The organism is Saccharopolyspora sp. NPDC045839 (assembly GCF_056431645.1).
Map to the genome: position 1 here is coordinate 59,156 of NZ_JBWKKH010000018.1, position 57,671 is coordinate 116,826.

At 66.1% G+C, this 57,671-nt stretch carries 33 protein-coding genes and 5 pseudogenes (1 of these 38 cut by a window edge); 30 read left to right on the forward strand and 8 right to left on the reverse strand.

Features of this window, described 5'->3' with window-relative positions:
• A partial coding sequence (locus AC07EQ_RS24050; protein ID WP_478390152.1) for a hypothetical protein occupies positions 1-2,674 on the forward strand: 2,674 nt, incomplete at its 5' end.
• Here the strand turns inward: AC07EQ_RS24050 and AC07EQ_RS24055 are convergent.
• Positions 2,656-2,946: pseudogene (locus AC07EQ_RS24055) on the reverse strand (IS66 family transposase); the annotation flags it as partial. The gene AC07EQ_RS24050 and the pseudogene AC07EQ_RS24055 sit on opposite strands and share 19 nt — an antisense overlap.
• The gene (locus AC07EQ_RS24060) at positions 2,853-3,089 is read right to left on the reverse strand and encodes a hypothetical protein (protein ID WP_435876308.1); all 237 of its coding nucleotides are present in this window, start codon (positions 3,087-3,089) and stop codon (positions 2,853-2,855) included. The pseudogene AC07EQ_RS24055 and the gene AC07EQ_RS24060, both read right to left, overlap by 94 nt.
• Between AC07EQ_RS24060 and AC07EQ_RS24065 the strand changes: the two are divergent.
• The 8 genes and pseudogenes from AC07EQ_RS24065 to AC07EQ_RS24100 all read left to right on the forward strand — a co-directional run.
• Positions 3,070-3,114 (forward strand): annotated as a pseudogene (locus AC07EQ_RS24065) (hypothetical protein); the annotation flags it as partial. The gene AC07EQ_RS24060 and the pseudogene AC07EQ_RS24065 sit on opposite strands and share 20 nt — an antisense overlap.
• 27 nt (positions 3,115-3,141) lie before the next feature.
• A complete protein-coding gene (locus AC07EQ_RS24070; protein ID WP_478390153.1) occupies positions 3,142-3,270 on the forward strand; it encodes a hypothetical protein in 129 nt (42 codons plus the stop codon).
• Between the two features lie 194 nt (positions 3,271-3,464).
• A pseudogene (locus AC07EQ_RS24075) lies at positions 3,465-4,840 on the forward strand (IS1380 family transposase).
• Positions 4,841-5,150: 310 nt separating this feature from the next.
• Entirely contained in the window at positions 5,151-6,422 is a 1,272-nt protein-coding gene (locus AC07EQ_RS24080) for a YrhB domain-containing protein (protein WP_478390154.1), read from the forward strand.
• Positions 6,423-7,205: 783 nt separating this feature from the next.
• Positions 7,206-23,693, forward strand: coding sequence for a protein-glutamine glutaminase family protein (locus AC07EQ_RS24085; RefSeq protein WP_478390155.1), 16,488 nt, complete (start codon positions 7,206-7,208; stop codon positions 23,691-23,693).
• Between the two features lie 78 nt (positions 23,694-23,771).
• Positions 23,772-24,803 (forward strand): hypothetical protein, encoded by a 1,032-nt coding sequence (locus tag AC07EQ_RS24090; protein ID WP_478390156.1) that lies wholly within the window; start codon positions 23,772-23,774, stop codon positions 24,801-24,803.
• Between the two features lie 278 nt (positions 24,804-25,081).
• Positions 25,082-25,345 carry an IS3 family transposase gene (locus AC07EQ_RS24095; protein WP_435876249.1) on the forward strand — a complete coding sequence of 88 codons (264 nt, stop codon included), beginning with the start codon at positions 25,082-25,084 and terminating at the stop codon, positions 25,343-25,345.
• A gap of 42 nt (positions 25,346-25,387) precedes the next feature.
• Positions 25,388-25,714 (forward strand): annotated as a pseudogene (locus AC07EQ_RS24100) (IS5/IS1182 family transposase); the annotation flags it as partial.
• A 185-nt stretch (positions 25,715-25,899) separates the two neighbouring features.
• On the opposite strand, the gene AC07EQ_RS24105 reads toward AC07EQ_RS24100, so the two are convergent.
• Positions 25,900-26,742 (reverse strand): SAM-dependent methyltransferase, encoded by an 843-nt coding sequence (locus AC07EQ_RS24105; RefSeq protein ID WP_363819109.1) that lies wholly within the window; start codon positions 26,740-26,742, stop codon positions 25,900-25,902.
• 231 nt (positions 26,743-26,973) lie between these two features.
• Here AC07EQ_RS24105 and AC07EQ_RS24110 point away from each other — a divergent pair, with 231 nt between their 5' ends.
• The gene (locus AC07EQ_RS24110; protein ID WP_478390239.1) at positions 26,974-27,210 is read left to right on the forward strand and encodes a DUF6879 family protein; all 237 of its coding nucleotides are present in this window, start codon (positions 26,974-26,976) and stop codon (positions 27,208-27,210) included.
• Positions 27,211-27,352: 142 nt separating this feature from the next.
• On the opposite strand, the gene AC07EQ_RS24115 is transcribed toward AC07EQ_RS24110, so the two are convergent.
• The gene (locus AC07EQ_RS24115; RefSeq protein ID WP_478390157.1) at positions 27,353-29,218 is read right to left on the reverse strand and encodes an Hsp70 family protein; all 1,866 of its coding nucleotides are present in this window, start codon (positions 29,216-29,218) and stop codon (positions 27,353-27,355) included.
• A gap of 537 nt (positions 29,219-29,755) precedes the next feature.
• On the opposite strand from AC07EQ_RS24115, the gene AC07EQ_RS24120 reads away from it, so the two are divergent.
• Positions 29,756-30,244, forward strand: a complete 489-nt coding sequence (locus AC07EQ_RS24120) for an AMP-binding protein (protein WP_478390158.1) — start codon at positions 29,756-29,758, stop codon at positions 30,242-30,244.
• 193 nt (positions 30,245-30,437) lie between these two features.
• Here the strand turns inward: AC07EQ_RS24120 and AC07EQ_RS24125 are convergent, their stop codons facing one another.
• Both AC07EQ_RS24125 and AC07EQ_RS24130 read right to left on the reverse strand, forming a co-directional pair.
• Positions 30,438-30,704 carry a hypothetical protein gene (locus tag AC07EQ_RS24125; protein ID WP_478390159.1) on the reverse strand — a complete coding sequence of 89 codons (267 nt, stop codon included), beginning with the start codon at positions 30,702-30,704 and terminating at the stop codon, positions 30,438-30,440.
• A 13-nt stretch (positions 30,705-30,717) separates the two neighbouring features.
• A complete protein-coding gene (locus AC07EQ_RS24130; RefSeq protein ID WP_478390160.1) occupies positions 30,718-31,719 on the reverse strand; it encodes a LacI family DNA-binding transcriptional regulator in 1,002 nt (333 codons plus the stop codon).
• Between the two features lie 141 nt (positions 31,720-31,860).
• Between AC07EQ_RS24130 and AC07EQ_RS24135 the strand changes: the two genes are divergently transcribed.
• The 14 genes and pseudogenes from AC07EQ_RS24135 (at position 31,861) to AC07EQ_RS24200 (ending at position 49,460) form a co-directional block, all read left to right on the forward strand.
• Positions 31,861-33,639, forward strand: a complete 1,779-nt coding sequence (locus AC07EQ_RS24135; RefSeq protein ID WP_478390161.1) for a hypothetical protein — start codon at positions 31,861-31,863, stop codon at positions 33,637-33,639.
• 290 nt (positions 33,640-33,929) lie between these two features.
• Positions 33,930-37,916, forward strand: coding sequence for a type VII secretion protein EccCa (gene eccCa, locus AC07EQ_RS24140; protein ID WP_478390162.1), 3,987 nt, complete (start codon positions 33,930-33,932; stop codon positions 37,914-37,916).
• A complete protein-coding gene (locus AC07EQ_RS24145; protein WP_478390163.1) occupies positions 37,913-39,043 on the forward strand; it encodes a S8 family serine peptidase in 1,131 nt (376 codons plus the stop codon). Before eccCa ends, AC07EQ_RS24145 begins: the two co-directional genes overlap by 4 nt.
• 392 nt (positions 39,044-39,435) lie before the next feature.
• Positions 39,436-42,321 carry an ATP-binding protein gene (locus AC07EQ_RS24150; protein ID WP_478390164.1) on the forward strand — a complete coding sequence of 962 codons (2,886 nt, stop codon included), beginning with the start codon at positions 39,436-39,438 and terminating at the stop codon, positions 42,319-42,321.
• A 302-nt stretch (positions 42,322-42,623) separates the two neighbouring features.
• Positions 42,624-43,199 carry a sigma-70 family RNA polymerase sigma factor gene (locus AC07EQ_RS24155; RefSeq protein WP_478390165.1) on the forward strand — a complete coding sequence of 192 codons (576 nt, stop codon included), beginning with the start codon at positions 42,624-42,626 and terminating at the stop codon, positions 43,197-43,199.
• 300 nt (positions 43,200-43,499) lie between these two features.
• Positions 43,500-43,778, forward strand: coding sequence for a methyltransferase (locus AC07EQ_RS24160; RefSeq protein ID WP_478390166.1), 279 nt, complete (start codon positions 43,500-43,502; stop codon positions 43,776-43,778).
• Positions 43,779-43,959: 181 nt separating this feature from the next.
• The gene (locus AC07EQ_RS24165) at positions 43,960-44,562 is read left to right on the forward strand and encodes a hypothetical protein (RefSeq protein WP_478390167.1); all 603 of its coding nucleotides are present in this window, start codon (positions 43,960-43,962) and stop codon (positions 44,560-44,562) included.
• A gap of 5 nt (positions 44,563-44,567) precedes the next feature.
• Positions 44,568-44,651, forward strand: a pseudogene (locus AC07EQ_RS24170) (RpiB/LacA/LacB family sugar-phosphate isomerase); the annotation flags it as partial.
• 151 nt (positions 44,652-44,802) lie between these two features.
• Positions 44,803-45,450, forward strand: a complete 648-nt coding sequence (locus tag AC07EQ_RS24175; protein WP_478390168.1) for a non-oxidative hydroxyarylic acid decarboxylases subunit B — start codon at positions 44,803-44,805, stop codon at positions 45,448-45,450.
• Positions 45,440-46,861, forward strand: coding sequence for a non-oxidative hydroxyarylic acid decarboxylases subunit C (locus tag AC07EQ_RS24180; RefSeq protein WP_478390169.1), 1,422 nt, complete (start codon positions 45,440-45,442; stop codon positions 46,859-46,861). The genes AC07EQ_RS24175 and AC07EQ_RS24180 overlap by 11 nt, the downstream gene beginning before the upstream one ends.
• Before the next feature lie 26 nt (positions 46,862-46,887).
• The gene (locus AC07EQ_RS24185; RefSeq protein ID WP_478390170.1) at positions 46,888-47,133 is read left to right on the forward strand and encodes a non-oxidative hydroxyarylic acid decarboxylases subunit D; all 246 of its coding nucleotides are present in this window, start codon (positions 46,888-46,890) and stop codon (positions 47,131-47,133) included.
• A 63-nt stretch (positions 47,134-47,196) separates the two neighbouring features.
• Entirely contained in the window at positions 47,197-47,475 is a 279-nt protein-coding gene (locus tag AC07EQ_RS24190; RefSeq protein ID WP_478390171.1) for a hypothetical protein, read from the forward strand.
• A gap of 83 nt (positions 47,476-47,558) precedes the next feature.
• Positions 47,559-47,786, forward strand: a complete 228-nt coding sequence (locus AC07EQ_RS24195) for a hypothetical protein (protein ID WP_478390172.1) — start codon at positions 47,559-47,561, stop codon at positions 47,784-47,786.
• A 300-nt stretch (positions 47,787-48,086) separates the two neighbouring features.
• Complete coding sequence (locus AC07EQ_RS24200) at positions 48,087-49,460, forward strand: hypothetical protein (protein ID WP_478390173.1); 1,374 nt, start codon at positions 48,087-48,089, stop codon at positions 49,458-49,460.
• 308 nt (positions 49,461-49,768) lie between these two features.
• Here the strand turns inward: AC07EQ_RS24200 and AC07EQ_RS24205 are convergent, their stop codons facing one another.
• On the reverse strand, positions 49,769-51,403 hold the full coding sequence (locus AC07EQ_RS24205; protein ID WP_478390174.1) for a flavin monoamine oxidase family protein: 1,635 nt from the start codon (positions 51,401-51,403) through the stop codon (positions 49,769-49,771).
• Positions 51,404-51,650: 247 nt separating this feature from the next.
• Between AC07EQ_RS24205 and AC07EQ_RS24210 the strand changes: the two genes are divergently transcribed.
• From AC07EQ_RS24210 to AC07EQ_RS24220, 3 genes are all read left to right on the forward strand, one after another.
• Complete coding sequence (locus AC07EQ_RS24210) at positions 51,651-52,712, forward strand: SDR family oxidoreductase (RefSeq protein WP_478390175.1); 1,062 nt, start codon at positions 51,651-51,653, stop codon at positions 52,710-52,712.
• 89 nt (positions 52,713-52,801) lie between these two features.
• Complete coding sequence (locus AC07EQ_RS24215; RefSeq protein WP_478390176.1) at positions 52,802-53,992, forward strand: aspartate aminotransferase family protein; 1,191 nt, start codon at positions 52,802-52,804, stop codon at positions 53,990-53,992.
• A gap of 1 nt (position 53,993) precedes the next feature.
• Positions 53,994-54,491, forward strand: coding sequence for a type II toxin-antitoxin system RatA family toxin (locus AC07EQ_RS24220; RefSeq protein ID WP_478390177.1), 498 nt, complete (start codon positions 53,994-53,996; stop codon positions 54,489-54,491).
• A gap of 78 nt (positions 54,492-54,569) precedes the next feature.
• On the opposite strand, the gene AC07EQ_RS24225 is transcribed toward AC07EQ_RS24220, so the two are convergent.
• Positions 54,570-55,916, reverse strand: a complete 1,347-nt coding sequence (locus AC07EQ_RS24225; RefSeq protein ID WP_478390240.1) for a PucR family transcriptional regulator — start codon at positions 55,914-55,916, stop codon at positions 54,570-54,572.
• A gap of 113 nt (positions 55,917-56,029) precedes the next feature.
• Here AC07EQ_RS24225 and AC07EQ_RS24230 point away from each other — a divergent pair, with 113 nt between their 5' ends.
• Both AC07EQ_RS24230 and AC07EQ_RS24235 read left to right on the forward strand, forming a co-directional pair.
• Positions 56,030-57,091, forward strand: a complete 1,062-nt coding sequence (locus tag AC07EQ_RS24230) for a polysaccharide deacetylase family protein (protein ID WP_478390178.1) — start codon at positions 56,030-56,032, stop codon at positions 57,089-57,091.
• A gap of 374 nt (positions 57,092-57,465) precedes the next feature.
• On the forward strand, positions 57,466-57,671 hold the beginning of the coding sequence (locus tag AC07EQ_RS24235) for a response regulator transcription factor (RefSeq protein WP_478390179.1). Its footprint extends 394 nt past the window's final position; the window shows 206 of its 600 coding nt (coding positions 1-206); the start codon lies at positions 57,466-57,468; its stop codon lies off the right edge, out of view.

Consider the following 57,671-nt stretch of genomic DNA (forward strand, 5'->3'; position numbering starts at 1 on the left):
GGACGCCGCCGCCGAGGTTCCGAAGTTGGAGGAGTCGCAGCGGCGGGGGAAGTTGGATTCGGTTGGGAAGAAGGCTCTTGAGCAGCTCCGGCCGATGGCGGAAAGGTATGAGGAAAAGAAGAAAAAGGAAGCGAATCGGCAGCGGGCGCAGAAGGACGCCGCCGCCGAGGTTCCGAAGTTGGAGGAGTCGCAGCGGCGGGGGAAGTTGGATTCGGTTGGGAAGAAGGCTCTTGAGCAGCTCCGGCCGAAGGCGGAAAGGTATGAGGAAAAGAAGAAAAAGGAAGCGGATCGTATTCGGGAAAAAAGGGCCGCCGCCGCCGATGTGCTTGCGGACTTGAAGGAGTTGAAGGAGCAGGGGCAGCTGCCTTTGGATCGGCTGCGCGAGCTCGAAGTGCGGGAGGAAATAGAAAGATACGGAAAAGAGATAAATAATCTGGCCTCCCGAATAACGAAAGGGAGAAAAAAGGCTGACGGAAGCACGGGCAAAATCGAGGCGTTGCAAGCGTCGCTGGCGGAGATGAAGGGCAGGCTGGCGGAAAAGAACGAGGAGCTGGAGTCGATGCTGGCGGACGCTGCTTACAACGAGTTTGTCGCGACCGCGTCGTCCCTGCGACAGGATGCCCGGGAGGGTGCGGCGGATGCTGGGGCGGATGATCTCGCGGAGTTCCTTCGCGGTCACGACTACGGGGGGGATGCTGTTGAAGGGGATGGGCTGGTTTTTGGTGAGGCGGTTGTGGAGGAGGAGTTGTCGGGGCGGGTGGATTCTGGGGTGTTGGGGGTTTCGGGTCGGGTTGTGGGGGGTGAGTCGGCGGGGTCATGGTCTCGGTTCTTGTCGGGGGTGAACCGGGACAATTATTATTTCTCTGGGGATGAGCGTTTTCAGAAGAATTGCTTGGAGGCTTCTGTGGCGTTCCACAATTCTCTCGTGCTCGATGAGCAGGTTGTGGCGGAGCCGGCTGGTGATGTTTGGGATCCGGCTCGGTTGGTGGCGGCTGGTGGAAAGGCTTGGCGGGTGGATGGTTTGGCCGAGGCTGAGGGGCATGTGCGGAGTTTGCCGGTGGGTCGGGATGTGTCGGTGATCTTCCAGCGAGCGGATCTTAGTGCGCATGCGATCAATGCTGTGCATGTAAGGGAAGACGTGGTCAAACTGGCGGAGGCTCAGAAGGGGGAGGAAGCCGAGGAAGCTGATGTTTTGGCGGCGACCGGGGTGTGGGTGGTTGAGCTGCCGTGGAGGCCGGTGGTGTTGCCGTCCGAGGGTTCCGGGCTGCGGCGTGAGGGCTGGGGGGCTGGGCTGCCGGCCGAGGTGACAGGTCCGCAGCGTCGGCCTGCGAAGAGGACGCGGGAGGAGGTTGGCGGGAGCTCTTCCGCGGCGTCCAAGCGGCGGAGGGTGGAAGGACCCGCTGGGGGTGCTTCCGGGAGTCTGGGTGGCGAGGGTGATGTGTCCGCGCCGGCGGATCAGGCAGCACAGGAGGACCAGCGGGCGGCGGAGCAGAAGCGGAAAAAGCAGGAAAGTAACGCGAGGAAGTACCAGAAGAAAAAGGCTGAAGCCGCCCGGGTTGCAGGCCGGGTTGCGGATTTGGAGGCGCAGCCGCAGCCGCTGACTGAGAAGGATGCGAGGGAGCTGGCGGAGCTTGAGCTGAAGGTGGCGCAGCGGGAGCAGCAAGCGAAGACAAAGAACGCGAAGCAGAGCCAGAAGAGACAGGGTGAGGCCGCGCGGTTGGCGGACTTGAAGGCGCAGCCGCAGCCGCTGACTGAGAAGGATGCGGGGGAGCTGGCGGAGCTTGAGCTGAAGGTGGCGCAGCGGAAACAGCAAAAGAAGACAGATAACGCGAATCAGTACCAGAAGAGACAGGGTGAGGCCGCGCGGTTGGCGGAGTTGAAGGCGCAGCCGCAGCTGACTGAGCAGCAGCGGGACGAGCTCGATTTGCGGAAGGAAATAGGAGCATACGAAAGGGAGATAAAAAGGCTGGAGGTCGCAAAATCGAAAGGGAGAAAAAAAGTTGAGGAAAGCAAGGTTGAAATCAAGGCGTTGGAGGCGTTGGGGCAGCTGACCAAGGCTGATCGGGCCAAGCTTCGTACGTTGCAGGGCAAGGTGGATAAGTGGGCTGATTCTGCGAAGAAGTTGGATGAGATGAGGAGGAGCGGCAGGCTGGCGGAAATGCAGGAGAAGCTGACGTCGCTGCTGGCCCGGGGGGAGGCTGGGTCGGGGGGGATTGCGGGTGTGGGGGCAGGTGGGCGGCAGGATGCAATGGTGCGGGGTGAGGTGTTGGGGGAGGTTGGGGACGGCTTCGATGTGGATGCGTGGCTTGCTGGGGCGGCGGCGGTGGCGGACTCAGGTGGGGTGCGGGTGCCGCAAGAGGTGGCGGATGCTGGAGAGGATGAGGCGGATGCTGGGGTGATGTTGGAGGAGGACGTTGCTTACAACCAGTTTGTCGCGACCGCGTTGAAGGCGTTCCTGCGACAGAATGCCAGGGCGGATGCGGCGGATGCCAGGGCGGATGCGGCGGATGCCAGGGCGGATGAGGCGGATGCCAGGGCGGATGGGGCGGATGCGGCGGATGCTGGGGCGGATTATTTCGCGGGGTTCCTTAGAGATTTCGGGGATTCTGACGGGTTGTTTGGTGTTGAAGGGGATGGCCTGGTTTTTGGTGACCCGGTTGTGGATGAGGGGTAGCCGGGGCGTACGAGGGCGAAGTCGGTGAGGCCCTTCAGGGTGCGCCAGCAGCCGCCGGAGGTGCGTTGCTGGATCTTGACGGGGCGGACGGCTCGTTCGGCCTCGTTGTTCGTGAAGGGCACGGCCAGGTCGGTGGCGAACCGCAGGATCATGTCCTCGTATCGGCCGAACCGGCGGATCAGTGATCGGGCGTTGGTGGCCAGGGGGCCTTGGCGTGAATCCAGTCCATTTCGGATGGCTTGGCGAGGGCGAAGATGTTGCCGCAGAACGCTTTGTCGGCTGTGCCGGCGTCCAGGCGGCTACCGGCGAAAGCGTGCCGCACGAGGCCGTAGGCGCTGGACTCGTCCGGCACTGGCAACCAGAAGTAGCGCTGATACGTCGAGGGTGCAAACGAGATCCGGTACCTCGACGACAAGAAGACGCTCAAAGCGTATGAGGCGGAATGGGCACCTCTCGCGAACGCTGCGTTGACGTTCGCGGAGGCCCGTCGGTTCCTGAAGGGCGTTGTCGAGCTGGTGTTCACCGATGCCGAACTGCTGGCGTTCCTGGACGGCATCGCCAACCACGAATTCGACGCAATCGCCTACACCGAGTAGGTTTCCGGCTGTTGCTGTCGCACTTGCGTCGGTTCGGTGTCACTCCAGCCATGTGTACTTTATGTTGTTGCTATGCCCGGGGCTTTCATGGGCGGGTGTGATCCGGGATGTGAAATGGGTGGAAGTGCCTGTCCTGTAAGGGAAAATGGTCTCTGCAACAAGATCCGTTTCCCGAACAGGAAGGCACTTCCGGGGTGAAGCGTAGCGCAGGGCTGCCCGCGATCATGGTGACCGGGGATGGTGCGGGCGTGGTCTCGCAGCGGGAGCACACTTGCTGGTGGAAACAGCCCGCCGTAGCGGCCTGACCAGGGGTTTATCGGATCGTCTGGGGCTGTGGCGGGCGCCGCGGGCGGTGCATGATCCGGGTAAGATCGTGCTGGATCTGGCGGTCGCGATCGCCGCCGGTGGTGATTGTGCCGCCGATATCGCGATGCTGCGGGCCCAGCCGGAGGTGTTCGGGCCGGTGGCCTCCAACCCGACTGTGTCGCGCCTGATCGGCTTGCTGGCTGAGGACCCGGAAGGGGCCGGACTGGCCATTCGTGCCGCCCGCGCCCAGGCACGGCACCGGGTGTGGAGTCATGCCGGTATTCCCTGGCAGGACGGCAGAATCGTGATCGATATCGACGCCACCTATATCGACGCCTACTCGCTCAAAGAGCAGGCCACGAAGGCCCGTAAGGGTTTCGGGTTCCACCCGCTGCTGGGGTTCATCGACCACGGCGAATCCGGCACCGGTGAAGCCATGACAGGCCTGCTGCGGCCCGGCAACGCCGGCGCGGGCACCGCCACCGACCACATCACCGTGGTACGCGAGCTGCTGACCCAGCTGCCCGCCGACACCGCCGGCTTCGATGAGCAGTGCCGCCGACCGATTCTGGTGCGCACCGACTCCGCGGGCGCCAGCCACGCCTTCGCCCAGTACCTCACCGAGCAGGGCATCGAGTTCTCCCTCGGCGCCAAACTCGGCCACCACGACATCGACACCATTCTGGCGGCCATCCCGCCCGGGGCGTGGGTTCCCGCGGTCAATCCCGACGGCACACCCCAACCCGATGCGCGGGTCTGCGAGGCCACCGAATGGTTCGGGACGGCCAGCTGGCCGCGCGGCATGCGAGTGATCCTGAAAAAGGACAAACCTCTGCCTGGTTCCCAGCTGACGATCACCGACCACGACGGCATGCGCGTGACCGGGTTTTTCACCACCACCAGTCACCTGGCGCCACCGGAGCTGGAATTACGGCACCGCCGCCACGCCCGAGTCGAGGACCGCATCCGCTGCGGCAAAGACACCGGACTGGCCAACCTGCCCTTCCACGGCTTCGCCCACAACCAGATCTGGCTGGAACTCTGCGCCCTGGCGGCGGACCTGCTCGCCCTCACCCAACGTGCCGCACTGACCGGCCCCGCCCGCCGCTGGGAACCCAAAACCCTGCGCCACCGGCTTCTCGCCACCGCCGCACGACTGGTGCGCACCGGCCGCCGCCTCATCCTCCGCTACGCCCGAACCTGGCCCTTCACACCCCTACTGACCAGCGCTTTCACCCGACTCCACGCACTCGACGCCCCCTAAAACACAACACCACAGCCCTGACCCGACGACCAAGAACCACAGCGGAAGCACCAGCGGACACGGCCGGGCTGGAAATCACCCCTACCCACAGCCCGAAACCACACCCGCAATCCCAAACCAAAACCACCGATCAAAGACATGAAAGACCGAGGTATGGCAGCACAAAGTACACACGGCCTCGTCCCTTCCCCGCATGGATAGTCCGGATGGGCAGTTGTGCCTGAAATTCGGGTAAGCGGCTTGGGACTGGAGTGCGGCGAGCTCATACTTTCGCTGGAGATGGTTTGGCGAGTAAGGGGGACGGCGGGGCATGAACGAGCTCGCGGAGCGGGCACGCGTCTGGTTGCAGGACACCTATGGGCAGCGTGTGGCACTGAGCGACGAGGAGGCGATCCTCGAGACGGAGCGGGCGGCGTTCTTCGGTTGCCGCTACGTGGAGTCCGCCGAGCCGATGTTGGCGTCGACGGTCTGCGTGCCGCTGGACGGGGCGGAACCCTTTCCCGCGTCCAATGCCGGTCCGCTCGATGAGGCCCTCAATCTGTCCCTGGCCGAGCCGGGGTCGTGGCGCTGGCGAGTCAACGCACTTAACTGCCTGATCGCGACCGATGCCGCGGTGAACTGCTGGCCTGCCGCGGCGCTGCCGTGGGATCCGGCCGGCGAAACGCCGGGCTGGTGGGATCGGATGCTGGCGACCTATTTCCCCGACGCCGAGGTCTTGACCTGTACGACGTGGGAGGACGCGGCCAGGGCCATTGAGGACGGAGGCGTGGGGACCCGGGCAGTGGTGTGGCTGCGCCGTCAGTTCGGCGGGCATGAACTGGCCGGTCACCTGTTGTACGCGAACTACGCGGATGACGATGTGGTCTTTCTTGATGGTCTGCGGGGGACTGTCGCCGAGCAGAACAACGCCGAGGTCGCTGAGCTCGTGGTGGCACGTTTCCACCGCCCGCGAGGTGATTCCGACGGCCGGCTGCTGCCGTGGGAAGGTGCGGCGGACGAATTCGCCCAGGCCGTCGAGAAAGCGAAGGCGTGGCTGACGTACACCTACGACGGCGAAGTGGAACTCGTCTCTCCTGATCCGGCCGACGAGACCGAGCGTGGCTGGCTGTTCGCCTGCACCACCCGGAGTTTCAAGCAAATTGGCGACTGGCGCGATCAAATGCTCGACGCGGCCCTGGTGGTCCCGAAAGCGGCCGGCGAAGAGCCGTTCGGCCTGCCCAACCGTGATCCGTGGACGTGGCTGGACGACTGGAACGCCGGAAAGCTGGGGTTGATGCCACCGCCGAAACCCGCGCAGGCAGCGTGGTTCGGCCCCATGGTGGCCGAGCTCGGCCCCGTGGTCGGTATCGGCGTCCACGACCATTGGTTCGGGGTTCTGGAGGAAATCGCCTCCTTTCCCACACAAACCCAGGCACTGGTGTGGCTGCGCAGGAAGGACACCCGGGGACGGGAGAGCGTCGGGCACCTGTTGGCGGCCGTGAACGAAACCGACGGTGTTCAGCTCTTTGACCCGATGGATGGGCGTGCTCAGCCGCTCATCGAAACCGCACCGTTCGAGTTCCGGGTCATGCGCTTTGGCTGACAATCGGTCGTGAGTGCGAAACCGGGCTGGAGCCGGGTGTCATGTCTCAGGACCTCACGGACAGTTATGTCTCACGACGTCGTGGACAGTTTTGGTGTGAACCGTTGGTAGCGGACGCTGCGGTCCAGTGTCAGCGTCCGCACGACCGTGTCGCCGATCATGATGCTGACGCGGTCTCGACCATGCCCCCGCGGTGCCTGCCGGAGAACGCCAGACCGTTGTCGGTGGGCACCCGCACCGGCACCCCGTAGCCCGCGAAGGCCTGCTGCAACGCCGCCCACGGGAATGATCATCCAGGATCTGCAGGATGCACACCTTCTCACCGCCGGCGAGGACCGCCGCGACCAGGTCTGGATCCATCGAAAACCCTGCTCCGCCCACCACTGATGATCACGGACAGCAGGCCATCCAGTGTTCACGAGGCCCTGAGACACAAACTGTTCACGAGGTAGTGAGCAAAGACACCGATGTGGGGGTCGGTTACGCACCCGCGACCACCACATGAGCACGAATACGTGCTGCAGCTCACCTTTCACTCGCGCGCATATAAATCGAAAGTGACATCTTCCTGAACTCGAGTTGTTCGGTGAACTTTGCTGCTTGAAGGAGTCGTGTTTTTGTTGTGCGAGGCGTGACGTGGTGCCGGGTGGCCGGCCGGGATCGAGGTGACCGAATTTTGTGTGCCGGTGTTGCCGACGAAGACGATGGTGATGCCGGCTCGGCTGCGTCGACGTAGTTGGCGCGAGTACTGGGTTGGTGTGTAGGTAAGTTAAAGGGGTAGCTATGGCGATCATGTTCAGTGAGTTTGAGCGCCAGCTGTCCTATTGGCTTACGGGGGATGAGCCGCCGCCTGTTAATGAGGATAAGGTGCGGGAGTTGGCGGCGGTGTGGCGGTCGCATGCGGGGCGTTTGCGGCGGTTGCGGGTGGATGTGCAGGCGGCGGTTGAGGGGATTCGGTCGTCGGGTTTTGCGGGGGCGTCGGAGCGGGCTTTTGCGGCGCGGATGGCGCCGTTTGTGGATGGTTCGTCGAATTATTTGGATGCGGCGGCTGATCATTTTGAGTTGATGGCTGATGCGTTGGATCAGATCGCGATGGAGGTGGAGTTTCTTAAGCTGGTGGTGTTGATTCAGTTGGCGTTGCTGGCGGTTGAGTTTGAGTTTTTTGTGCAGTGGTTTTGGGTTCCTGGGGTTCAGACGTGGTTTATGTCGCAGGCGTTCATGCACAAGGTGGTTGTGGAGAAGGCTGTGACGTGGATGGCGCGGCGGATGGCGAGTGTGCCGCGTGTTCCGGTGGAGATTCTGGGCATGCTGGCGGTGAGTTTCGGGCAGCAGTTGGGTGTGGTGTGGCTGGGTCAGCAGATCCAGATCGGGAAGGGCACCCGCGAGGAGCATGACGGGAAGCATTACGAGAGTGCCGCGGTGATCGCGGCGGTGGGGTCGGTGTTGTCGTTCGGGGCGATGGGGGCGCTGCCGAAGTTGAAGGGTGCGATCAAGGATTGGGTGAAGCATGCGGGCGGGGATGCGGGTGCGGTGGATGGGTGGTTTGCCAGTCCGTGGGCGCGGATCGGTGGTGAGGGTCTGCATGAGGGTGTTACCGAGATGGTCGCGACCGGGATTTTGGGCGATTTCGCGTTCAACCCGGCGGCGTTCACTGCGGGTGCGGCTTCGGGGGTGGCTGAGATCGCGGGGGAGAAGGCGGGGGCAGGTCTGAGCGGGTTGGTGTTGGACCAGGAAGCCAACAAGCATGTCCCGGGCGATGAGGATGCTGACAGCGGCTACGGCAGCGACGAGGACGCGGACGACGCCACAAGCGAGTTCGGCAGCGACAGCAGCGAGTCCGGCGGCGGCAGCAGCGAATTTGGCAGTGGCAGCAGCGAGTCCGGCGGCGGTAGCGGTGAGTCCGGTTACGGCGGCGAGGACGCGGACGACGCGGGCAGTGAGTCCGGTTACGGCAGTGGCGAGGACGGCGACGACGTCGGCAGCGAGTCCGGCGGCGGCAGTGGCGAGGACGCGGACGACGCCGGCAGCGAGTTCAGCAGCGAGTTCGGCAGCGGCAGCGATGGTGGGCCGGGGCTGGGGTTGTTGGCCGGTGGAACCGCCGTCCCACCGGCTATTTCCGCCCACTCCTCCGGTCAGGGCGATTCCAGCGACTCCAGTGGTTCTGGCGGTGGGCGGGATGCCGTGTTGCCGGGCAACGGCCAGTACCAGCCTGGCGACGAGCACAGCTCCGCCTCGGTGGGCGAGCCCCGCCACATCAGTGTTCCCGGGGGTTCTGGTGCTGTGTCTGGGGGTGGGGAGACCTCTGGTGGCCGGGGTGTGCCGGGTGAGCGGGTCGGTGCTGCTGGGGGTGGGTCGGACACCAAGGCTGTGGTGGATCCGGTGGGTGCTGTTGCGTCGCGGCCGGGGCAGCCGGATGCCCGGGTCTCGGCCACGCCGGGTGATCCGGGACGGTCTGAGGCTGTCCGGGAAGAGTCTGGTGGCGGGCAGCAGCGGGTGTCGGAAGGTCATCGGCAGGTTCCGTCGGGGCCGGATGTTCCGCAGTCAGGCGCCATCGGTGATGGCAGCCCGGGCGAGGTCGTCACGCATTCCGCCCGGACCCCCGGGAACGACGGGTTGGGTGGTTCCGCGCAGTCCGAGTCCCACGGGGCAGGTTCCGGGGCGGCGCCCAATGCCGGTGAGGTTGTCACCCACAATCAGGCCAACCCGAGCTCCGAGCCCACCGGTGAGCCCACCGGTCAACCCGATGGCGTGGGGGAGCCCGGGTCCGAGTCAATCAGCGATCGCGGTGGCGAGTCGGCCAGTGTGGCTGGTCGTGATCGCGGTGGTGAGTCGACCAGCGTGCCTGGCGGTGAACTTGGTGGTGAGTCGACGTCGGCGCGGATTCTTTCTGGTGTCCCGGCCACCAAGGACACCGGCGCGCCGGCGCCGTGGGGTGTTGATGCTCCGGGCGTTTCTCATGCCGCGGTCGATTCCGGCACTGATGGTGGCCGCGACGCCGCGACCTCGACACCGATCCAGGTTCCGGCTGCGGCCGCTGGCACCGGGTCGGGTTCTGGTTCGGGGACGGGTCAGGGTTCCGGCCAGGCGCCGGCGACCGCCCCGGTGTCGCAGGTTCCTGCGGCGGGTACCTCGGGTGCCCCCGGGGCCGTTACGGCCGCTACGGCTGGGGGCACTTCGGCGGGGGCCGTCTCGGGTTCTGCGCCGGTGGGGTCAGGTGCGGGTACGTCTGGTGGGACGTCGGCCGGGTCGGCTGGGACCAGTGGTGGGTCGGGTACGGCTGGTGGGCCGGGTGTGTTGGCGGCGGGGTCGGGGTCGTCGGGCCGCGGTGTGCCGGATGGGAAGCCGCCGCTGACCGCTGGGACGGTGGGTCCGGGGATGCCGGGCCGGGTCGGTGATGGTTCCCGTTCTGGTGGGGCGCGGGAGGTGACGGCGGCCGCGGGTGTCGGTGACGGTGCTGACTCGTCGCGGGCGGTGGAGTCGTCGTCGGTGGTGGAGAAGGTTGGTGGCGGTCGCACACCGGGGCCGGGTGTGGAGTCCGGGTCGGGTTCGAAGCCGGGGTCGCGGCGTGAGTTGTTGGCGATGTTGGTTGCTGCTGATCCGGATTTGCGGGTGTATGCGGGGTTGTTGGGGGATCCGGAGGCGTTGCCGGGGAAGTTGCGGGCGTATGCGGGTAAGCCGAAGAAGGATCTGCGGTTGGCCAACGCGGGGATCTCGTCGTTCATGTGGTTGAACATGATCTTGCCGGGCCGGGTTGATCAGTTGGCGTTGACGGGTAGGTATGGGCCGGAAACGTTGCTGGGGTTGTATGAGTTGCTGCTTCGCCAGCCCCGGCAAGGTGACCGGGCGCGCGAGATCGCGTTGTTGGTGGCCGAGCTGCTGGGGGTGCAGCCGGATCCGGGTTCGTCGAACTCGTGGAATCCGGGGGCCTGGTTTGCTGGTTCGTGGAATCCGGGGGACTGGTTTGGTCGTTCGTGGAACCCGCGGGACTGGTTTGGTCGCTGGAGTGGGAAGGGTCTGCCGGCGACTGGCAGTGAGAAGACCGCACCGGAGAACTTTGAGGAGAAGACCGCGGCGGAGACCCGCGGCGAGAAGACCGCGGCGGAGAGCTTTGACGAGAAGACTCGTTCGGACGATCAGGACGACCGGGACCGGGACCGGGATGCCATCGAACCGGCGCCCACGCCGCAGGTGCCGGAGGTCGCCGAAGACAATGTCCCGGGCAGGATGGCGCGGGACATCCTGATTCGCCACGGCGACACCGATCGGTTGCTGGCCGATGGAAGTTATGACGCGGTGTTCGAGGTGATCGAGAAGCGAGTGCGGGAGCGGCGAGCCACTGTGGTCGCCGACGCTTTGGAGATCTTGCGCGGTCGCCGGGCACTGCGGCCAGAGTTCGTTGACCCGTCGTACGCGCCGTCGGCGAAGCGCGGGCGTCCCCGTACGCCGTTGACCACCCCGGCGGAGATCCATGCCGCTTCGGCGGAGCTCAGCGACATTTACGGGTCGGGTGATCCGGAGTTCACTGCGGCGTTGGAGTTGGTCCGTGGCGTGGTGGGCGAGACCAACCTGACCGGTGACCGTGATGTCGCTGAGGTCATTGCCCGCTTGGTCGCTCATGAGCATGTGACGATGCGGTGGCGGGGTGAGCGTCTGGAGAGGTACGCCACGGAGTTGGGGTTCGTGCTGGGGACGGTGGACCCGGGGTGGGCTCTGTCGGAGCGCAGGCCGGAGAACCGGCCCGGGCTTCGGGGCGGAGGCCCTGGCCAGCAGGGTGGATCCGGGCGTGGTGGTTCTGAGGCGGGGACTGGGGATTCCGGTCGACTTGCGGCTCCGGAGGATGTGCGGCCGTCGGAGTCGAGGGCTGCTGTGTTGAGTTCGTTGATGGGTGCGTTTGATCGGTACCAGGCGAGGCTAAGGCTGGGGTCGTCCGCTGGTGGCTCCGGTGGTGGTCGGCAGTCTGCGGGGGCCGGATCCGGGCGCGGTGGTTTTGGGGCGGTGCCTAGGGTTTCCAGTCGACTTGCGGCTCCGGCGGATGTGCCGCCGTCGGAGCCGAGGCCTGCTTGGGTGAATTCGTATTTGGGTGCGCTTGAGAAGCACCAGGCGAATGTAAGGCGAAGGCTGGAGTGGTCCGCTGGTGGCTCCGGTGGTGGTCAGCAGCCCGCGGGTGCCGGATCCGGGCCCGAAAGATCTGATCAGCGTAAGCGGGAGGCTGTGGAGCCTCCGGCGAAGCGGCAACGTGTTGACGGGCCGGGGGCTGATTTCGGTGCGGGGTTTGGTGGGTTGGTGTGGTCGCGGGGTGGGTTGGCCGATGTGGTGTCGCGGTTGGATGCGGTTGAGGGGCGGGGGGTAGCGGCGGATGGGCCGAGAAACTTCTTTGTCGGCGCGCGGGACAGGTCGTTGGACGACGGATCCGGGCGTGGTGGTTCTGGGGCGGGGACCGGGGATTTCAGGCTCATTGCGGATGGTGGGAGGCCGGTTCTGACGGCCGCGACGGTGCCTCCCGGGATGGCGGCTCCGGTCGAGGGGGGCGCTGGCTTCGGTGGGGCGGCGAAGCAGGCGGTGACTGCGGCGGAGACCGTTGATATTCCATCAACAGATCCTTCGTGGCTGCGTAGTCGGGCGAAGACCGCTTCGTGGTTCGATCCCGAGCCGGTTCCCTTGCGACGTGACCAGTGGGAGAAAGTGCGGCAGGCTAAGCCGGACTTCTCGGTTCAGTCCGAATTGTGGGAAGTGGCGGGTAACAGCACCCCAAGGTCTATCGTAGGAACCGAGCAGTTGGTGCGATACGACGTGCGGCGAATCAAGGTGGAGGGGCGCTGGGTTCAGGAGTACACCCTCAAATTTTTCCTGGAAAACGACTCGCTTATGGGGTCCATCGATCGCGCGACGGTCGTTGAGAAGTTACGCGCCGCGGCTGATCGGTATTTCAACCAGGGTTATCGGTTTCCGTCGGGCGAGCAGTTCCATGTGCGGGTCGAGTTCCCGGACGATCCGGAAAATGCGCACCAGGCGATCTCCCAGGACGGCAGCATGCAGGTAAGCCATGCGGAGCTCGCCCAGATCTTGGGGCTTTACCTGGGAATTCTGGATGAAACCCCGCAACAGCGTTGGCCCGGATACGATGACCGGGGTGTGTTCCATCGGGACGACATGCCGGTGTCCAAGAACCAGCGGATCGCGATACCGCGCCGGAACCGGGTGTATGGCGACGAAAGCGTTATGCGGTCGGGTAGTCGTGGTGGTCGGCTGTTGCCGCGGCATCTGGCGCAGCTGGAAGAGAGCACGCGCGCATACGGTTTCCGCCCGGGGGCGGCGGATGCGGGTTCGCCGACGCTTGCCGCCATCCGGCCGGAGGATTTCGGGTCGGTGGCGCAGTGGCGGGCTTCAACGTTGGACAAGCTGTTGTCGCAGAAGGACATTGATGTCGACTCGGTAATGGATGCATTGCGCTCGGTGCGGGGAAAGCGGGTCGCAGTCGAGGGACTATACCGGGAGTTCCAGGCGCATACCGGCCGGGAGCTGGATTCGGTGTTGGCCGATGTCCTCGGCCGGGAGGATGCCGCGTATGCGGCACAGTTGTTGGGAATGCGGCCTGATTCCCCTGACACCGGTGACCCCGAGCCGCCGTTTACGTCGGTGCCGCCGGGACTCGGCTACACGCCGCACCTCCGGCGGGATGTGTTCGAGTACGCGGCTGCGGTTCGTGGGCACGTGTCCACAGGCTTGGGGGCGTCCGATCCTGTGGTGCGGGAGCAGTCTTTCGAGGCCGCGATGCGCCTGATGCGTGCGCTGGACCGTGAGCTACGCAAGACTTGGGCGGTGCAATTGGCTTACAACGCCCAGTTCGGCTCGGACTTGCGAACAGACTTGATCCAGCTGCGGAGTGATTATCACGAAGTGATCGGGAACGTCTTGGGTGACGTCATTTCGCCGCCCACTTCGATGGCGCAGATAATCGAGTGGCACCGGAAGCTGAAGAACACCACATTCGAAAACTATTCCCTAGGCAGAACGTCGATTCGTTATGATCACCCCGAAGACGGCTGCTGGATCCGAGCGCATGCCTGGGTGATGGACCTGGTGCGAATGGGCGCCTCTCCGATGAAAATCTTCGTTGCCCGCACTGATCCCGATCTGAGCTTTTATTCCCCATATGCAGAAGGTGCGTCGCCGGGCACTCCCGCGAAAGTGGAACATCGCTTTCACGTCGCGCCGATGGTCACGGAGCATACCCCTTCCGGGCCGAGGTTTTGGGTGCTGGACTGGGCCATCAGTGCCAACGGCGACGATCACGCTGCGCGTCCGCTGACGATGGAAGAGTGGCTCCGTCAGATGGGTGTCAACGCCTATGACGAGTCCGTTACGTACTATAGCGGCACGGCGGAACAGATACTGCAGCAGTTCACCGACGACTGCAGAATCCGGCCGTCGCGCACATATGACGACGGGGGGGCGATTCCCCAAGGTCGGGCTATCGTCTTGCTCGCGCCCGCGCACTTTTATGGGTTTCCGCAGATAGGAAAACCGGAGGCAATCCCGAGGAATCTTTTTGAGGCCGATCTCTGGTTTCGGGGTGACGAAAGCAGCCTCATCTCGATGAACCGCACGGCCGAGCGGCGTGCCGGGCAGCGCCTGGAGGAGGCGCCGGGTGTGATTGCGGAGGTGCTGGGTGCTGAGGGGCAGTTGCTACGGCGGTCGGGTCCGGAATTGCGTGGTGGGTCTTCTGATGTGAGTTCGCCGGGGGATGCGCCGGATGTGGTTGTTGAGTTGGCGGGGTTGGTTGGGCGTATGGAGGGGCATTTGGCGGCGTTGCCGGCGGATTTCCGTCCGGATGTGCGTGCCGGGGTCGGGATAGCGAGGGCGATGGTGCAGCAGGAGGGCTGGACTCCGGCTGATCTGCGCTGGATTTCCTCGCATCTGAAGGGAATGCGGGCGGCTGAGCAGTGGTCGCGGGAGGCAGCCGAAGTGGCGGAGTCGCTGTCTGGTGGGGGAGGGTCTTCGTTTGCTGGTGGGTCTGCTGCCGGGAGTTTGTCGGGGGGCGTGGCGGCTGAGGCTGTTAAGCCGGCTGTGGTTGTTGAGTCGGGGATTATGATGTCGTCCGATTTGGACGAGGATGTTCGTGCTGTAGCGCGTGGTTTTCCGGTTGAGGATGGCCGGTTGGCGGTGTTTTTGAAAGGCGATGGGCGCGGTGGAGTGCTTATCGGCGGCGAGAGTGCGGATGTCCGGCAGTTGGCTGATTTGATTCGAGCGGGAATGGTCGGGAAGAGGTCGATCCGGCTGTATGCCGGTGAGGTCTCGGAGCGATTCGCGAGGGAGTTGGATGGGGCGTTGGATGCTGAGGTCATCTGGACGCCGGACATGGTGTTCGGTCCGGAGACCAATGGTTTTGGCACCTGGAATACGACTCGGTCTGACCGGGTGTTGGGTTCGGGCGCAGAGGAGATTCCGGCGGGGATTATGGTGTCACCGTCCGATTTGGACGAGGACACTCGTGCTGCAGCGCGTGGTTTGCCGGTTGAGGATGGCCGGTTGGCGGTGGTGGTGAAAGGCGATGGGCGCGGTGGAGTGCTTATCGGCGGCGAGAGTGCGGATGCCCGGCAGCTGGCTGATTTGATTCGGTCGAGAATGGGCGGGCGGCGGTCGATCCGGCTGTATGCCTGTGGGATCTCGGAGGAGTTCGCGCGGGAGTTGGATGGGGCATTGGATGCTGAGGCGATCTGGACGCGGGGCATCGTGTGGTTCGGTCCGGCGACCATGCCGTTTGCCACCATGGTTGGTGGCGGGTATTTGGATGAGCACTCCAAGATGCGTCCTAACTATTCGCAGGGCAGCTGGGAGACGACCCGGAAGGGCGATTGGCAACCAGGACAGGCCCCCGCTGACGTTTTCTTGCCGCTGGGCCAGGCCGGGCTGAGTCCTAACTGGGTGCACCTGCGCGCGGAGTCGGCGCGGTTCCGCACGGAGCCGCGGCCCGACCTGGCATCGCTGCGGAATTCCGACCACATCGGGAAAGTGGCCCGAGCGCGCAGCAACATCACGGCGGCTGATGACCAACTCACCCAGATCTACAGCATGCTGGATGCGCCCGCGCCGGAGGCGCCGCCCACCACCGTCACGGCCGCCGACTCCGCCGAGACCGACGCGTTGCTCAAGACGGCGACCGACGAGACCACCTCGGCCGCGGCGAGTGTCGAGCGTGCTCGGCAGCAAGCCGAGAAGTTGACGGCGGCGCAGCAAGACCTGACGGCGGCCAGGCAGCGGCAGGAAGAATTGCGCTTGGAACTCGATGCGGCTCGGCAGAACTTGATTCAGAAACGGCGCGGATTTTTAAGGGCGTCCCGCGAGCGGGCGCAGCTACTGCGAAACCAGCACGAGAACCAGGGACCTGTGCCGGATGCGCTGCTGCTTGCCCAGCGCGCCGACGCGGAGGCGCGCGCGGAGGTGCGCGTGGAGACCGCTGCCGCAGAGTTCACCGCTGTGCGGGAGCGGATCGAGCAACTGGAAACGGCGGATCAAGAAGCGAGTGAACGCACCGCCGAGGCAATTGCCCGGGCCGAAAACGAGCGTGGCGCCACTGCGGAAGCGGCCAAGACCGCCACCAAGGCCGTGACCCAAGCCCGTATCGCGGCAGACCGCGCCGACGTGACGGTCCGGCAGGTCGACCTGCCGCCCTACGCCGCCGACGGTGCGATGGGCAGCGGCAAGATCTGGCAGCCCGGCAATATCGACCCCGAGGACGTTCTTACCGCCCTACCGGAAGATTTGCGGGAACCCGCCCGAGCTGCGATCGAGGAGCTGTTCTCCGACGCCAAGCTCACGCGAACCCTGCGGCGTCTGGCCGACGAAGGCATCCGGATCGAGGTCGGCTCCCGCGAGCTGCACCTGAAGTTCGAACGCACCGCGTCGACGCCCGTGCGCCTGCCGCAGGCCGACGGAGTCCTCGAGTATGGCATTCGCTACGCCGACGCGGGCCTGACTGTCGGGCAGGAACAGAGCCCCCAGTTCGGCATGCTCGGTGTCGTGCCCAACATGGTGGGCGCGGCGGCCAAGGGCGCGGTTCGCAACGTAATCTTCAACCCCTCCGTGCGGCCCTCAATGGGGAAGAGCGAGCAACGCAGCCTCGTATCGGCAACGGAATTTTCGCGCGGGCTGAGCAGCCGGGTTCCCGAGCGTAATTTCGTCGTCGACGGTCGGTTCGTCATCGACGTGCGGGAAGGAGAGAACCCGCCGGAGACGTACCGGACCGACGAGATCACCGATGTGGCACTGATCTGCTACGACGGGGAGGATGTGCCACCCGCCACCACCAAGCCCGGCCCGGACGATCCAGTGCTGCCCCTTCCGGCCTCAGCCCTGCACGAGGTGTTCGCCGTGCCACAAGCGGCCGCCATGCGGCGAATTCGTCAGCAGGTTCTCGCCAAGTTGCCACTGCCGGAAGTAGGCGTCGGTGTCCGTGATTCGGTGTCGCGGGAGTTGGCCGAAGACAAGGCGATCGTGAAGTTCGAGGAGATCACCGGTGGCGGTTACCGGCCAAGCCCGTTGCGGTTGCCGGGCGCGACGCTGAACACGCTGTCGCTGGAGGTGTCCGCGGAGCTGCGCTCGGTGCGGCGGGTTGACAGCCGCGTCGTTCCGGCCGTGAATTTGGGGCAGAATGCCGGTAGCGACACGAAATTTGACACCAGCGAGACACAGTCTGCAAACGCCGAAGCCTCGGTGATGGTGGGGCCTGGATTCGTCGCCGATGTCAACGAGAAACGACGCGGCCTCGGCTCCTACACCACGATCACACCCTTCACGGTGTCCGGTTCGGCGGGATCGGGCGAGTCGCTGACGCAGGTTCTGGGCATCAGCGCCGGGAAGAAGAGCGCCACCAGCATCGAGAGCGATGCCGTCCTGGTGGAGGCGACGCTGGATGTGCGGGTTGAGCGGTACTCCACGGATCCGATGCTGGAAGGCTCGGATACCGGTGCGGAGAAAGTGTTCCTGTGGATGTCCGCGGACGACTTCGCCCGGCTCGAAGAGATTTCCACGGCACACTCCGCCCGGCAGATCGCCGAGGAGCAAGACGCGCCGCACGAAAGCCCGACGGTGCCGGATGGACTACGGCAGCGCCAGAACTTCCGTGACCTGGTCGAAAGAGTGCGTCCGGACATTCCCCGAACACTGGTCGAAACCTCGGACGGAAGAGTTGACGCCCGACTGGAGAACGAAACCGCCGAGCAACTCGCACTGTCGATCCTGGCCGACTACAGCAAGCGTCCGGAGATCACGATTCCCGCGGGCGAGCCCCGGCAGCCCGACATGCTCGCGGCCGGCAAGAGCACCGGCGGCGGTGTGGTGGACCGGGCGCCGGGAATCGAACGGGTGCTTCCGGAAGTGCGCCGAAGGCTGCGCGAGTCGGCGGGGAACGAGCTCGCGTCGCTGACCCACGACAAGCGGGCGCTCGTCGAGACGCAGTTGTCCTCGGTTTTCGGCGCGTCCGCGCTGTTCGGCTTGTTCAACGGAGAGTTGCGCGATGTCACCAAGACGATCCGGGTCGGTGATCAGCTGGTGACGATCAAGGTCAGGCCGGAACTGGGTGCGCTGATCGGCACCGGCAAGGTCGAGAAGGCCACCGTGGACTTCACCGCGAAGAACGCCATCCGCGGCGAGATCAAGGCGAAAGCCGGCACGCAGCAGCGGATCGGCGTCGAGTCGGGGGCCGCGATCGGCACCAAGCGCAAGGATTTCTGGCGCAACATAGGCTTCCTCTTCGGCGCGTCAGCCCAGTTCTCACACGGGTACAGCAGCACCGCCGCGCAGAGTTACAAGGTCAACCGACGCGCGAAGTACAAAGGGCCCGCAGTCACCTTCGACCGGCAGGTGACCTGGTCGATCTCCGTTTCGACGAAGGCCACCACCCCGGAGACCGAGCAGCCGGAGTCGCAGACCGAGCAGACCGAGGCGCAGACGGTGCAGCTGGAGCCGTGGTACCGCTGGCTAGGCCTGTTCCGCGGGCGGGCAAACCGGTCTGATGCGCCGAACAACGGCGACGTCGAGCTCACCACTCTGTCCGACAATTCCTCGACATCCGACAGTGACTCGGACAGTGCCCGGAGTTCCGGCGGTGCCTCGACGTCCAGCAGAGCCACGACGACCGGCAGTTCCACGATCGATGGCTGGGCGCGCGTGCTGGTTCCGGAGCCACTGGCACCCACCACCCCGCAAGGTGATCTGACGAACCTCGGTACGGTCATCCGAGACTTCGACTACGCCGACCAGGACGACAACCCGTTCCAGGTGAACGTCGAATTCCTCATGCCGCAGGGCGTGGCAACACCGTCCACGGTGCTCAGCGAGCCCATCGAAGACATCCTGCACAACCTTGCGGGCTCGAAACAACACGACGCAACACCGGACCCAGAGGACCCGCTGGCAGCGCCCCTCGACCAGCTGCTGGCACCCGGCGGGCTGCCCATCACCGGCGGCCGGGTGCGGCTGCGGCTGTTCGACGCCCATCCGATCGACACCGTTTCGGACAAGCTCAGTCTGGAAGGGGTCGCCGAGGGCGGGCTGAAGCTCGACGGTCAGGAAACGAGAGGAATAGGCGGCGAGGGACGTTTCCGCGTCCCCACGCTGATGCAGTTCGGGAGCAAATCCGGCAAACGAGCCCACGTGGCCCCGTCGTTCACCGGCCGAGGAACCTTCAGTCAGGAGAAGGGAACCACCTACGGTCTTGGCACCGCACGCCGACGGACCGGCAAGACACGCGGCGCGACCCACCTTTACCGGGCGCATGCCGTGTTCGAGATCACCAGCTACGGGGAATCGGACGCGGCGGCGGAAACCGAGCAGATCGCGGTCAACGGCGGCGTCGAATTCCTGCTCGCGGACGCCGTCGCACAGCGACTGCACACCAACCCGGCTCGGGAACCGGACGCGGAAGGACAGCCACCGCAGACCCGGCACCTCGACCTGCCCGCCGGGGTGGCGGCGAAGCCGAAACCGGCGACCGAGGTGCGCTATCCTCCGGAGTTCGTACTTTCCGGCGCTGCGCTCGGCCCGACCATCGTCACCGAGATCTCCAATGCGCACGAGGTCGCCCCGCTGATCAAGAGCATGATCTCCGACCATGCTCCCGGTTTCGGTACGGGACTCTGGCTGGAGGTGCCGACCGGGATCGGCGGGTCCGTGGAAACACTGGCGTCGTCGACCGCACTGGGTGCCCGGTTCGGCCAGGGGACGACATCCGGGACGTCGTTGCTGGCCGCCCGGCCGTATCTGGGCGGCACCGAGACGATCGAGTTCGTCGTTCGCGCACGGTACGCGCCGGACGCTCAGGCCACGCCGAACACGGAGTTCAAGTCCGACACTTTCTTCCAGAACACCGAGAAACGGGCGCAAACCGAATCCCGGTCGAGCGGCGGCGGCCTTATCGGAAGTGTTCTCGTAGCCCGCAGCTTCAACGGCAAACTGCGCCGGGCGGGCGCGCACCCGGACGCGGGCTACGGCAAGGAATGGTCACGAAGCCAACGCGACACCGACAGCGATGCGCTCAAGCGACGGCTGGCAGCGGAGGACGAGACCTCCTACTCCTACACCTGGCCGACCTGGTTCCAGGTCGAGATGTATCGGTCGTGGACTCCGAACGCGGTGCTGAACAACCTGCTGCTGACCGCGCCGAGGCGGGGTGTCGAAATGTGGTCGGCGATGCGGGACGACACCCGCACACCGGAGCAACGGCGGTTCACCAGCGATGGCACGGCCCTGTTCACCATCCCAGGGGGCCTGACCACGACCACGCCGCCGGCGCCGCGCCCGGTGCGGATCAGCGGCCGGCCCGTGCCCGTCGGAGGCGCGGTGGAACTGGGATCGCTACCGCAGGATCTGCATGGGATCGACGTGATCCCGCTGGCACTGCCCGGAAGCGAGCGACTGTTCCCCTGGCTGACTGCGGCGCTGGCGCATACAACGCAGCAGGCGACCAACGACGCCGACCCGGCGAGTTCGGAACCGTCGATGCAGGCCCCCGCCGGCAGCGGCTGGGTCCGCCCGGCCACCCTGCCGGCGCAACTGCTGTGGCAGCTCGGTGGAGAAGAAGGCTTGACCGCGATGACGCAGGAACTGCTGGACGGCCCGGTGCTCTTCCCCGCCATGGTCGAGACCGGGATGGTCTGGGACGACGAGCACGGTCTCGTGGTGCGCCTGCGGTTCGCCGAGGTCGAGTACGTCAACTCCTTCACCGCGACCGGCGGGCTGACCCACGAGCAGAAAACCGAGCGGGAAGTCACCCAAACGGACACCAGCAACAGCAGCGCGACTTTGCCCGGTCTGGCCATGGTGCAGGGCAGCGGTTCCAAGGCAAAGAGCGGTAAATCCGGCAACCTGGCCGGGGACATGCTCCTTCCCGGCGAGAGCAGCACACTCGACCCGTCGGGCGGGGTATCGGGCAGCAGGTCGAAGCCGCGCGTCCAGGTTTCCACCGGCGGCAATGCCCTAGAGGTCACCGCCGAGATGAAGGGCACCTACCATCTCTACCGGGCGGGCAAGGCGATCTACACGCTCACCGATAAGACCGGGCATCGCACTCTTTTTGGCGCCCTGCCGGGAAAACCAGCCGAAGTCGAGGTGACCATCGACAACGGCGGGTACTTCGCCGTGGAGTCCGCCCAGGCGGCGGCGAACAACCTGCCCGGACCGTCGCCTGAGCCGTCACCGCCGGCCAGCGCGCCGGCCCCGGCACCGGCCGCACTGCCGGACGTCTGGACACCCAACGCCGACGACCAGGATGCGGCGGCGCTGCTGCCCAAGGTCGGGGGCCACCTGGTGGTCGGGCTGACCGCATCCGGTGACAACCTCACGGTGCCCGAGCTGGCCGCGCGAATCGAGCAGCTACCTGGCTGGGCCAGGCGGCCGATCGTGCTGGTGGGAACTGACGGATCGCTCGACCTGGCCGAGGCGGCTCAGCTGCGTGACATCCTCGGTGTGGACGTGATCGCGGCCGACCATGAGGTGTGGCATTCCGCTGATGGCCGAGTTGTCACCGGCGATTTGTCGTTCGTCCGAAGCGGGTTGCCGACGTGGAGCGAATGGGCCGAAGCAAGACTCGGCGGCGAGGTCCGGTCCGCGACAGCAGGGCACTGGTACCTGTTGTCGGCCGCGGGCGGCATGCGGCAGCTTCCTGGTGCGGATCTTGTTTCAGCGCTGGCAAGTTCCGGCTCTTCGGTGCAGGCGGGGACCGCGCCAGGATTCGACTTCCGTTGGGGTGTGCGCAGCGCGCCGGTGAGTCTTCCGATCCAGGGGGCGACCGAAACCGCCGAATACAGCAGATGGACGCGGTCGCCGCATCACGCCGCCGCTGTTCCCGAAGGCAGTCGGCCGCTGCTGGTGCTCGGGCACGACGGCACGGTCATCCCCAATGCCGAGGTCACCGAGCTGCGAAGTACCGGCGCGGATGTGCTGGCACGGGTAAACCGAGGCCGGGGGCCGAAGTGGATGCTGCACCGGGCGGACGGAAGCCGGCCGCGGCCAGTCGAGCCGCCCACCGAACTGACCCGTTCACCACGACCGGAACCGCTGCTGTTCCGGGGGCCCGGCGATTCCACCGAGACGATCGAGCAGGCCGCGGAGTCGGCACCCGTTTTGCCGGACGACACCCAGATCGTCGGTGTGCACGTAACGCCCGACGGGCGGGCGGTGTTGCGGGACGGTAGGAAGGTGACGCCCGAAGTCTTCGTCGACGAGGTGCGAGAAGACCGGCGTTTCGTCCCGGGAGCGGCAGTCGCGTTGCTGGGGTGCGGCGCGCATCGGCGACTAGGGCCGGGCAGATTGACGTTCGCGGAGCGCTTCGCCCGCGCGCTGCACATGCGAGTGTGGACAGCGAGGGTCGATGTGGTTCAAACCGCAGACCAGCTTGTTCATGCCACGAAGGTCTCGGTCGCCGAGGACGGCAAGTTGTTGCCGGAGTTCGTCGACGGGCTGGGCACCGGGCACTGGTACCTGCTGGGCTCCGAGGGCCAACAGCTGTGGAGGTCGGGTCCGGAATTGCGTGCCGCGGTGAACGGCTCGGCGCCGCCCCGCTACGTCAACGGAGCACCGCCCGCGGTGATCAGGTGGACGGGGAGCAAGAGCGGTGAGGGGGATGTTGCTGGCGTTCTGGGTTTGTTGCCGGTGGATTGGGGGAGGTTTGCCGAGTTGAAGGGTTTGTCGGAGGTCGAGGTGGCGAGGTTGCGATTGGCTGCTGAGGAGCTCGTGAGTCCGCTCTTGTTCGCTCCGGTGTCTGTGGGTGTGAAGCCGCCGGAGCGGGTGGCGTTTGATTTGGTGGTGGATCAGGTTGCGGTCGCGTTGCATCGGGCATCGCGGGATGGTCTGGCCGAGCTAGCGGCGATTGCGGCCGCGACGCGTGCTGAAGAGCTGGCGGCGAGGGTGCGGGAGGCGGGTTTGGAGGGCGCGCCGGATTTGCGGCGTACTGTTCGATTGCCGGTGCGTGGTGTTGAGGGTGTGTCGTCGTCTGTTGGGGGTGTCGGGCAGCGCCGGCCGGTGGGGGGTGGGGCCTCGGAGCGGGGGGCGGGGGAGGTGTATCCGGATGAGTCGCAGACTGGGCTGTCGACGGTCCAGGCCGCTGGCCACCAGGGGGCGGCTGTGGGGGGTGTGGTGGCGTCTGGGCAGCAGGATGCTGATGCGGGGACGGTGAAGCGGGTTGGGCGGCGTGGGAGAGATAAGAACGAGTTGGAGGAGTGGGTGAGGCGGGCTAAAGAGGAGGGAGGGGCCAAGACGGCGAAGGCAGGATGGGAATGGGCGCGTGGACAGGGGTTCGGGGGTGGGAAAAACGTTTGGGGGAAGGTGTGGCGTGCTGTGGTTGGGAAGGAGAACCGGGTTGAGCGGTCTAAGTGGTTGGAGGAGTGGGTGAGGCGGGCTAAAGAGGAGGGAGGGGCCAAGACGGCTGCGGAAGGACGGGAATGGGCGCGTGGACAGGGGCTCGGGGTTGGGAACAACCTTTGGGGGGAGGCGTGGCTTGCTGTGACTGGGAAAGAGAAGAAGGTTCGGCGGCCGGGGGCAGGTAAGGAGGGGTTGAAGGAGTGGGTTCTGCTGGCTGAAACGGCGGGAAAGGCCAAGACGGCGCAGGCAGGACTGGAATGGGTGAATGAGCAGGGGTTCGGGGTTAACAAAAAGGATTGGGGGGAGGCGTGGAGTGGTCGTGAGGTGGTTTTGGATCACTGGTCTGCCGATTATGAGGATGACGAGGATCCATTCGCGTGGGACGAGTCCAATGGTGTTGGTGACGGGGATTGAGGCGCGCCGGATTTGCGGTGACACCGGGCGGAGCAGGCCCACAAGTTTTGGTACCGACAACGTGCCGAGGAGAAGGAAATGACCACACCTGACCAGAAAGCGGACGTAACGGCCGCCATGCACGAAGTACTTTTACGGCAGGCCGGATTCGCACCGGACGAGTTGGTCACGCAGGCTCGTGCCTGGCTCGCGGACGACCGGCTCGACGAGGTTGCCCGCGCGGTGGCATCCACCGCCACGCGGTACGTCCTGCCGCTCACCGAAGGGGATTTGGGCGTGCTCGCGACCGTCTTCGAGACGGAGGGTGCATCGCTGGACATCCTGCAAGGCATCGAACCCGTGATCGACGATCCACCGCTGGTGTGGCAGTTCAGCGCCGAGCCACCGGATTCCGGTGGCTCCAACGACGATTCCGTCGTGGCAGCACTGATCGAAGTCCTCAGTGGAGAGCCGGCCGCGCACGGAATGTGGCGTGCATGGCGAATGTCCCCGGATGGCGCACCGTACCCGCCGCCGCGAGCGGTCTATGTCGTCGAAGCCGACGATGACGACCTGCCCGCGCTCACCGCTCGCCTGCAGCAAGCGCTCATCGCCGCCGGTGAAGCGGCTCCGCAGGTCGAGGTCACCCCGGTCGTCGGCCCGGTGCCCACGTACCAGCGCGCGGCCCGCGCTTACGGCGCGCTCCTGTGGGCTGCTACCGAGACGCCGGAAATCACGGTGGCGCGGGTTTTCGACGCGGTGGACCCGATTTCCGGCCCGAGCTTCGCCCCGGACCACCCTCGGATGGACAACGAGGCTGAACGCGGCCAGATCCTCGACTACCTACGCGCCGGTACTGCCCTGATGATCACGACGGCCACACTGGACGACGTCGTCGACCCCACTCGCGGCACGGTCGTCCCAATGAGCCTCCGCACCGACGGCACCTGGATCTGGCCGGACACCATCGCGTACTACCTGGAACACCACCACCTGGCCCCGGACCCGGACCTATTGGCGCACATCCGCGACGCCGGCCTACTCCCCCCAGAACTGGACGCGGTAGCCATAGACCGAGCAATGGACGTCCTACGCCGACCCCCAGAAACCGAACCAGTCTGGACCCGCTGATCGGGATCAGATGAGGTGAAGGACTCCGGTAAAGTCTGTTCGCCACCCTTGAAGACGGGCACGGCCATTGTTGATCAGGTGATTGTCCAGGTCCCCGTGATCGTGTGAGCGAGCCGTGCCCGTTGATGCATCCTGCCTGAACCCTGTCGCCTTCGGTCTATTGCCCCAGCTGTTTCATCGGGCTGCGCATATAGGGTCCACGGACATCCAGTCGTTGCGCAGGGGCACCGCATCTGACCGAGGCTGGGATCGTCCACAGTGGTCTCCGAGATGGTGTCATGGCGGCGACCACAGCGGCAGCCGAAGCAGGACTGCACCGGATCGCGTGGCAATTGCCGACGACATTGCGGTACAAAACCGAGCTGATCAAACCCGGCGGGCCCTGGCGGCATCTCGACGACGTCGAGTACGCCACCCTGGAATACGTTGACTGGTACAACAACTGGCGCTTGCATGGCGAGATCGGACACCTCCCACCTGCTGAGTACGAAGCCATCCACTACCGTCAACACCACTCAACCACGGCAACAACCGTCAACTAACCACGTCTCCACCCAACCCGGGGCGATTCACTTGACAAGCTCAACCATGGCGGGAACATCCAGGTCATCACCGCACCCGACGGCTGGCCGCTGTGGACCTCCGAGGTACGGCCCGGCCGCGAACACGACAAGGCGAAGCCGACACCATGGGTCGCGTTCAAGAAACCCTAGGGCGGCAAACTCGCCGACGACCAGAAAGCCCACAACAAGGCCCACAACGGCGAACGCGCGGTCGGTGAACGCCGAAACTCGCTGCTCGAGACCACGTTCAAGGCCCTGCGCAACATCAGCCGGTGTCCCTGGATGATCGGGAAGATCGTCGCGGCCGTCCTCGTGCTCCTGCACGTCGAACACGACCGCACCACGTGATCATCGAGTGCGACAAACCGTTACGCGGAAAGGCTCATTTGCCCGCGCCCAGCTTATCCCGCGCGACTTCGGTCGAATCGCTCCGGGAGCGGTGGCGGCGCGGTTCCGAGGAGGGTTGAGCCGCGGCGCACGCGCCAATCGGCGTGCTGCGCCACGGAAAACCCAGCTTCCCGGTTCGACGAACCCTACGGCTTCCGCGCCACACCACCGGTCATGAAGCGGGCCGCGATGGAGGTGGCATCGGTGACGGGCGTGTCCGGACGCCACAGCGGCAGCGGGACGATCCCGGGAGTGAGCAGCTCCAGCCCGGTGAAGAACTGGGCGAGCTCCGCTGGGGTGCGAACGCGCCCGGTGCCGAGCTGGGACAGCAGCACCCGCTCCAGCTCGACCAACTCCGGCGCGTCACCGAGCCTCGTGAAGTTGGTCATGAAAAAGAAAGAACCCGGCGCGACCGCCTCGCGCAGGAAATCGACGATGCCCTGCGGGTCCTCCTCGTCGAGGAGGCAGTGCAGGAGGCCGCACAGCATCACGCACACGGGCTGATCGAAATCAATCAGTTCGCGCGTGTCCGGGTGATCCAGCACCTCGCGCGGCCGGCGGATGTCGGCGGTGGCCACCCGCGTATTCGCATCGTTGGCCAAGATCGCGCGGCCATGCGCGAGCACGATGGGATCGATGTCGACGTACACGACGCGGGCCTGGGCGTTGGCCTCCTGCGCGACCTCGTGGGTGTTTCGCGCGGTCGGCAGTCCGGATCCGAGGTCGAGGAACTGGGTGATCCCCTCCTCGGCGGCCAGGTGCCGCACAACGCGGTGCAGTATCGCGCGGTTGTGGATCGCGATCTCTTTCATCGCCGGCATCACCGCGAGGACGGCCTGGGCCACCTCCCGGTCCACCGCGTAGTTGTCCTTGCCGTTGAGCATCACGTCGTAGACGCGGGCGGCGGTCGGCACCCCGGTGTCCAGTTCGGCCGAGGGCCCGAGAGCGCCCTCGCGATCGCGTGCCCAGGCCAGGTGATCAGAGGACATGGAAAATCCTTCGCCGTAGAAGAATCGCCGACATCGTAACCGTTCCAATACTTGTGGTCATCAAGGCATCGATCACTGCACGCCACCCGGGCACCGGCGGTGCATCGAAGATCGGCGTTGCCGCCAACTGGGCCGCCGGCACCGACGCATGCGTGCGCCCCCGACGCCGGTTTTCCGAGAAGCTGGAGCGCCGGCAGAGCTTTCGTGAGCCGGGAAATCCCAGCTGGGACCGTGGTTGGGACGAGTCGATCCGGATCGTGGAGAGCCAGCGGGGCGAGTTCATCGAAGAGACCCGGGAGGCGGCTCGGTGTCGAGCTGTTTCGGGTATGGGTCGTAGAAGCGCCGCTGACACCGTATCTCCAGTGGGAGCTACATAGTTTGGCTGTCCGAGCTGAGTGCGGTGGCCGCTCTGGAAACCGAGGCGTCGCCTGTTCTGGAGTGCAGCGGTGGCGAGGCCTTTGTCTTTGAAACCCAAATTACCCACCACACGCCCGGATCCGTAGAAGCCTCGATCTCGCCGCGTGTTGTTGGTGTGCGTGCCTGCGGGCGGACACGCACGTATCGCATGCGAGGCCAGAACCGCCGAACACCTGCTGCGCCAGGGCCAGGTTCAGGACAGCTGATCGCAACGGGTGGCGTCGGGATCGTTCGCCGCTCCTGCCTCCCAGCGCACCTTGGAGACCGTCATCCCGAACGAACCGTCGGTGTACATCAGCCACGGAGTGTTGATAGCCGTCGGATCCCATTGCTCGGCCCGGTTCTCGGCGAAGCAGCGCAGCGGCAGCTTGACCGTCACCTGCTTTTCGGCCGGCAGCCGCTTGAACAGGTTCGTGGCGGTGACCTTTGCGTGACACGGGTAGGTGCTGCAGTGCACCTCCATCGACACGGTGCTCGACGGCGGTCTGTGCAGTGTCGCGTCGAAGACGATCGCACCGTCGTTGTCGAAGTAGCGTGAGAGGTCTTGGTTGCCGCCGGATCCTGGCTGGCTTTGGAAGTAGACCTGGCCGCTGGCTCCGCCGGACCAGTTCATCTTGAGTCCGCCCTTGCCGTCTAGCCGTACCGTGACCGGGCCTTCCTTGGTATGGGCCCCGTTCGTCCAGAATTCGGTGCCGGTCGAGCCCTTCTGCCCGGAGCCGATGAGTCCGACCCACGGCTTCGCTGCCATGCCGTCGAACACCGGCAACGGCTCACCGGGCTGCGTGCTCCCGGCGATGGGCTCGGGGCCCTGCGTTTCGGGACCCTGCGTTTCTGCGTTGCCGGCGGTGACGTAGGTGGTGATGGCCGCGATGACGGCGATGGCGGTGATGCCCGCGGCGAGGGGGATGAGCCATTTCTTGCGGGTTTTTTTCGGTGGTGTGGTGCTGGGTAGTGCTGGCGGGAACGTTCTGATGGTGGGTGGTGTGGCCGTTGTGGTGATGATTTCGGTTGGGGTTACGGGGATGATTTCGGTTGGGGTTACGGGGTTGTTGCTGGGTTGGGGTCTGGCGGTGCGCGTTGTGGTGGTGGCGGCGCCGAGGGCGACGGTGTGTTTGGGGTGGAGGGCTGCGCGAATGGGTTTGTTGAATTCGTGGCTGAGGGTTTGGTGGATGAGGGGGATTCGGGAGGAACCGCCGGCGAGGAGGATGGCGGAGACGTCGTCGGGGTGGATGCCGGCTGAGGTGATGGTGCGGTGAAGCGCCTCGGTGGTGAGTTGCAGCGAGGGGCGGATCATGTTGTTGAGGTCCTGGCGGGAGACGTAGACCTCGTGGTTTCCGGTGGGGAGGGGGACGGTAAGGGTGAGGTCGGGTTCGGCGGAGAGTTGTTCTTTGGCGTGGGTCGCGAGGGTGTGGATGGTGGCGAGGGCGGTGGCGTGGGTGGGGTCTTCGGGGTCGAGGGTGCTGATTGCACCGTCGAGTTTGTCGTCGAGGTGGGCGCGGAGGGTGTCATCGAAGTCGATGCCGCCCATGTGCTCGATGCCTTCGGGGGTGCCGAGGATTTCCATGCCGTGGGGTTGGACACGGAGGATGGTGGTGTCGAAGGTGCCGCCGCCGAGGTCGTAGACGGCGATGATCTCGCCGTTGCCGAGTCGGCGCTCGTTGGTGTAGTGGGTGGCGGCGGCTTCGGGTTCGGTGATGAGTTGGTAGTGGGGGATGCCGGCGAGCCGGGGGACCTCGGCGAATTGCTCGCGGCGGTAGGGGCCCCAGATCGCGGGGCAGGTGAGGGTGATGGTGGCGGGTGGTCCGCCGCCATAAGCGGTGCTGATGTGGGTGAGTACGTCGCGCAGTTGGGCGGCCATGAGGGCGGCGGGGGTGTAGGAGGCGCCGCCGAGCATGAGGCGGGTGGGGTCGCCGAGGCGGCGCTTGAAGCCGCGGGCGAGTAGGGCGGGATTGGTGGTGGCGTTGCGGGAGTTAGCGGCGGCGAGGCCGGTGAGCAGGGTGCCGTCTGGGCCGGGGGTGGCCATCGAGGGGACGACGATGTCGGGGGACAGGGTTGCCATGCGTACCCCGGTGGGGGTTGCTACGGCGGCTGAAGTGAACGAAGTTCCGAGGTCGATGCCCACCCCATACCACACGGCGCACTTTCCTTCCCATTGCCACGAAAGGTGAAGCTGATCACAGCTATTCGGAGCCACGCTATCGCCACAGGTCGACGGGTAGCTAGCACAACCTGTGATGTTGTGCCCCTTTGAACACCAGGGATGACCCCTTTTTACAGGCACCCGATGCGACTACGAGAGACACGGGACCCTCTTTGTCAGGATGAGTGGTAGACGTGTCCACTTCATAGGCCGGGCGGGCAGGCTGATGATCCCTGACCTGGAGTTTCGTTAAGTCAGAGCTGAGGCAGGCGGCGGTTCGGGTCATATTGACTGCCCATAAGACTCGAAAGAATCCGAAGTTCGCCGCAACTGGCGAAATTTGATCAACAATCGTCGTTGCGTGCAAAAGGGCGCTTCGAGTGCATCAGGACAGAATCCCACCTGCGTTCTCCGATTGAGGCCGCCAGCCGGCTTCTGGAAGGAAATCAGCCGACGATGTTCGGGAATCTCGTCGAGCGACTGGCCTCGCTGGCCGAACGCAACAACTGGGCGCACCGGACCGCCTATGTCGCGGATGGCATCCGGTATTCGTACGGCGACGTTCACGAGGGGCCGACTGGTGACCCGAAGCTGTGCTTCCACACCCACGCCGATCCTGAGACTTTCGAGCAGGCGACGAATTCTGCGTTCCGGCTGACGGAGGACGATGTCTGCTTCTCCGTGTCGCGGATGTACTTCGGGTTCGGCCTCGCCAGCTCCCTCCTCCTGTCGCTGAGTCGGGGCGCGACAACCGTTCTGCGGTCGGTGCGGGCGACGGCGGACGTGGCGCTGGAGATCATCGCGGAGCGCGCCCGAGCACTTCGACTACTCGCACGACATCGAGCACGCCATCTTCGACCGCGAGTACCGCGCGCACCGACGCTACCTGGCGGAGGGCATGCGGCGGCTCACGCCCGGTGGGGTGTTGTTGCTGGGCTTCAATAGCCTCGGCGACCGCGTGTGGCTCGACTGAATCGCCGCCGAATTGGGGCTCGAGTTCACCGAATACCGGGGTGAGACCCGCCACTCAGGCCACGTCGCGGTGACGTTCCAGCTGCTCCAGGCGGTCAAGCGTTAATACCGCAACGGCTCTTAGGTGCGAGGGTGGCCGCGTCGGCCGTGCGGGAAGCTCCCAATTTTAGGCAAAATTGGGAAACCCACGGCTCCGGTAGGACCGGACATGTTCGGGGTCGGGCAGGTAGCGGCGGACCAGGTTGATCAACAATCTGCGCATCTCGGGCAGCGTGTAACCGATCAGGCCCTGTTCGCTGGTGACGATTCTCCTTTCGCGGCTAGGGCTTTGGTCGCCGCCAGTCATGACGCGCCTCGCCTCGTACTGCGCCACCAGCGCATCTTGGTCCACTCGCCCGTTGCCGACGACGACGTCCGTGGTGCGGTCGAGCAACGGTTCCGCTGGGTCAAAGGCGTGGTGCGCCCAGCGTCGCGCCCTCGACGAACTCGCACGGGAGCAGTTCCTGCGGTGTGGTGCCGTGTTCGAGCACCTCGGTCAGCGCCTGCACCGCCCGACGCCCCATCTCGCGCCTGGGGATGCGGAAACCGGTGAGCGCCACGTCGTCCGGTGCCGGCCGGGTAGCGGCGCCGAGCGAGAGCACGGCGAGGTCGCCCGGCACGGAGAGCCCGCGCGCGCGTCCGGCGAGCACGATCGCGGCCCCGTCCGACACCTCTTCGGTGAGCACGGCGGTGACGCCCGCTTCGCGCAGCTGGTCGAGCCGTGCGGTCTGCACATGCACCCCTTGGACGCCATGTGCGGCAACGGCTTCGTGGAAGCCTTGCAGCCGATCCGCGGACGACTCCGCGCCCGCACCGGGCCCCACGTACGCGAACCCGCGGTGGCCGAGCGCGACCGAGCGGTCCACCAGGTCTCGCACCGCGGTGCGGTAGTCGGCGCCGACGTGCGGCACCGGGCCGCCGGCGTCGTCGCGTCGTCCGATGGAGACGTACGGGATGCCTTCGGCGAGCAGCTGGGCCAGGTCGTCGCGGTCGACCGTGCGACCGAGCAGCAGACTGCCGTCGGCGAGCCGCACCCGGCTGTCGTCGCCGAAGATCCGCCGCCGCGCCCCAGCGGCCTTGGCGCTGGTGAACAGCAACAGGTCACAGCCGACCTCCTCGGCCTCTTCCTCGATGCCTTCGAGGAACGGCTGGTAGAAGTTCGCGCGGGTGCTCGGGAACACCGTCTCGTAGGTGAACACGCCGAGGATGCGGTTGCGCCGGTCGTGCAGTCTGCGGGCGATCGGGTTCGCGACGTAGCCGGTCTTCCGAATCACCTCCAGCACCTGCGCACGGGTCTCCGGCGCGATCCGGACGTTGCCGTCCCGCCGGTTGTTGAGCACCAGCGACACCGTGGCCTGGCTGACTCCTGCCATCCTGGCGATGTCCCGCTGGGTGAGCCGTCGGGCCACGAGCACTCCCGCTTGCCAATTCGAATTGGCAGGGATTCTGCGTCGTCGGCCCACGTGTCGTCAAGATCTAGTAATTCGTATTATCATCTTGACGTTCGGCTGCGGAGCGGACGAAGCTTGGCCGGCCAAGGAGGTAGGCCCGTGACTACGTTCAGCCGCCGCAGCCTGATGACCGGCGCCGCCGCTCTCGGACTGCTCGCCGCACTGCCGTCCCGCGCACTCGCACTGCCCGCGCCGCCGCCCACCACACCGATCCGGCGCCTGTTCGCACCCGAGGAGCAGCGGTTCGCGCCGTACCTCAGAGCGGTCTCGCCGATGGTCGCCGACATGGACTCGAGCGGCTTCTTCGCCGGAGGCTGGTGGCGCAGCCCGGCGGTGTCGTACAACGCCCGCGTCCAGGAGCACGTCTACACGCTCGCCTGGTTCGCCACGCAGTCCCGCACGTGGAACCCGTACCGGGGCAACGCGGATCTGCTCGCCGCGCTCGACGCCGGGCTCGGGCACTACCTGGGGTTGCAGCACGCCGACGGCTCGTGGCCGGAGTACTCGCCGACCGAGCACTCGCTCGCCGCCACCGGCTTCGCGATGGGGTACCTGAGCAAGACCAACGCCCTGCTGCGCAAGGCGAACGTCCTGACGCAACGCCAGGCACAGATCACCTCGGCGCTGCGCACAGCGATGACGTGGCTCCTCAACCCGGCCAACGGTCACGTCTGGCAGCCCACGATCCACTACGCGAACCAGGTCACCGCCGGGCTCGCCGGTGCCGCGCTCGCGCTGAACCAGGCCCCCGATCCCTCGCTGCGGCAGCGGTTGACCGAGGCGTTCGCGCGCCTTGCCGCGAACGGGCAGAGTCCCGCGGGCTTCTTCTACGAGGAGACCGGCGCGGATACCAACTACAACTTCGAGGTGATGCTGCCGGAGATGGCCGACGCGTGGCGCCAGTCCAACGACGCCAACCTCGTCACGATGACGCGCCGGTACACCGACTGGCTCGGCTACAACCTGCTGCGCGAACCCGACGGCTCCGGCTGGTTCGCCAACGTCGCCCCGAACTCCCGCACCACGTCGCGGTTCTACGCCGACGTGCGGCCGGACCCGGAACGTACCGCGCTGAACAACCAGTTCGTGCCGGTGGTGCCGAACTTGTCCGCGTTCCTGTCCAGCCGCGAAGACCTCGCCGCCGCACGGGCGGCCTGGGCAGCGGACCCGGCACCGGTGCCCGCACTCGTCAAACCCGACACCTCACCGCGCATCCTCAGCCACTCGATCTACGGCGAGCGCTATCCAACCCGTGCCCAGCGCACGGCCGCGATCGCGGAACTTCCATACCGCCGGGCGCACTTCACCGAGATCCGCAGCGACCAGGGGCAGAACTTCCTGTTCCTGCGCAGGCCGCAGTTCTACCTCGGCGGCTACTTCGGCACGAAGCGCGCGACCTCGCTGGCCCGCACCGGTCTGACGTTCCTGTGGCACCCGGTGGCTGGCACGGTCGTCCAGTCGATGAACAACAACGACCACGCCTGCTGGGCGACGGTCTTCCCAGGCCACGTGCCGGACGCGAACGGACCGCAGCAGGCGGAGTTCCTGGGCGGCGAGCCCTACCGGTTCCGCTACCGCACCGCGAGCGGCTCGGTCGTCACCGACGTGACCGTGCAGCCCGACCAGATGACCAGGTCGGTGCGGGCGAACGCACCGGCAACCGAGCAGATCCCGTTGGTGGTGAAGGACTCCGACACCGTCGCACTCGACGCGCGAGGGCTGACGCTCACCCGCGGCCGGGTGGTGCTGCGATTCGACTGGGCACAGCCGCGGCAGCCCGCGATCAGGCCCGCCTCGATCACCTACCCCGGCCGCCGGATGCACATCCTCACCGTGCCGCACGACGGCACGTTCACCGTGACGATCTCAGCTGATTGATTCCAGGCCCGTTTTGCGTAGTCGGGTAGCGGAACCTCAGGCGTTCCCTGGACTGTGGGTGCCCCTCCTGATGTATGTCCAATACGCGGCGGAGGGGCACGGCCTCGCAGGGAGCCCAAGGGCGGGCATTGCCTGAGAACCCGCGGCGGTGCGAGCTGCGAGGGTGGGCCAAGCGCTGCGCGCTTGCGGCGTGCCGAGCCTTGCCGGGACATCCGGACTCTCGATGCTGAACTACTCGCGGTCTGCCCGACGTGTGTCCGGTGTACGGATGGCGTGAGGAGCCGACCGCGATGACAACAACCCTGTTCCGCCGCCCAGGGCGGGAGAAGCCGCCGGAGATGCCGACCGGCGAGCTCGCGTTGGAGGAACCGCCGACGCTGCCGGAAGCCAGCGGCGGCAAGGACATCCTCTCTTCGCTGATGATGATCCCGATGATGCTGGGCACCGGCGTGTTCATGCTCATCTACATGGGCAGGATGAACCCGATGCTCGGCCTCGGGATGTTCGGCCTCATGCTGCTCATGGCCGCCTTCATGGTGTTGATGCAGGTCACCCGCGGGGGTGTGGAGCGCCGTCAGAAGCTGCGCGGCGACCGCAAGGACTACCTCCGCTACCTCGGCCAGGTCCGCAAGCAGGTCCGCACCGCGGCGTCCAGCCAGCGCGCCGCCCTCGCCTGGCGGCATCCGGATCCTGCGGCGCTGTGGTCGGTCGCGATGACCGGCCGCCTGTGGGAGCGTCGCGCGGCGCACGTGGACTTCGCCGAGGTGCGGCTCGGCACCGGCTCGCAGCGGCTGGCGCTGAAGATGACGCCCCCGTCCAGCAAGCCCATCCAGGATCTTGAGCCCCTCGCGGCCAGATCGCTGCGGCGGTTCATCAACGCCTACACCAGCGTCGCCAACCTGCCGACCGCGCTGTTCCTCCGGGGGTTCTTCAAGATCCGGTTCAGCGGGGACGAAGACGCCATCCGAGGCACCGTCCGGTCTATGATCGCCCAGCTCATCACCTTCCATTCGCCAGAAGACCTGAGGGTGGCGGTGTGCGCGAGCCAGGATCGTGCGTCGCTGTGGGAGTGGGTGAAGTGGCTGCCGCACGCGCAGCACCCGCTGGAGCAGGACGACGCCGGGCAGGTGCGGCTCCTCGCCGACGGGGTGGACGCACTGACCGACCTGCTCGACGCCGAGCTCGGCGAGCGCGGTCGGTTCGAAGCCGCCGCGTCGCCCAACCGCGACGAGCCCTACGTGGTGATCGTGCTGGACGGCGTCTTCGTTCCCGGTGAGTCGCGGCTGGCGGGCACCGGCTACCGCAATTCCATCGTGCTGGATCTCAGCGAGGCCGTCGAAGGCAACGTCGGAACGTCCGCGCTGCGGCTGGACGTGACGAAGGAGCAGGTCGAGATGGTGCGCACCAGCCGCACCGGCAAGGAGATCCGTACCCGGCTGTGCACCCCCGACCTGCTCAGCCTGCCGCGGTCGGCGGCACTCGCGCGGGTCGTCGCGCCGTATCGCCTCGGCGGCACCACCACCGACGTTTCCGAGCCGATGCTGGTCAACTTCGAGCTGCCCCGGCTGCTCGGGGTGTCCGACCTGGACGAATGGCACCCGCAGACGATCGCGCGCAACGGCCTGACCCGCGACCGGCTGCGCATCCCGATCGGCATCGCGGAGGACGGCACCCCGGTCGAGCTGGACATCAAGGAGTCCGCACAGGGCGGGATGGGCCCGCACGGGCTGCTCATCGGCGCCACCGGGTCCGGCAAGTCCGAACTGCTGCGCACCATGGTGCTCGGCATGGCGATGACCCACTCGTCGGAGACCCTCAACTTCGTCCTGGTCGACTTCAAGGGCGGTGCCACGTTCCTGGGGCTGGACGGGCTGCCGCACGTGTCGGCGATGATCACGAACCTGGCCGACGAGGCGCCGCTGGTCACCCGCATGCAGGACGCCCTGCACGGTGAGCTGGTGCGTCGGCAGGAGCTGCTGCGTTCGGCGGGCAACTACGCCTCGCTGCTGGACTACGAGAAGGCGCGGCTGTCGGGCACCCCGCTGGACCCGCTGCCGACGTTGTTCGTCATCGTCGACGAGTTCAGCGAGCTGTTGGCGGCCAACCCGGACTTCGCCGAGTTGTTCGTCATGATCGGCCGGCTGGGCCGCTCACTCGGCGTGCACCTGCTGCTGGCCAGCCAGCGCCTCGACGACGGCCGCATTCACAAGCTGGAAAGCCATTTGTCGTACCGGATCAGCCTGCGCACGTTCTCCGCGATGGAGAGCCGCTCGGTGATCGGTGTTCCCGACGCCTACCAACTGCCCGCCTCTCCCGGTAATGGATACATCCGCACGGACGTGTCCACGCTGATCCGGTTCAAGGCCGCGTACGTGTCCGGCCAGCACCGTCGGCGCACCCGTGAGGAGCGCCAGGAGGAGGTGCGGCGCCAGGTCGTCCCGTTCGGCATGACCAGACTGGCTCGCGACGAACCACCCGCTCCGCCTCCGCCTGCCCAGGACGACGAGAAGGACAACAACGACACCGGTGTCGACCGCGCGGCCAGCGGCGAATCGGTGCTGGACGTGGCCGTGGAGAAGCTGGTCGACCACGGCCCGCCGGCGCACCAGGTGTGGCTGCCGCCGCTGGAGAACCCGCCGGCGCTGGACCACCTGCTGCCGCCGCTGGTGCCGGACCCGGCGCGCGGGCTCGTCGCGCAGAGCTGGCGGGGGTGCGGTCGCCTTGAGGTTCCGGTCGGCGTGGTCGACAAGCCGTTCGAACAGCTGCGTGACGTGCACCTGGTCGACCTCGCGGGCGCGGGCGGCAACGTCGGTATCGCCGGCGGCCCGCAGTCGGGCAAGAGCACTTTGCTGCGCACTCTGATCACCGCTCTCGCGCTCACCCACTCGCCGTCCGAAGTTCAGTTCTACTGCCTGGACTTCGGCGGCGGGACGCTCTCCGCCTTCGAGCGACTGCCGCATGTCGGCGGTATCGCCAGCCGGATGCAGGAGGAGCAGGTCGCCCGCACGATCGCCGAGGTGCAGACGATGCTGACCCACCGCGAGCGGCTGTTCACCGAACATCGAGTGGAAGGCATGCCGTCCTATCGTGCGCGGCGCGCCGCCGGGGAGTTCGCCGACGAGCCGCACGGCGATGTGTTCCTGGTCGTGGACGGCTGGGGCTCGCTGCGAACCGACTACGAACAGCACGACATGACGCTGCGGCAGCTCGCCCAGCGCGGGCTGGCCTACGGCGTGCACCTGATGATCACCGCGAACCGCTGGTCGGACGTGCACAGCGCGTTGCGTGACCAGCTCGGCACCCGGTTGGAGCTGCGGCTCGGTGACTCCATCGACTCCATGATCAACATGCGGGCGGCCGCGTTGGTGCCGCAGAGTCCCGGCCGCGGACTGACGGCCGACCAGCGGCACTTCCTCGGTGGCGTGCCGCGCATCGACGGAATGCCCGCCACCGAAGGCCTGTCGGAGGCGACCCGCGACCTGGTGCAGGCGATCCGGGAGACGTGGCGCGGTCCCGCCGCGCCTGCCGTGCGGATGCTGCCTTCGGTGCTCCCCGCCGAGGAGCTGCCGGACACGGAGCCGGGGCCGCGTGTCCCGCTCGGCTCCGGGGAGCTCGACCTGCAGCCGGTGTGGCACGACTTCCGCACCAATCCGCACCTCACGGTCGTCGGCGACACCGGCAGCGGGAAGACGGCGGCTCTACGGCTCATCGCGCAGGCCGTCACGCGCGTCAACAGCCCGGACGATGTTCGCATCGTGGTGATCGACCCGCGGCGGACGCTGGTGGAGTCGGTGCCGGAGGAGTACCGCGAAGGGATTGCCGTGGCCAAGCAGGCCGCCGAGGAGCTCGCCCAGAACCTCGCGGCGCGGTTGCGGGAACGGATTCCCGGCGCCGACATCACCCCCGCTCAGCTGCGCAAGCGGGACTGGTGGAGCGGCCCGGAGTACTTCGTCCTCGTCGACGACTACGACCTGCTGACGAGCGGCATGGGCGGGCCGCTGGACCCGATGGTGGAGCTGATCCCGCAGGCCGGCGACATCGGCCTGCACCTGGTCGTCTCGCGCGCGGCGGCCGGCGCCGGGCGCACCAGCATGGAGTCCTGCATCCGGCGCATGCAGGAGTCCAACACCCCGGAGCTGACGCTGTCCATGCCGCCAGGGGAGATGCCGCTGCTCAACGGCTCGCGGGGACGGTCGTTGCCGCCGGGACGCGCGGTGCTGGCCACCCGCCGGGAGGGCATCGGCCTGCAGATCGGCTGGACGGAGGCCCCGGAATGAGACGAGTACTGGCCGTCGCCGCAGCGGCGCTGTTCGCGGTGTCGGCAGCTCCGGTGGCGTTCGCGCAAGGGCCGACCGGGCAGTGCACGCCACCGGCGGAGACGACCATTGAGCGCGCGTCGTGGGCCCAGGAGCGAATGGCTGCGGACCGGGTGTGGCCGCTGACCAAGGGCTCGGTCACCGTCGCCGTGGTCGACACGGGTGTGAGCGCGGGCGCTCCGGCTTTGAGTGGCGCCGTCGAGCGCGGGACGGACCTGCGCGGCGGGTTCGGCAACGGCGACTGCTTCGGGCGGGGCACGTTCATCGCGGGCTTGATCGCGGCGCGGCAGGGCCGCGGTCCGTTCGCCGGGATCGCGCCAGGGACGTCCATCTACCCGGTGCGGGTCAGCGACGACCCGCCCAAGATCCAGGACCACGCCGCGCTGTCCCGGGACATCGCGGCCGGGATCCGGGCCTCGGTCGACGCCGGTGCCCGGGTGGTCGCCGTGGGGCTGGTGTCCACCATCGGCACCGAGGAGTTGAAGGCCGCCGTGGAGTACGCGACGAGCCGGGACGTGGTCGTGCTCGCGGCGGCCGCGGTGCCCAAGAAGGGACAGCTCGCGTTCCCGGCCCGCTATCCCGACGTGGTCGCCGTGGCGCCGGTGGCTGTGGAGGGTCCGCTGACCGAGCTGTCCTACGGAGCGGCCCCCGACGTGGCAGCGCCCGCGAACGACCTGGTGGGCATCGCCCCAGCAGGTGCGGGTAACCGCGTTGGCTCCGGTATCGAGCTGGCCGTTGGCTACGCCGCGGGCGCCGTCGCTCTGGTCCGCAGCTATCACCGGACGCTGTCCGCGGCGCAGGTCGTGGACCGCCTGCAGAAGACCGCGGACCAACCCGCCGGCCGCTTGCCGAACGAGTACATCGGCTACGGCGTGGTCGACCCGTTCGCCGCGGTCACCACCATCCTCGATACCGACCCCCAGGTGCAGGCGGTCGCCGAACGGCTCTCGGTCCCCCTGCCCGAGCCGCCCGACCCGGAACCGGGCAACCGGGCGTTGTGGTTCGCCGGCCTGGCCGGCGCCGTAGCCCTGCTCATCGCCGGTCCGGCCATCGTCGCCACCAGAGAAAAGCGACGACGGGAGAGCTGACGGCTGCCCGCAGGCACTATGGAGACATCTTGCCCGCGGTTCCGCGAATTCCTACCGGTGAACTGAAAGCATCCGGTGTACGTGCAGTAAGAAGAAACCGTCGACAAGGCTTGCTGGAGGAGGGCTTGGCGGCGGGGGACGGGTAGCCGCTGTCGGGGCGTTACGGCACCGCAAAGGCTCGCGTCCCCAATGACCGGCAGAACCCCGAGAACGCGAAAGATCACCCGCCAAAACGGCCCAGCTAGGCACAACGGGCACCCATCTTGCCCGTTGAGGCAGAGTGCGCGTCCAGGACACCTATCGAGCTTGACTCCGCTGTACGGCACAGCTGAATCTTTGCTGTGTAACCCATGCGGAGCATGGCACGGCAAGTGTCGAGCAAGGAGCGGGTCGTGGAGTCTCTCGCTGACGGCGCTGTCCTGGTCGACCGCGACAACGAAGTGCGGCGTCTCAAGGACGCGGTCCGCCACGTCGTACAGGGACGCGGCGCAGCGGTGTGGATCGACGGTGAGCCGGGCATTGGCAAGTCGGCGCTGCTGGCAGCCGGGCTGGACGGCGTCGAAGGACTCGGCTGCCAGGTGTTCCGGGCAGCCGCCGACGAGTTCGCGCGCCGTTGCCCGCTGCGCGTCATGCTCGAATGCCTTGGTATCACGCCGAATTCGCCTGATCCGGACCGGCGGGCCATCAGCGATCTGCTGTCCAGTGCCGCCGACCCGTCAACGGTTGCCGCCGACCGGTTGTTGGTGCTCATCGAGGGCATGTGCACGACTGCACCGGTAGTGCTGGTGATCGACGACATCCAGTGGGCCGACGCGGCCAGCCTCCTCGTCTGGCACCGACTGGGCCGGATGATCGAGCGCCTGCCGTTGTTGCTGATCGCCGCCTGCGGCCCTGCCCCGCACCGGCCCGATCTGGCCCTGCTTCGTCGTGACCAGACCGCCTCGGTCATCACGCTGAGCCCCCTCGGTGAAGCGCCGACGGCAGAACTCGCCGGGCAGCTGCTCGACGCCGACTCGGTAGGGCCGACGCTGCGACAGGTTCTGCGGGGTGCGGCCGGAAACCCCTGTTATGTTCACCAAATCGTCAATTCGCTGCAACGTGATGGTTACCTCACCCGTACGGCGGAGAACGCCGTCGAGCTGACCTCCGAATTGGCGAGGATGCCCGAATCGTTGACGACGGCCATTTCGGCCCGGCTGCGCCACGCCGACGACACCACGTGGGAAGTGTTGCGGATGGCGGCGCTTCTCGGCCCAGCGTTCTCGGTCACCGATCTGAGCGCGGTGTGCGGCCGCTCGGTGGCCGACTTGGCCGGAGTCGCCGAACAAGCCATCGCCTCCGGCATCCTGGTGGAATCCGGTGCCCGACTGGAATTCCGGCACACCGTGGTCCGGCAGGCACTGCATGAAGGCATCCCGACCCCGCTTCGACTCGCACTGCACAACCAGGCGGCCCGCGCACTGGGCGCAACCGGCGCCCGGATCGAGTACGTTGCCGGGCACCTGCTCGCTGCTCTCCCCGGCGAGACCGCCGTCGGCCTCGACGACTGGGGCGTCGACTGGCTCGTGCAACATGCCCGCAAGCTGGCCCACCGTGCCACGGAATTGGCGGTCGACCTGCTCACCTCGGCTTCAGAAGCACTGGATCCTGACGACCCGCGCCGCGAACCGTTGCGGATCAGGTTGGCGGAGGCGCTGCTGCTGCTCGGCCGCACGGAGGAAGCCGAGGAACTGGCCGAAGCAATCCTGGCCGACACCCGAGACCCCGAAATCACTGCCGAGATGAGTTGGCTCCTCGCGTGGTCGCTGACCATGTGGGGCAGGCTCGACAAGGCCCGGATCGTGATCGAAAGCGCCATCGGCGGCGGAAGGCCAAGCCATGCCGGAAAGGCCGGTAGAAACTCCAATACGGATAGTCGCTGGATCGCTCGCCTGCACGGACTGCTCGCCAGAATCACGCTTCCCATCGGCCAGGTCGAGATCGCGGAGACGGCAGCCCGACGGGCGCTCGACGCGGGACGGGAGGTCGGCGACCGGTTCGCGACCGGTTTGGCACTACACGCGACCGGGGTGATTTCCGCCCAACGATGGGATCTGGCCGGGGCGGCTGCCGAATTCGATCGCGCACTGTCCGAGTTGGGCAACGATCCCGAGTGCACCGATCAACGGCTGCTGATCCTGGCCGACCTGCGCGGCGTGCTCTTCGAACTCGGCAAGGTCGACAAGGCCGAGCAAACCGTGCGGGAAATGCAGGCCATCGTGCAACGTTATGGGACGTCGCCCAGGCGCGGCGCGGCGCGGCTCTGTGCTGCCGAGCATTTCCATGCCACCGGCAGGTGGGACGAAGCGGTCGCCGAACTGGAAGCGGCGATGGAGTGCTACGACCGGATGGCCGCCACGCACCAATCGCGACTGCGTTGCCTGGCAGCGGCCATCGCAAGTCACCGCGACCAACGCGACACTGTGGAAGAACATCTTGCCGCGGTGTCCGAAAACCCGGACCGCCGCACGGAGTTCGCGCTGCTGGCGCAATCGGCGTGGTACGAAAGGAACGGTCGTCAAGATGATGCCGCGGCAGCTCTGGGCGCTGCGCTGGCCCGCGACGAGCACCCGGGTACCCGGCACACCTTCCTTCCGCTGCTGGTCCGACTTGCGCTGGCCCGAGACGACCGCGACACCGCAGTACGGGCTACGGAGGCCTGCGAAGCCGATGCCGCCTGCGGGTCAGCGCCGGCCATCGCGGCGGCAGCCCGGCATTGCCGAGGGCTGCTGGAGGGCGATCCGGCGTTGATCGACGCCGTCGTCGAGGCTTACCGGCGGATGGAGCAACCTCTGAAACGCGCTCAGGCGCTGGAAGATTCCGCCGTCCTGCACGCCAGACGCGGCGATCTCGGCGCTGCCCGCGGCGCCTACGTTGAGGCGATCCGCATCTACACCGACCTGGGCGCCAAGTGGGACCTGCTGCGTGCAGACTCCCGGCTGCGCCCGTACGGCATGCGTCGACTGCGCGCACGCCGCCGAAGTGCGACCACCGGGTGGGAAGCCCTGACGCCAACCGAGCTCAGGGTTGCAAGACTCGTCGCGGCAGGCCACGCCAATGCGGACATCGCGGCGATTCTCTTCGCGTCCAGGCGAACCATTGAGGTGCACGTTTCGCGCATCCTGGCGAAGCTCGGGGCGCGCTCTCGGGTCGAGATCGCCATCGAAGCCGCCCGGCAGCCGAGCCTCGACCAACACGTTCCACTGCCAGTGCCCCAAGAAGACCGCCTCTGCGGCTGAATCAACCCCACGCTCCACCCAAAGGCATTGCAGGCGAGGGCGCCGTGACCAACTTGCTTGGGCGCGGCGCCCCTCACTCGTCATGACCATCACGTTCGTGTCACGGATTCGGCCCTGCGGAAGTTCATCTGGTTGCCCTTATCTACCCAATTTGACGGTGTACGTGAGTTCACTGATTTTCCGGCTCACTACAAGAGGAAACCTGGTCGTACAAGCAAGCGATCGAGCACAACCGCGGTACGTCGCAGCGCCGCCGACGGGTCGCGCGGACAGCTCGCAGAATTGGACCAGGAGTGGCCATCATGGTGAATTCCATCGCCTCACGCCGGGAGGACAAGGCACGCGCCAGCGAGTCGTACGGCCCCGCTCCCGACCCGCAATCCGTGGTCAATCAGCTCTACGGCGACTATTTCGCGGCTCTGCAGCTCTACGTCAGCCGGATGATCTCCGATCCGTACCAGGCCGAGGACATCGTCCAGGAGACGATGGTGCGTGCCTGGCGGCACGCCGACGCGCTCAGCCGTCCCGAACTCGGTTCGGCCTGGGGCTGGCTGAAAAAGGTAGCGCGGAACATCGCCATCGACAAGATCCGTGCTCGCCGGGCACGTCCCGACGAGGTCGAGGAGTCCGCGGGCATCGGAGTCGGCATCCTGGGAGACCACTCGGACGACGTGCTCACATCGATGTCGGTGGCCAATGTGCTGCTGGAGCTCATCCCGGAACACCGCAGCGTGCTCTACGAAGTGTACTTCGCCGACCGGACTGCGGCCGGCGCAGCCGACGTCCTCGGAATTCCCGTAGGCACGGTCAAATCCCGCCTGCACTACGCACTCCGCAAGCTGAAGACATCGGTGGAGCCAACCGAACTCGCAGCATGAGTCCAGCGGGGGGCATGCTGGGTCCTGTAGAGGCTGTTTCCAAACTCGTCTTGCGTGGCGGTGCGGGGCGGAACCTCAGACGCCATCTGGTCTCCGTCTCGGTAGCCGCGCGCCTTGGGCTGGCCGACAACCGGCAGCCGACCGCTTGCTGCGGCTGCTGCGGCTACTGGTATCGCTTGATGTCTTCTCCGGAGACGAGGTAACGTCGATCGCCTGACCGAGCGGGAATCTGTTGCGTGCCACGGTAAATGGCTAGATGCGCCACATGTGTGACATCTACGGTCAGGAGTTCTACTCAGCGTGGGGTGCGCCGCGCTGCCCGCGGTTGCCGAGGGGATCCCTGCCTTCGAGCGTGCCCACGGCCAGTCGCTCGGCGAGTATCTGCGTACCTGCGAGGAGTTCCGCTCCCGCTTTCAGCACGTGATGAACGCAGGGAACGACTTCCTGGACAAGGTACCGGTCCGGTTCGACTTCTCCTCAGCGCGCACGGTCGTCGACGTTGCCGGGGGAGCGGGTGACCTGCTGTCCTCGCATGCCCTTCTGAACCACACATCTTGCATGTTCACCCCATTTGAGTAGCGCTGCGTTTGCTAGCTGAGCAAGACTGCGACTGCTGGCCAACGTGTTCATCCTCTCAATTCCCGAAGCCGCGTGATCCAGGACTGGCTCGACACGACCTTGTGTAGTCATCTGGCCACCACTACCTCGTTCGCCATACCGCAAAATTCGCGCCACGCAAAGGAAAAGAGGTCCTAGTTCAATGCAGGACTACCTAGCGGAGCAGATACGGACTCTCAGCACCTGGCTTCGTGATACGGACAGTTTCACCGAAACCGTTGCCCACTGGCTGAACAGCCGGGTCGACTACGTCTCGTTGTGCCACGAGTACTGCCTCGTCACGCCCGAACATGCTGCGGCATTGGATGTTTCGGCAGGCAGCAAGGCGCTACATCGACGCGGGTATCTCGAATCGGAATCGACCGGCTTTCGGCAGCGGGTGGCCGAGGTACGAGCCGTCGTGGTCGAGGACCGACTGCACCCGGATGCCCGACAATCGTTGGAGTCCAAGAAGGTCCCGCTCGGTAGGATCCTAAGCAGCCACGGGATGCGGCGGCACACCCATGACATCACCCGCGTCTCAACGGTCGATGCCAACGGCCGACAGGTATTGCGCGTGGCGGCGACTGTCACGATGGCCGGTGAGCTGGTTGCGGCCGTCGACGAGATCGTCTATCTCCAACTGTTCAAGCCCGGGCCGTCGCAATGCGACACCGCGGACGATGCCCTGGTCGTCGACAGACTGCCGAACGCCCGAAGGCCGCAGGAATCGCCGATATCCCGGAGGCCGGCACATCGCGCGTGACCGAACTGGTCGCCGAGGGCAAGGCAGACCGCGCACTGCTGGTGTGCGGCACCGGGCTGGGGGTGGCGATCAGCGCGAACAAGGGTCCACAGCATATAGCCGGACGTGCCCGAGCCGCACCTACCGCGGAATGCGACGGGGCGGTGAGAACCCGGTCCGGAACCAAGCGGTGGCCTACCACGATGACCGAAACATTCCTTGCCTGACCGGCCGATGAGCAGTAGAGGAGAGCCGCACACTATGCGACTGATCGTGGGCATGACAGGGGCAACGGGTGCGGTGTTCGGCGTCCGCCTGCTGGAGGCCCTGCGCGAGCTGCCCGAGGTGGAGACCCACTTGGTGCTCTCGAAGTGGGCGCGGCCCACTCTCGAGCTGGAGACTGGCCTGTCGGTGCGCGAAGTCACCGACCTCGCCGATGCCGCCCACAGCCCCGGAGACCAGGGGGCGTGCATTTCCTCCGGCTCCTTCCGCACCGACGGAATGATCATCGCGCCGTGCTCGATGAAGACCCTGGCCGGCATCCGGGCCGGCTATGCCGACGGGCTGATCGGCCGCGCCGCGGACGTGGTCCTCAAGGAACGCCGCAAGCTGGTGCTGGTCCCGCGTGAGACCCCGCTGAGCGAAACCCACCTGGAGAACATGCTGGCGCTGACGCGCCTTGGAGCGCAGATGGTGCCGCCCATGCCTGCCTTCTACAACCACCCGGAATCCGTGGACGACATCGTCGACCACATCACCGCGCGGGTGCTGGATCAGTTCGACCTGCCGACGTCGAACGCCCGGCGGTGGGTCGGCATCCGTGCGGCACGCGAGCAGCGTTCCCCGCAGAAGCTGCCCGCGCCGCGGTCCCTCGCTTTGAACGAACAAGGAGAGTCCCATGCCGTATGACGACCTGCGCAGCTTCCTGCAAACCCTCGAGAAAGAGGGCCAACTGCTGCGCATCGCCGACGAGGTGATGCCCGAACCCGACATCGCCGCGGCCGCCAACGCCGCCCCTCGCCTAGGCGCCGCCGCCCCGGCCCTGTACTTCGACAACGTCAAGGGCTTCACCAATGCCCGGATCGCGATGAACGTGCACGGCTCCTGGGCCAACCACGCCCTGGCGTTGGACATGGATAAGAACAGCGGACCCAAGGACCAGGTGGACGAGTTCATCCGCCGCTGGGCGAACTTCCCGGTCAAGGCCGAGTACCGGGACAATCCGCCGTGGGCGCAGAACACGGTGGAAGGCGATGAGATCAACATCTTCGACGTCCTGCCGCTGATCCGCCTCAACGACGGGGACGGCGGTTTCTACATCGACAAAGCCGCGGTCGTCTCCAAGGACCCGGACGACCCGACCTCGACGGACAAGCAGAACGTCGGTATCTACCGGATCCAGGTCAAGGGCAGGCGCAAGCTCGCTCTCCAGCCCGTCCCCATGCACGACATCGCGCAGCACCTGCGCAAGGCCGAGGAACGTGGCGAGGACCTGCCGATCGCGATCACCCTGGGCAATGACCCGGTGATCTCCATCGTCGCCTCCACGCCGATGGAATACGACCAGAACGAGTACGAGCTGGCCGGCGCACTGCGCGGTGAACCCGCCCCGATCGCCCGCTCGCCGAAGTACAACCTGCCCGTGCCGTGGGGCAGCGAGGTCGTCATCGAAGGCGTCATCGAGGGCCGCAAGCGCGAGATCGAGGGCCCGTTCGGCGAGTTCACCGGCCACTACTCCGGTGGGCGCAACATGACGGTGATCCGGATCGACAAGATCTCCTACCGCACCGACCCGGTCTTCGAGCATCTCTATCTCGGCATGCCATGGACCGAGATCGACTACCTGATGGCCGCCAATACCTGCGTGCCGCTCTACACGCAGCTCAAGAAGGATTTCCCCGAGGTCCAGGCGGTCAACGCGACCTACACCCACGGCCTGGTTGTGATCGTGTCCACCAAGAAGCGCTATGGCGGATTCGCCAAGGCCGTCGGCATGCGCGTGCTGACCACCCCGCACGGACTCGGCTACGCCGCCACCGTGATCGTGGTGGACGCGGAAGTGGACCCCTTCAACCTGCCGCAGGTGATGTGGGCGCTGTCGACCAAGATGAATCCGGCCGGTGACCTGGTCGTCGTCCCGAAACTGCCGGTACTCGGACTGGCCCCGCAAGCCGACACACCGGGCATTGTGGACAAGCTCATCATCGACGCCACCACCCCCGTCGCGCCCGACACGCGCGGCAACTACGGCAACCAAGTCCTGGACCTGCCCGAGATGGGGGAGTGGCTCACCAAGCTCCAGTCGCTCGCCGCCCGCTGACCCACCAGTCGAAAGGACGACCTGCCATGGCCCCACAAGAAACCGTCTGCCCGCGCTGCGCCCACGAGACCGTCGACAAGCTCTACAGCTCGCCGGTCCCCGGCGTCTGGGACGTGCTGCAATGCCAGCAGTGCCTCTACGCCTGGCGCACCAGCGAACCTGCCCGTCGCACCAGTCGCGACGCCTACCCCGACAGTTTCAAGATGACGCTCGAGGACATCGAGGCAGCCCGCGAGGTCCCCACCATTCCTCCGCTGCGCTCCGCGTCCTGACGCCAGAGCCGTCACCATCCGTGGGAACCGAGTCCCGCGGACCATTTCCCAGGAGGCTGCGAGATGACACCCGAGCCACATGACACCCTGATGTGGGAGGCCCGAACTCAGCCCGGACGCCGGGACGAACTGCTCGCCTGGGTGGAACAGACCGCGGTGCTCGCTCTGCTCGCCGAACCCGGCTGCCTCGACGCCAGTACCTACCTGGGCGGCGAGGACCGGGTCGTGGTCATCGCTCACACCACCGGCACCATGCCCCGCGTGCCGGACCCGCCCGACGAGCTGCTGGTACGCGCCGTACACCAATGGCCCTTCCGCAAACACGCCTTCCATCGCAAGTGACGACCCGGCAAAGTCGTTTGGCCCTGAGTAAAGGACGGGCACGGCTCTTGTTGATCAGGTGAGTGTCCAGGTCTCCTGATCGCGTGAGAGAGGCCCGCGCCCTGGAAGCACTACTCACCCGGCACGGCTTTACCCAGCCGGTGTGTCAGCTGTGCGGTAAGGACCACCACTACGGCCACAGGTGGGAAGAACTGCGCAACTACGTCGAGATCGTGACCGTGCCGGACACCGGCGACGAATTACTAGGACTGGGCTTTGTGGGCATCGTGTTTGACTCGACGTATGCCCACAAAAAGCCCAGTCGAGGATGAGGTGGCGGCAGTGCTCGACTGGCTCACCCCCTGCTGCCCTCTGGGCGCACTCCACAGATCTTGACCATTCCTCCGGCGTGTACCGCAAAGTACACCGTCGACTGGCGGAACCGCCCGCGCGGGCGTGGACATTTGCGGTCAGCGAACTATGTGATGTCATTGACAAGGACTGCCATGCACGTGGATTCCTTATGTTCCCAGCCAGCCGGACCGATCTCACCGGGTGTCATCAAGACAGTTGGCGAGTGGACGCTCGAACGTCTACCAGAAGCCACGAAACGGGCGTTGGATGACGGCTCCGTGCCCTCCGCGTTCCTCGCCGAGATCGATTCGGTGGTGCTCACCGACCTCCCGGACGTGGTGGACCTCACCCAGGTGGAGGCTCGACGCCTCCTGGTTGATCTGGGTTTCTGCGGTAGCGCTGTCGCCAGGGTCGCGACGGAAAGCGGTCACGACGTCGCCCACCTGCTCGGCACGCTTGGTGTAGGTGCGCACCGACGCACTTTTCGCGACTACTACGCGGATCTCGCGACGCGATCAGGCGTGGGTCACCCACCACGGCAGACGTTCGTGTCCACAATCACCTGGAACGCACCAACGATCGAAGTCCGGGTGGACGATACCGTCGCCGCGACCTTGCCGAGCGTGTTCGACGACCAGCGGACAAGGACGTGGACCGGAACCTCTGATGAGGCAAGGCTGTGGCTCCTGTTCAAGAAGTGCGCCGGTCTCGGTGCGGTCGCCAACGTAGCACTCGCGCCCGTGGTCTTCGGCGACCTCCCGGTCGACTCCCCTGACGCGCCGGGCAGGATCGCTGTGGCTACGGCGGCGATGGAGGAGATGCAGGATCAGATGCGGATCTTCAGCATGGCCGGCAACCGCGCCGGGGGTATGTCCGCGGACGTCTTCATATATGGAATCCGCCAGTTCGGTGTCCCCTGGGAGGACGGTGCAGAGGCGCCGAGCGGTCCCCACGAGGCCGAGTGGATCAAGCGGGACGTAATGCTCGGGCTCAGGAGCCCGAACTACCTCGCGGACGTTCGCCGCAGGTATCCGATGCTGCTGGAGCCGGACGTTCACGCCATCGAGAAGGCGATCGGACAACCGTCGCTGGCGGAAAAGTTACGCGAGGCATGGCGATCTGACCTGCGCTACGAGGTTGACGCGGCAACCAAGGCGAGGCTGGCCGCCACCACCTTGGCCGCCCGGTCGCTGTGGCGCGCGACCGGCCGGTGCTCGTCCGCACACCTCGGCTTGGCGCGGAAGTTCCTGTTCAGCCACCTCCGCAAGCAGGCACGCACGTCCACGCCCCCGACCGCGGTGTCCAACGATTCGGGCATCACCGGGATGACCGAGCAGGACGTCGTACGCCTGGCCGAGCAGCGTCTGCGCGGCGTGTTCGACGACATCCTCCGGCACGTCGACCCGAAAAGCTTGGTGGCGGCCGAAGCTGAACTCGGTCGGCGTCCGAGCCCCGCCTGTACCCTGGTCGTTCCCGGGATCGATGCCGGCCGAGTCCGAGATCTCCCGAACCGTCGATGCGGCGATCGGACGTCCGAGTCCGGCCAGTTCGCCTTGGATCCTTCTGTGCCCCCACCGCGGGTACGCGGGCCAGGCGAGGATCGTTGCGGGTTGGATGGGGAAGATGTCGTGCCAGCGGCGGCGGGGGAGTAGCGAGGACAGGGCGGCGAAGCAGAAACGGTCCGTTAGCTTGTACCGGACTTGACCGGTGATCTGGCGGCGGAGGGCGGTCGTTCTCATGCCGAAGCACGAGCTGTTCAGCGTCCTTGGCGTTGTCCTTGGCGAAGTAGAGGGGCGGGGCTGCGGGAGCGAAGGCTCAGAGGCGTGTGGCTACGCGGACTAGATCGGCGAGTGCTCGGGAGCGGCTGTGTGGCGGCCAGGCGACGTTGTCCACAACGGACGCACCCCCGCACCACGCACCGGATCAGTACTTCGGCGGCGAGCCGGTCGCCGGCGACATGTCACAGCGAGCTTGTTACTTCCTTCGCGACGCGTTCGCCGGATCTGATCGCGCCGTCCATGTAGCCGTTCCAGATGGTCGCGGTTTCCGTGCCGGCCCAGTGGATGTGGCCGACAGGCGCGCGTAGTGCTAAACCGAAGTCGAGCCAGGTGCCCGGTGTGAACACGCCGCCGTAGCCGCCGCGGGTCCATTCTTCTTCCAGCCAGTTCTTCTCGATGTATTCGAGCGGATCAGCGGCTTGTTCGCCGAAGTACCGGGTGAAACATTCGATCACGTCTCTGCGTCGCTGTGTCGCGGGCATCTGATCGGCCTGGCGTCCTTGTTCACCTTCGATGAAGCCAAGCAGCACGCCCACATTCGCATCCGGCGGTGAATTGTCGAACGTGGTTCGCACGAGCCCCGTGTCGCTGGTCGCTTGTCCAGCCAGACCGGCGGCGCGCCAGAACGGGGTCGGATAAACGCATTGCACCTTGATCACGCTGCCCATCGGGATGCGTTGCGTGAGCTGGTCACGGGTTCCTGGCAGCGGTGGCGTGTACCGGATTCGGGCGGCTAGCGCGGGCGGCGCGGTCACGACACAGCGTTTGGCGCGCACGCTGAAGTTGTCGCCGTGCACACTGACGCCTGCGGGGTCCTGGTCGATTCTGGTTACAGGTGCGTTCAGAAGGACGCGGGGACCGAGTTCGCGTGCCATTTCAAGCGAGATGCGTTGCGATCCACCGACGATACGGGATTCCTGGGCTCCGTCGGAGGTGCGTACCAGCCGGTCGAGTCCGCCTGCGGAGGCGATGTAGAAAAGCACGTGAAGCAGCGACACGTCACGAGGCTCGACCGAGAGGACCGCGTTGATCACCAGCGATATCAGCGATTTCGCGCCCGGCTGGGCAAGATGGTGATTCATCCAGTCTTCGAAAGTCTGGCCATCCAGGGTACGTGCGTCATCCGCGGTCCAGGGCGCGTCGAGTGGAACTCGCTGTGCCATCCTGTCGAGTTCCTGGATCGCGGCGGCGGCTTCCGCCGCGCCCACCGGGTCGGTGGGCGGAATCCGGTTCAGTCCGAGGTTCAGCGGATCCGCTGGGAACACGTGGCCGTACCGGGTCAGTTTCCCGTTGTGGTAGTCGGTGTAATCGCCGGCGTCGTAGGTCTTGAACGTTTCCAGGCCGAGCTGCTGGATGAGACCGAGCACCCGGTCCTGTGTCGGCCCCACCCACTGGCCGCCGACCTCCACGATCGTGCCCGGATTGGCTCCCGGCGCAGTCACGGCCTGATTGACGGTACGGCCGCCGACACGGTCGCGTGCTTCGACCACGAGTACCTCGCACCCCGCGGCGACCAGCTCGCGAGCGGCGGTAAGCCCCGCCAATCCCGCACCGACAACAACGACCTGGGTCTCGCGCCGCCCAGCGGCGGGAGTCGGCTGTGCGATGGCACGCGGCGCACCAGGCGCGATCAGCGCCCCGGTACCAGCCGCGGCCATACCGGACAGCAAACCACGACGTGTGAACCGATTCATGTCCTCTTCCGCACCGCTCGCCTGGGCTACGAACATCCGGCTGTTGCCGAGGTGACCGAGCCTCCGGATCCGCATCGTGGTGGCCGACGACTTGCTGTTGACAGTAGTTCCGAATTCAACCATGGCGAGATGCGACAGCTCCAGAGCTGATCAGGAGTTTTGCCTATGCGAGCCAGGACATGGTGGGCAAGCGGGCACGCGTCGCGCTTGCCCGTTGCGGCGGTGCCGTCTCTCGCGCCACGGTTTTGCCGTCACGCCTGGCGCTAACGGCCCGACGTCGCATTGAGTCGGGTTGGCAACGTAGCACCGTTGCGCGGCTCATTGCCCTTGACGCAGGGGTGGACCAACAAGGCGATTCGAGGAGACCGGCATGTCGCAACGCAAGTTCGTGCTGCTGACTGGCGCCTCTGGCGTGGTCGGTACGGCATTGCGCCCAGCACTGGCCCACCACAGGGTTATCAGCCTGACTCATCGTGCCAAAGTCGACTCCGAGTCGGTGATCGGCGATGTGACCCAACCGTTCCTGGGGCTCGATGAGCTCACATACCAGATGCTGGTGTCCAATGTGGATACTGTGGTGCACTGCGCGGCGAAGACCGACTTCGGCGCCGGAGCTGACGCCGCGCACGGGCTCAACGTCGTCGGCACGAAGCGAGTCCTGGAGTTCGCTGCTGACGCGCAGGCCCGTGTCATCTACGTGAGCACCGCGTTCGTGGCCCGTAGCAAACTCACCCGGTCGGCACAGGGGTTGATGTCCGAGGGGGCGGCTCGCCCCGAAAATTACCTCGACTCCAAGCTAGAAGCCGAGGAGCTGCTTCGCGGCTCGGAAGTCCCGGTGGTGATCGCCCGCCCCTCGGTGGTGGTCGGTGATTCGGTGACCGGCGCCATGGCCAATTTCCAGGGTGTCCACATGGTCGCCGCAGGCATCCTCAGGAGCAAGTTTCCGCTTCTTCCGTTCGCGGCTGAAGAGCTGGTGGACGTCATACCGCAGGACCTTCTCGCTGCAGGGTTGCGGGCGTTGGTGGACGCGGATGTGCGTGGCGGCGAGTACTGGTTGACCGCGGGGCATCACGCGCTGACCTCCAGGCGGTTCGTCGACCAATGCGTGGCCGTGGCCGAGGAGTCGGGCATCGATGTCACGCCGCCGCGGTTGGTATCGCCGGACATGGTGGATCGGTTGATCCGCCCGGTGTTGGCCGAAGTTCTTCCTCCGGCCGCACGCAAGCAGTTTGACGACGTGCTGGCCATGGCCGCTTTGTTCGCCGGTGCCGAGCCGTTCCCGACTTCCTTCGGCGCCCTTCCCGGTGACCCGGCAGCGTTGCCGCTGCCCTCGGCAGAGTGGTTCGAGTCCGCCTTCCGCACCTCAGTGCGCTTTTTCGCCCATGCCAAACGCCTTGTCCCCGCCGCAGCCGCCGCCGGGGCGACGGTATGAGCGGTCATGGCATCCAGCACGCCGGTTCACGGCAGACGTCGGAACGCTACCGCCGCCACATCTCCCGTGGGCGGGCCCGACTGGCCGACATGACCGGCGGACTGACGGAAGTGTCCTCGCGTGGCAGCAGGGTTGTCGACGCTGATGGAAAGACGTACCTCAACTGCGGCGGATACGGCGTGTTCCTCCTCGGTCATGCCCACCCGGCCGTGGTAGAAGCGGTGGTGGATCAGGTTCACCGGCACCCGCTGACCACACGGCTAATGCTGGAGCCCACCGTCGCCAGTGCTGCCGAAACGCTCGCCGGCGTCGCCCCGGACGGTCTGGACTACGTGCATTTCGTCAACTCCGGAGCCGAGGCCACCGAGGCCGCGATCAAGCTGGCACGTGCCCATGGGCATGCGCACCTCATCTCCGCGGTCGGCGGTTACCACGGCAAGACCACGGGTGCGCTCAGCATCACCGCCCGGGAGCTCTACCAGGCTCCGTTTCGGCCGTTGCTGCCCTCCGTTGACCACGTTGCCTTCGGCGACGCGCAGGCGCTGGAAGAGGTATTGGCCGCAGCACCACCGGCCTGCGTGGTGGTGGAACCGGTGCAGGGAGAGGGCGGTGTCGTCGTTCCGCCGCCAGGATACCTGCGCGATGTCGCGCAGCTGTGCCGGAAGTACGGGGCGTTGTTCGTCCTGGATGAGGTGCAGACCGGACTGGGCCGGCTTGGTCACTGGTGGGGCGCGGACAGGGAGTCGGTCACCCCTGACATTCTACTGGTGGGCAAGAACCTTTCCGGGGGAGTCGTGCCCGTAGCGGCCATGGTCGCCACAGCAGAGGCGTATTCGCCGTTCAATCGCGACCCGTTCCTGCACACCTCGACATTCGCCGGGTCGCCGATCGCTGCTGCCGCCGCCGAGGCGGCGATCCGTGTGATCGTGGCGGAAAACCTCGTCACCAAGGCGAGCGAGTTGGGCGAGTACCTGCTCCAGGAGTTACGCCGAATCCTGTTGCACCATTGCGGTCACCTGATCACCGACGTGCGCGGGCTGGGTCTGCTGATCGGAGTGGAGCTGGTCAACGAGCAGGTCACGGGTGAACTGCTGATGGAACTGCTCGACCACGGAGTGCTCGTCAACCATTCACTGAACGCGCATCGGGTGCTGCGCTTCACCCCGCCGGCGGTCCTGACTTCCGAGGACGTTCACTGGCTTCTTGAGGCGGTTACCCGAGCCGCGGAAACCCTCGCGCGCCGATGCCCACCCAACGCTGTTGTGGAAGGAACCCCCTGATATGCCGACTGTTACGGTCGAGTCGCTTGTGCCCACCGCCATGGGGGCCGACGCTGACACTGTCTTCTCCGCGATCTGCGACGTCGAGCGCTTCGCCGATCAAACCGATGAGGTCCGCAGCGTTACCGTCACCGCAAGGCAAGACGGCACCCAGGATTCGGAATGGGCGGTCACGTTTCGCAACGGCATCCTGTGCTGGTCGGAACGAGAGCGGATCGACCACTCCGCAAGGACTATCACGTTCCGGCAACTCGACGGAGACTTTGAACGCTTCGACGGCGAGTGGGCGGTTGTCGAGTTCGGACCCGACACGATCGTCACGTTCACTGCGCACTTCGATCTCGGTATGCCGAGCCTGGCGGCGATCATCGATCCGATCGCGGAGGAGGCATTGCGCGCAAGCATCCAAGCCATCCTTCGCGGCCTGCTCGGCGAAGAACTGGTCTTCCTCGACACGACCTCCTACCCGGTCGCGTCCGATGCGGAAACTCCGTCGTGAGGTCGCCGTCTTTGCCGTATTCTCCGCACTTTTCAAGTTTGATCACGGTTAGGGACCCGCTGTCCCTTTTGGCGTCGTTTACTCCAACTCCATCGTGCGCTCGAGGTCCAGGGCCAGGCGTAGCGCCAGACTGGTGGGGTCGATGCGGCGGCCGAGGATCGTCTCCGCGCGCTGAACGCGTTGGGTCACGGTGTTGGGATGGATGCCGAGGCGCTGACCGCACCGGGTCGGGCTCGCGTGAGCGTCCATGTAGTGCCGCAGCGTCGTGATCAGACGTTCGCCGTCTTCGTGGCTGCGCAGTGCCCCGAGGTGGTCATCGACGAACCGCGCGGCCATCTCCTGGTCCTGCCTGGCGAGCACGGTGACCGCGACGTCGGGGAACCGGGTCGGTGCGGGAGTGTGGAGCGCTGTCAGGTCGACGCACGACAGGGCTTCCCGATGGGTGTGGTGGAACCCGCGGATTCCGCGGCGCGGGGTTCCGAGAGTCAGCCGGATGGTCCTGGGCAGCGAAACCGCGGCCAGGTCGTCGAAGGTCGAGCTCTTGAACGGGGTGAACCAGCCGTGGATGACCGAGGAATCGGTCGTCACGGAGACGTGTTGCCGAGCGAACCCGCGGAGCTCCCGTCGTGCGAGTTCGGATACCTCCTCGTGTTTCATGGGGTCGACGCTCCAGGCCACGTACCCGATGTGCACCTCATCGATGTGATAACCGAAGAGCTCTCTCAGCTCGCGCACGCCCCCGTTGCCCGACAGCACGGCGCGGACGATCTCGTTGCGCCGCGAATTCGTGGCCCGCATGAGGCTGTCGCGAGCCCGGTTGTAGGTGGTAATCGTCTCGCCGGTCATGGACTGCATGTACTCGAACAAGCGGATGGAAGCCGACTCGAGCGCCTCGGCGCGACGCGCAACGGTCCACGACTGCTGTTTGCGGAGATGGCTGGTGAATTCGTTCCAAATGGCGGCGTGGCCCAGCTCGTAGGAACGAAGGACGGCCGACAGGGGAGTGTTCGAGCGAGCCATCAGGTACGCGAAATCCTGCGCCGGTTTCGGAAGACGCGGGTCCGGGTTCGAACCCATGAAGGTGGCGCGCATGCCCGGCAGGTGCGAGACGATGGACGCGCGCAACGCCTCCAGCGTGTCCGGATCGGCCGCTCCGAGCTCGGGAATCTCGGCGTGGAGCTGATCGGCGAGCCCGGAGAAATTCAGGCGTCCGTGCTGGTCGAGCCAGTTCACGAACGGCTCCAACGGTAGCGGGTTGCCGCTCACCTTCGCATCCAGCATCTCGACACTATGGAGGACACCGGGAGAGCCGTCCACCCCCAGGGTCTCGGCAAAGTCGTGATGTGCTGCATCGCACTGGCGGCCACACTGGCCGGGGCATGCTCGTTCACGGCGGTCGCCGAGTGGGCCGCCGCCTGCCGACATCACGCCCGCGACTCCAACCGCCCCGTCGAACTACTCCTCACCAGCTGAAACCAGACTTTGCCGGGCCCCTGCGTCCACCCCGGTCGTTCCGTATGTGATCTCGCCACATAACGGTGTATCAGCAATGGGTATTGGCACTGCTTGAGTCTGTCGCAACGATGGCACGAGTTTCGCTCGAACCCCAAGAGGAGAGTCCGATGTCGAAATCTTCTGGCGGTCTGCTTTCAGGCCTCGAGGTCGCGGTCACCGTGGACGACCAATTCCAGTGGACCGGGATCCCGTTTCCCGAAGGGCATGGTCCGCACACCGTGTCGAAGAAGATGATGACGGCTTTTGAAGCCTATGGGGTTCCCGGCGTTTACGCCTTCAACAGCACTGCGCCGACGGAGGAAGATCCGCGCGTGCTCGACATCCTCGATGACTGGTGCGCCGCCGGGCACTACGTCGGCAACCACACGCACCAGCACATCAGCCTCAACTGGCTGGACGTCGACACCTACCTCCGCGACATAGAGACCAGCGAGCGGCTGTTGAGCAGGTGGATAGAGGCATCGCCGTCGCGCTACTTCCGCTACGCCTTCGCCATGGAGGGCGATAGCGCGACCAAGACGAGCCAGGTCCAGACTCACCTGAGCCGAAACGGGTTCCTGTCCTCCCCGGTCACGCTCTGGTTCTACGACGCCCAGTTCATGGTCGCCTATGACCGCGCCCTGCGGCTCATGGACCGGGCGGCGCAGCGCTGGATCGAGGACACCTTGGTCGACACCGCGATCGAGCAGATGGAAAACCAAGCAGCCGCGGCTACTGCCGCGCTCGGCCGGTCGCCGGCGCACATCATGCTGATCCACGGCACGACGGTCGCCGGTGCGACCATCGAGCGGATCCTCGGTCGGCTCACCGAGGAAGGCGTCGTGTTCGTCACCTCGGAACGGGCGATGGCCGACCCTGCCAACGTGATCGGTTCGCCGGTGACCACCCGCCAGTTCCGCAACTCGACGCAGAAGTGGGCCGAGTACGCGGGCGTGTCCATCCCGGATGTTCCGCCGGCGGTGCTCGCCGAGGTGGAGAAGGCGGCTCCCATCGAGGGCATGAGTTACGACGAGGTTCTTGGCCGGGCGATCCAGGAGTGGACGCGCCGGGTGTCCTTCACCCCGGTTCCGGCCGACTTCCACTGACAAGGGACCTGGCATGAGGTCAGTGGCAGCGACAATCTGTTGTTGCAGGCGCCGACGGGTGCGGCGATGACTGCTCGCGCAGAGCTGTGTGGACTACGGTCTCGCGGATTCGTCGGGGTTCGCCGGCTATCCGTACCCGGGGGAGACGGTGCTCTCGGTACCGGCGATCGTGCGTGGGGCGAGCGGGCGGCCGGTGGGTCCAGCCGATCAAGCGGGTTTCCGGCGCTGGTCGGGGCCCGCGATGGCAACGAGCTGCTCGCTGCGCGGAAGGCCTAACTCCCGGAAAGACTGATCCGAGCTTTCTGGTCGCGAGCCACCCTGGTATTTCCAGAACGGGGACCGCCATGCAGGGCAGAACAATGGAGAAAATCCGCGTGGCAATCCACGCGCAGGATCACCTTACGCGCATGGGACTGACGAACTGCTTGGGTGGAGACGCCCAGCTCGTCGATACCAACGGCGACAACGTCGATATCGTCGTGATCGCCATCGAAACCGCCGAAGCGTCCACCATGAAAGAGCTGCAGATGTTCAGGCCCGACACTGCCACCCCCCTGCTCCTCATCGTGGGCGATCAATG

Bases quoted from the DNA above. Each gene is read 5' to 3' on its own strand.
- AC07EQ_RS24180 (WP_478390169.1), top strand. From the start codon at position 45,440: ATGCCGTATGACGACCTGCGCAGCTTCCTGCAAACCCTCGAGAAAGAG.
- AC07EQ_RS24215 (WP_478390176.1), top strand. From the start codon at position 52,802: ATGACCGGCGGACTGACGGAAGTGTCCTCGCGTGGCAGCAGGGTTGTC.
- AC07EQ_RS24090 (WP_478390156.1), top strand. From the start codon at position 23,772: ATGACCACACCTGACCAGAAAGCGGACGTAACGGCCGCCATGCACGAA.
- AC07EQ_RS24175 (WP_478390168.1), top strand. From the start codon at position 44,803: ATGCGACTGATCGTGGGCATGACAGGGGCAACGGGTGCGGTGTTCGGC.
- AC07EQ_RS24165 (WP_478390167.1), top strand. From the start codon at position 43,960: ATGCAGGACTACCTAGCGGAGCAGATACGGACTCTCAGCACCTGGCTT.
- eccCa (WP_478390162.1), top strand. From the start codon at position 33,930: ATGACAACAACCCTGTTCCGCCGCCCAGGGCGGGAGAAGCCGCCGGAG.
- AC07EQ_RS24190 (WP_478390171.1), top strand. From the start codon at position 47,197: ATGACACCCGAGCCACATGACACCCTGATGTGGGAGGCCCGAACTCAG.
- AC07EQ_RS24220 (WP_478390177.1), top strand. From the start codon at position 53,994: ATGCCGACTGTTACGGTCGAGTCGCTTGTGCCCACCGCCATGGGGGCC.
- AC07EQ_RS24115 (WP_478390157.1), bottom strand. From the start codon at position 29,218: ATGGCAACCCTGTCCCCCGACATCGTCGTCCCCTCGATGGCCACCCCC.
- AC07EQ_RS24105 (WP_363819109.1), bottom strand. From the start codon at position 26,742: ATGTCCTCTGATCACCTGGCCTGGGCACGCGATCGCGAGGGCGCTCTC.
- AC07EQ_RS24085 (WP_478390155.1), top strand. From the start codon at position 7,206: ATGGCGATCATGTTCAGTGAGTTTGAGCGCCAGCTGTCCTATTGGCTT.
- AC07EQ_RS24210 (WP_478390175.1), top strand. From the start codon at position 51,651: ATGTCGCAACGCAAGTTCGTGCTGCTGACTGGCGCCTCTGGCGTGGTC.
- AC07EQ_RS24145 (WP_478390163.1), top strand. From the start codon at position 37,913: ATGAGACGAGTACTGGCCGTCGCCGCAGCGGCGCTGTTCGCGGTGTCG.
- AC07EQ_RS24225 (WP_478390240.1), bottom strand. From the start codon at position 55,916: ATGTCGGCAGGCGGCGGCCCACTCGGCGACCGCCGTGAACGAGCATGC.
- AC07EQ_RS24205 (WP_478390174.1), bottom strand. From the start codon at position 51,403: ATGGTTGAATTCGGAACTACTGTCAACAGCAAGTCGTCGGCCACCACG.
- AC07EQ_RS24080 (WP_478390154.1), top strand. From the start codon at position 5,151: ATGAACGAGCTCGCGGAGCGGGCACGCGTCTGGTTGCAGGACACCTAT.
- AC07EQ_RS24120 (WP_478390158.1), top strand. From the start codon at position 29,756: ATGTTCGGGAATCTCGTCGAGCGACTGGCCTCGCTGGCCGAACGCAAC.
- AC07EQ_RS24155 (WP_478390165.1), top strand. From the start codon at position 42,624: ATGGTGAATTCCATCGCCTCACGCCGGGAGGACAAGGCACGCGCCAGC.
- AC07EQ_RS24185 (WP_478390170.1), top strand. From the start codon at position 46,888: ATGGCCCCACAAGAAACCGTCTGCCCGCGCTGCGCCCACGAGACCGTC.
- AC07EQ_RS24095 (WP_435876249.1), top strand. From the start codon at position 25,082: ATGGCGGCGACCACAGCGGCAGCCGAAGCAGGACTGCACCGGATCGCG.